Here is a 57,671-nt window from a genome sequence, read left to right on the forward strand (position 1 = left end):
AACCGTAGGCCAGGAAGAACGAGAATGGCATGAAGCCGGCCATGGTCAGGCTCAGCTTGAAATCCTGGATGGCGATGGGCATCAGCGGCCCGATCAGGTTGGTGATGAAGGAGATTGCGAACCAGATCAGGAGGATGTAACTGATGATCAGCGGGCGGTGCTTCATGGTCGCTTCTCCGGGCTCAGAGTTACGGCTGCAGACAATGGGAGAGTTCGCCTGCGGCGATGCTCTTGCGCGGGAAGCGGGGCAGGATCGCGGCGGCGGTTCGGCAACCGGCAGCAAGTGCGTCGTGCAGGTTCGCCTGGTTCAAACGCGCCGCCAGATAGCCGGTGTTGAAGCTGTCGCCGGCGCCTACGGTGTCGAAGATCTCAGCGGTTACTTCGGTGGCGAAGTGAACGCTCTTGCCATCAACGTGGCCCAGCGCACCGGCGGCGCCCAGCTTCACGATCAGGTTGGCGCCGGGTTTGAGCAGGCTGGCGACACGCTGCACGGCAAGCTCCAGATCCTGGTTGCCGGCGATGCTCATCACCTCCAGCTCGTTGACCAGCAGGTGGTCGCAATGGCGCAGCCAGCTTTCGACTTCCTGATGCACCTGCGGGGTCCAGCCTTCCGGCGGCCAGCCGGTATCCAGCGCTACTTGATAGCCGCGAGCCGAGGCTTCGGCCAGCAGCTGACTGAACTGGCTGCGCAGGTCGGGCAGCAGGAATGGGGCGGTGAACAACGCAATGCTGCCGGCGGCTGCCTGGGGCAGGTGCGCCAGCACGAAGGCGGGGGTCAGGTGCTGCAGATGCCCGCAGCTGGTGAAGAAGGTGCGCTCGCCATCGGCGTGCATCAGGCCGACCGACATGGTGGTGTCGCTGGCGCAGGTCTGCAGCTCGACGCGGATGCCGGCCAGCTGCAGCAGCAGCCACTGGGCCAGGTCATCGTCGCCGATGGCGCCGATCAGGCGCGGGCTCAACCCGAGATGGCGGGCGGCGAGGGCGGAGTTGGCCGCCGAACCACCGGCACGCAGCTCGCTGCGAGGCAGCAACTGTTCGGTGCCGACCTTGGGCCAACCGTCCAGCGTGCCCAAAACCAGGTCCACGCTGACGTCGCCGATGATGCTGAACTGGGGCTGATCGTGCTTCATGGGGCGACTATAGTCACCCCGATTCGGCACTGTCAATAAAAATATCCAATGGAAGTTTAATTAAATGCGACGCCCTCCAAAGGACGTGCGATGGCCGAGCAGTTCGGCGGCTAGGGCCTCGTCGCTGTCGTCCTTGCGCACGCCTTCCAGGCGCGGGGACAGCAGCTCGTGGATGGGCAGCACGGCGGCGCCGAGCAGGGAGCAATCCTCCTCACGCAGCGAGATCATGATGCGTGGCAGCTCCGGATCGGGACGACCGCGTACCGAGCGGTGCAGAGGCTGGGCCAGATCGACCAGGCGCTGGACCAGCTTCTGCGGCGCCGATCCGCCAATGACGATGGTCTGCGGATCGAGCATGTTCTCGATCATGCAGAGGGCATCGCGCAGGCGCTGCGCAGCCTGCTGGCACCACTGCTGCAGCGGTTGGTCGTTGGGGTCGTCTAGCCGGTCGAGCAGGTCCGGCGTGCGGATCTGTCCATCATCCAGTCCCAGCGCCTCGGCCAGTGAATGCAGCGACAGGTAGCGCTCAAGGCAGCCCTGATTGCCGCAATAACAGGGCGTGCCGCCGGGCACGACCGGCACATGGCCGATCTCGGTGGCGTTGCCATCGGCGCCGCGATAAGTGTTGCGACCCACGATCAGCGAGCCGCCCAGGCCCACGCTCAGGTGCAGATAGAAGAAGTTGTCCAGGTGCCGGGCGACGCCGTACAAGGTCTCGCCGAGTGCGCCGGCGACGCTGTCGACGCTATGGAACAGGGGCAGGCCGGTGGCTTCCTGCAGCTGGTCGAGGATGGACAGGTCCTTCCAGCCTTCCAGTGCGGTGGGGCCGACAAAACTCAGCTCGGTATCGCCCAGCGGGCCCGGCAGGGCCACGCCGATGCCCCAGAGCCGCGCGTTGGCTTGCCGGCGCAGCTTAGCGACCAGCTCCAGCAGGCCGGCCAGTAACTGCGAGCGATCACAGCCCTGCAGCTGCACTTCGCAGCGCGCTTCGATCTGGCCGAGCAGGTTGACCAACGCGCCAGTGGCGCGGCCCGGTTCCAGGCTGATGCCAATGGATTGGCCAGCGTCGGGATTGATCTCGAAGGCAATGGGCGGCTGGCCGCGCGTTTTGAGGTCTTTCTGCCGGCGCGAGACGATCAGGCCGATCGACTCCAACTCATTGGTGATGTTGGCCACCGTCTGCGGGCTGAGCGAAACCTTTTCCTGGATGTCCTTGCGCGAGGCCGCGCCGTGCTGGCGGATGAAATCCAGCACGAGGCGGCGGTTGTAGGGGGCGCTGGATTGCTGGGTGGCGCCGCGGCCAATGTTCATAGGCGTTGAAACCGATTGAGCGTAGGGGAGGGGGTATCTGTATTATTCATACATCCACGTGAAGTATTTATTGACGGCGCGTGACGGTATGGCTAAGTTTCGATCCCTAGTCTATCCGGAACCGTGCCGATGACCTCTTTGCCGCATTCCCGCAAGACCGGAGTTCAAGTAGTCGCCGCGCTGACGCTGGCGTTGTCGACCCTGCTGCACGCACCGCCTGCCATTTCGGCGGCGTCCCCGACGCCAACGACCACCGTGTCGGTGAGCCTGCCCACCGAGCCACTGCTGGTGCAGATCAACCAGGTAGCGCTGGAACGGCACGGCCCGAAGCGGGCGATTGTCGAATATGCGGGCGAAGCCGGAGAGGGCAGCTACACCGTGCTGCGTGATGGCAAGCCGGTACAAAGCGGCGATCTGCAACCGCTGCAGCCGTTCGCCGAGTGGAGTCCGGGCAAGCGCTATTTCAGCGTCGACTTTTCGGATGTCGAGCAGAGCGGCCAGTACCAGGTAGATGTGCGCATCGGCAAACAGCATGCAGTGTCGGCACCGGTGCCGGTCCGCGACAACGCAGCTTTCGCCACGACCGGCGCGCAGCTGCTGGGCTACTTCCACCGCAGCCGCCACACCGATGCCGCCGACCGCGACCTGCGCATCTTCGAGACCTCGCGCAAGGTGAATGTCTGGGGCGGTTGGCAGGATGCCGGCGGCGACAAGGGCAAGTACCTGTCGCACCTGGGCTACGCAAATTATTTCAATCCGCAGCAGGCCTCGATGGCGGCCTGGGTGCTGGCCTATGGCGCGCATGCACGCAAGCCGTTGTTTGCCGCGCAGGGACTGCAGACGCAGGTGGAAGACGAAGCATTATGGGGCGCGGATTATCTGCATCGCACGCTGGATGCGGAGGGCTACTTCTACACCACGGTGTTCGACCAGTGGGGCACGCCGGGCGTGGAGCGCATGGTCACCGGTTATGAAGGCTCGGCCGGAACCTTCACCACCTTGTATCGCTCGGCATTCCGCGCAGGGGGCGGCATGGCGATTGCCGCATTGGCGCGCGCCTCAATGCTGGCCAAACAAACCGGACGTCATGGTGAATTCGACGGGGCGAGTTATCTCGCCGATGCGCAGCGCGCCTATGACCACCTGCGCAAGTTCAACCCGCAGTACTGCGCCGATGGCAAGGAAAACATCATTGATGACTACACCGCGCTGATGGCACTGGTGGAGTTGCACAACGCCACCGGCGAACAGCGCTATCTCGACGACGCACGCACGCGAGCAACGAGTCTGATGACACGTCAGCAGGCCGATGGTGGCTTCATCAGCGATGGCGGAAGTCGTCCTTACTACCATGCCGCCGAAGCGGGCCTGCCGGTCATCAGCCTGTCGGCCTATGTCGATATCGAAACCGATCAGGCGCGGCGTGAGCGCGCATTGGGCGCCATCGGTTCGGCACTCAAACACGAATTGGCCATCACCCAGTCCGTCGCCAACCCTTACGGCTACGCTCGCCAGCGCTTCCAGCTGACGCAGGACGGAAAGGCTGCAGGCGAGGTGCTGGAAGGATTCTTCATCCCGCATCGCAATGAAACCGGCTACTGGTGGCAGGGCGAAAGCGCGCGACTGGCGTCGCTCAGTGCGGCCATGGTCATCGGCGGGCGCAAGCTGGCCGCGAACGGCAAGGCGGGATATGGCTTGACTGCCGACCAGGCCGGCTATGCGCAGAGCCAGATCGACTGGACCCTGGGCCGCAACCCTTACGGTATCTCCATGCTTTACGGCTTTGGTCAGAAGAATCCGCCCACCGTGCTGGAAAGTGCGGGTGAGATGTTCAACGGCGGCATCTCCAACGGCATCACCGGTGCTCCGGGTAGCGATACCGGTGCCGGCATCAGCTTTGCGCCCGGCCCGGATTCAGAACAATGGCGCTGGGTGGAGCAGTGGATTCCACATACCACCTGGATGCTGTTTGCGGTCGTGGCGATGAGTGAGGATTGAGACAAAACTGGGCGGGCATACGGCGCTCGACTGGAGGTTCGGCCTTGCAACTCTGCGGGCAGTGCCCGCACCGCGGCTGAAAATTTTTCAAATTGCTTTGCTTTCTCAGTCGCCGGCCGGGCCCTACGCGCATAGGGTGGCTACTTAGGTGTTAACTACCAATCTAAGCGCATCGTTTCCCGACGTCATCGGTCCTGTAGCGTGAGTGCGGAACACGGAGACTGTTTCGACCAAATGGTTCGCTTGATCCTCCATCGAACGCGCAGCGGCGGTAGCTTCTTCCACGAGAGCGGCATTCTGCTGAGTGGTTTCGTCCATCTGCATTACCGTCTGATTAACTTGTTCGATCCCAGAGCTCTGTTCCTGGGACGCGGAGCTGATCTCGGCCATGATGTCGGTAACTTGCTGCACTGAGCTGACAATTTCCCCCATGGTTGCGCCGGCCTTTTGCACTAGAGCCGCACCTTCTGACACCTTTTCAACGGAATTTTCAATCAAGCCCTTGATCTCCTTTGCAGCGCCAGCCGAACGTTGAGCTAGTGTGCGTACTTCTGAAGCAACCACGGCAAAGCCGCGGCCTTGTTCGCCAGCCCGCGCCGCTTCCACTGCAGCATTGAGTGCAAGGATGTTGGTCTGGAAGGCAATGCCGTCGATGACACTAATGATGTCTGCGATTTTTCTTGAAGAAGTTTCGATGTCACCCATGGTGATCACGACTTGCCCAACGACCTGTCCACCCTGCGAGGCAACACCGGCAGCGCCTTGGGCAAGTTGGTTCGCTCGACGGGCGTGTTCCGCATTCTGACGCACAGTGGAAGTCAGCTCTTCCATCGAGGCTGCCGTTTCTTCCAGATTCGCTGCCTGTTGTTCGGTGCGGCGGGACAAGTCATTGTTGCCGGTAGCAATCTCGTTGGCGGCAAGGTTGATCGCTGAGGCGGAGTGCTGGATGCGTCCAACGATGCTGGTCAGCTGGCTTACCGTTGCGTCGGCATCATCCTGCATGCGTGCGAACACGCCGTGGAATTCACCGTGCATGCGCACGGTGAGATCGCCGCGTGCAATGGCTTGCAGCAGGTTGGAGACCTCCGAGAGATTGCCATCGGTGGTGTCCATTAGGTGATTCAGGCTCACGACCATCTCGCGGAAGTCGTGTTGATAGCTATCTACCTCGCCACGCTGAGTGAAGTCTCCCTGCGCAGCAGCGGTAGCAAGGCGCTTGATCTCACCGTTGATGGCACACAAACTGACTTTGACCGCATCTACTGCATCGGTCAGCACCTTTTTTTCGCCGGGCAACCGTTCAATATCGACACTGAGGTCGCCCAGCGAGTAGCGCTTGATAACATCCAGAGCGGAGACGATCAGGCGCAGGTGCGAGGCTACCAGTGCGTTGTTTTCCTTAACCATCACGCCGTAGTCGCCAGGAAAGATGGTTTCGTCCATGCGATAGCTGATAGTGCCGGCTTCATGCTGCTGTGCCATCTCGCGTTGCGCTGCGATCACGGCCTGTAGCTGCGTTTGCATGCGTTGCATTGAGGACAACAACGCGCCCATTTCGTCGTCGCGCTGGATACGGATCCTATTGTCCAGCTTGCCGGCGGCGATATCGTCCGAGACACGTACAGCCTCGCCAAGCGGGGTGAAAACAAAGCGGCGCAACAGGATGTACAAGGCTCCACAAAGCAGTAACGCAGCTATCAGGCCGACTGCGGCGATGGTCCACAACAGTGCTCGCGCCTGTTCCATCAATAGTGCACGTGGGACGACAATGCCGAAAGCGAATGTCGGGCCGGTATCGCCGATCTTCAGAGGGACATAGGTCTCCACCACCTCCTGATCGAGTGCTGCATCGTGGCGCTGCTCGAAAGCGATGTTGCCTTTACTGATTTGCGCGAGGATGGCGCGGGTTTCGGCATCGTCGGCCTTGCTCCCAACCCGGGCTGGATCTCGGTCAGCGATAATGGTGCCGGCCGGCGAAAGCAGGCGAACGTAACCCTGCTGCATCGGATGCATTTGCGAGAGCCGCTCTTGCAGGGACTGCAGAGCAAAATCTACCGTGGTCACCCCAAGGAATCGATCATTCTCGATGATCGGCATAGCCAAGGTGGTCATCAATACCTTTTTACCGCCGATCTCGTAGCTATAAGGCTCCAATACGGCAGGTTTAAGTGTCGAACGAGGCTGCAGATACCAATCACCGTTGCCCGGGACTTCGTAATCGCGCAGGGCTTCCTGTACCGGTTGACCATTCTGCCAGGCCCAGTAGCTCATGAAACGGCCGGTCTCATCATGACCCTCAGCATTGGTGAATTCTGCATCCTTCCCATCGAATGCGTCTGCTTCCCAAAGAGTTCCCACGCCTATCCATTGCGAATTGGCCTGCAGCTGCTGCTGGATCATGCGCGAAGCGCTTTGACGGGTAAGTGCACCGTCCTGGCGCAGACTCAGGAAGTTGCCGGCCAGGATCTGATCTGACTCGAAGCCGCGACCGAGTTCGGCCGAAATGCGTTGTGCCTCAAGGTTAGCCATATTCTCCAGCGTTGCACGCGAAGAAGACATCAGAGCATCGCTGCTGCGCAGGTAGATGAATAGCGCGGTCAGGCCGAAGGCGAATGTTGCAACCAAAGCAGTCCCCAGCATGAGGCGCATGGCGATGCTGCGGGTGAGGGAACGTCGAAGAGAAGACATTGCTGCTACCGGCTGGGATGGAGGAATGGGTTGATCCATCAGTACATCGGCAGAAGCTGGTGAGGCTTGAGCGGAAAGCCGCAGCGATACCTCCTACGGGGACGGTATGGAGGCTTTCAGGGTGCCGGGGGGCCGTTGCTCTGGAGAGAGAAGGATGCTAAGGAAGACCGAAGAAACGAGTCCCCGGCAAGCAGGCGTTCGCCTTGGTCAAGGGGTCATAGGCTATCGTTGCCAATGTTGTCAAAGGGGCGCGCTATTCGGCTCGAAACTGCCTGACTGGAACCGTCGAGCGCATCAGCCAGGGCCCAGTGAACGATGAGATCGTGCTGGATGTCGGCAATGGCTGTTCTGTAGTGGCAATCATCACCCGCCAAAGCACACAGGCACTGGAGTTGAAGCCGGACGGAAAAGCGACCGCGCTGTTCAAGGCGTCCAGCGTGATCGTCGGCGTGCCGGGTTGAGCTGATCCGTCGGTTGTTGCGGTGAAAATGCAAAGGCTTGATGCTGCAGGTATGGGCCGTTCTCAACATAGAAGGTATTCCGCGAAAGAGGCGCGGACACATATGCAGGCAGCCAGCATCCCCAAAACCCACGCATCATTTCTGCACCGTGCGCTTCCTCTACTTCAGGCCGATACGCGCATCGTCGGCGTTGCCGCCGCCGGTTCATACGCAAATGGCAAGATGGACGAATTCAGCGATCTGGATATGGTCATTGCCGTGGACCCTTCCTGTATAGCAGCGGTGATGGACGAGCGGCACCGCATCGCGGCCGAGTTGGGGCCATTGGTAGCAGCGTTCACCGGTGAGCATGTCGGCGAGCCACGGGTCCTCATCTGCCTGTATGACGGGGAGGACGGCAACGCACCGCTTCATGTGGATCTCAAGTTTGTTTCACTTTCCGACGTCGCCACCCGCGTGGATGACCTGCTCGTACTTTGGGAGCGTGATGGTCAACTGAGCCGGGCACTGCAGGCCGAAGTGCCTCACTTTCCGGCCCCGGACCTGCAGTGGATCGAAGATCGCTTCTGGGTGTGGATCCACTACGCGGCGCTGAAAATCGGGCGCGGCGAGCTGTTCGAGGCGGTCGATTTTCTTGCGTTTCTGCGTGCTCGGGTACTCGGGCCACTCATACTCGTTGAAGCTGGAGCACAACCAGCAGGCGTGCGCCGCGTTGAAACGGCGGCGCCATTGCGTGCGGCACAGCTTCAGTGCACCGTGGCTGCCTATAATGCTGTTTCATGTATCGGTTGCCTCCATGCAGCCGTCGAACTGTATCGCGCGCTTCGGGGCTCGGCAGGCAAGGGGGATGTGGTTGCCAATGAAGCAGCGGAGAGTACGGCAATGGCCTATTTGGCAGGCGTGGTTGCGCGCTGATAGTTTGTTCAAGCCACAGCGGCTTCGTGGATCGGCACCGAATGCCCGGCCGTAATGTGATCAGCCCTGAATTGCCTTTGGAGAGGTTTCGCATGTCGTCTTCCCCGCACTTGCCTGTCGCTGCTTTTGCTCGAGTTGTTCGCCGGTGTCTGCCACGCGCAGCATCGAATGGCGTCAAGGTTTTGGGGCTTGGGTCCGTGCTGTCGATACTGGCCTTTTCAGTGTGCGCTGAGCCGCTGGTAAGCACCCGCGATGTCGAGCGGTTCTACGCAATCTACGATGCCGCCGATGGAAAGCCGACGGCCGAACAGCTGCAGCGCGACTATCTGGATCAGGGCACTGATGGCCTGAAACACTTTGCCAGCATCCGCAAGATCACCGGTGAACGCATCGCCAAGGCCATCAACGACCGGCCTGAAATCTACGTGCGTGCACGCGAATGCGTTGCGGCATTGCCCGCTGCCAAGGTGCGCGTGGGTAGCGCATTGAATCGTTTTTCCGAGCTGTATTCAGAGGCACAATTTCCGCCCGTTACGATCTCGGTGGGGCGCGGCCGACCGGTGGCGGTTGCCGGCCCGAATGACGGCATCAACATCGGGTTGGAGGCGTTGTGTGCAACCACCTTCATCAATCCAAATGTCGAGGACCGTCTGGTCCGCGTCATGGTTCACGAGTTCATCCATGTTCAACAGAACCCGGAACTGACCGACAAGGAGAATCCCACGGTTCTTGATTTGTCGGTTGTCGAAGGCTCGGCCGAATTTGTGACGGAGTTGCTCACCGGTGATGTCGCCTACGCTTACATGGCTGACCTGGTGAAGGGAAAGGAGCGGGATATCGAGACGAGATTCCAGGCGGAGATGGCTTCCACCGATCTGTCGAACTGGCTGTACAACTCCACCGCCACCAATCCGCAGGACCTGGGCTACTGGGTCGGCTACCGGATCTCCAAGGCCTACTATTCCAACGCCAAGGACAAGCGCAAGGCGCTGCAGGAACTCATCACGATGCGTGATGCGCGAACGATACTGGACAGTAGTGGATGGAAGCCGGGAGTTGAAATCGAGTGAGGCTCGCGGCGTTTGCTGGTGTCAACCAACGCTGATCCTTGTCGATAAGCCGATTGAACGGACGAACTGGAATCAGACCAAGTGCCATGGAATGCCATGGCACTTGCCGTGAGCTGTTTACGCGAGCGGGCGCGTAACTGCGCCTCACTTCATCAGCTGCCTGTGCTGCCCGTGTACGCACCATGGACAACGCTGCCTTCCAGCGTCTGCTCATCCTTGATCAGGTTGTACAGCGGGCAGGTTTCTTCGACGGCATCGCGCAGCGCGAGGATTTCCTGCTCAGAGGCGGGCGACTCGATTCGTGCCTTGTAGTGGATGTTGCGGAAGTGCGCGGGGCTGCTGACGTTCTTGCCGAAACGCGGGGTCAGCTCGGCATCGGCGGTGACTTCCAGCGAATCGAGCAGTACGTTGCGGGCGCCTGCCTGCACTTCGAAGATGTGGGTGGGGCAGGTGGTGGTGACGCCGATCAGGTGTTCTTCCACGGTCGGCGCCAGTCCATAGCCGAGCAGGCCCGGTGCACTGTCGTGCAGTTGCAGGTGGTAGCCATCCTTGCCGATGAACACCTGACGCAGGCCGGTATGCGGTTCGACGTGTGCACGCGCGACCAATGTTTCGGGCGTAGCGGCCTTGCCGGAAGCGGCTTCCCGCTGTTTGGCCAGCACCGCCGGGCGCTTCTCCTGGGTGATGAAGTCGCGCAGACCCGGCGGAAGGCTTGGATCACGCGTTGCCGGGGTGTGGATGTACTCAACTTCGATGCGGCTGATCTGCTGCGGCTGTGTCACCAGATTGATCGCCGAGGATCGCTCGTGGACGGTGTGCTTGAGCGTCTGCAGCTGTGAGTCGGTGGCCGGCGAATCGATGTAAGCCACATAGGAAAGATTGTTCGGGTAGCTGAGGTTCTCGCTCTTTCGCTTGGGAATGCTGGTGAACACCACATCCAAGCCGTCGATGGGAATGTTTGCCAATGCTGCCTGCACCAGGTACTCGTCGGCGATGGCGCTGGAAAGGACGCCTACCAATGAATCCCAGGAACCGGCGCCGAGGTTGTAGCCGGCGTAGTCACGACCACTGTCGCTGAGGTACTGGAACGCGCCGGTTGGCCCGATGCGCAGGCGTCGCACACCGGAACGGCTTTCAGCGGTGACCTTGGTGTGGATCGGCGTCGGTACACCTTCCTGCGTTGACTGTGTCTGGATCGCGCTCTTCTTCGCCGTCAGATAGTCACGAAGGGGAGTGGCTGAGGTTGCTGCCGACGCGGAAGGCAACAGCAGGGCCGTGGAGAGGACGGTGGTGGTGAGAGCAAGAAGCAGGGGACGAGCGATGGACATGAGAAGCAGGACTCCGCTACAGGCCGGGTGGCCGGGAAGACTGCCGACTCTCGGCGTTGTATCGGGAGTGTACAAATAGCCGATGGTGATGCCGTGATTACCGCGCCCAGAGATGACGTTCGCGACCTGGCTGATGCCTGCTGCCCCTTATGTCCTCATTCGATGCAGTCATTATTCACTGTGAAAGTGAACTCCTAGCATCCGTCGCTCACCCACAGTCGAGGAAGTGCGCCGAATGCAGTACAGCCCAATGCGTCATCGTGTTTCCAACAATCCCCTTGTCGTGGGGAAGATCACTCGCATGCCGGCGCGCTCTTTCCTTGCATGCACGATCATCGCCACGCTCGCTGGCGCATTGATTCCCGGGCAAGTGCATGCGCAGTCCAACGAACAACTTCAGCGCGAAAATTCGCAGCTGAAAGCGGAGATCGCACGTTTGCGTCAGGCCGCTGGATTGCCCTTCGAAACGGCTGCCACGCCGCAGGATGTGGCGCCTCCGCAGGAAGAGCCATCCCGCGCTGTCGCCGCGTCCGGAGTGGGTGATGCGGCACTGCTGGACGCGGTGATCGTGAAGAGCGAACAGATCAAGGAAAAGCCCGCGTCAATTTCTGCCGTCACCGGCGAGGAGTTGGAGAAATTCCACGTCAACAACTTCCGGGACATCGTCAACCGGCTCGGAAACGTGCGTACTTCATGGCAGAACCCCAATACGGCGTCGATCTTCGTGCGCGGCGTGGGCTGGGCTGCCGGTGCGGGTGTGCTCGAACCCAGTGTCGGTGTCAGTGTCGACGGTGTCGGTCACGGCATCAACGCGATTTCGGCCTTGAGCAACTACCTGGACATCGAGTCGGTGCAGGTCGTGCGCGGCCCCAACGGTACCGAAGGGGGCCGCGCTGCCAATGTGGGCCGCGTCGAGATCACCACACGCAAACCCAGCTTCAGCCCGGAGGCGCGCGCCGCCATCACGCTGGGGGAACGCAACACCACCATCGCAACCGCCGTGGTGGGTGGGGCGATCGTCGATGAAACGCTGGCCTACCGTTTGAGCGTCAATCGCGAAACCGCCGATGGCCCCTACGACAACGCCAACGACACGCATTACAGCTGGCGCAACACTGACCGCACCAACGTGCGCGCGCAGTTGTTGTTCACACCAACGGATCGGGTGGAAGCCAACCTCTCGATTGATGTCACGCCCAAGGGCCGGGAGATTTGCGAGAACTGCTTCTGGTTCAATACCAAGACGCCGCCCAACTATGACTGGACAAACGCAGCTACCGGAAAGCCGGGCTTGGTAAACTACGCCGAGGACGTGTTCGGCAAGTTGCAGCGTCGCTGGTTCGCGCAGAACAGCAGCTACACCATCGACGACTACTACCGGCCGCGCGTCAACACCATTGGCGAGTACCCGAACACCTACAAGACGGCTGGTGTCACCGCCAACGTGACCTACAAGCTCAGTGACACCACCACGCTCACCTCGATCACCGGCTGGCGTGACTACGATTTCTCACAGGGCGCGGGCTCGCATACCGGTTTTGAATGGCTGCGTGCGCCGCGAGGTACCCAGACCAGCTTCGAGCAGCTGAGCCAGGAATTACGGCTGGACACGAAGTTGAACGATGCGTTGAGCCTGCGCGTCGGCGGCTTCTACTTCCACGGCAAGTTCCCCAACTACAGTCAGACCGAACGCTATGGCACCGATGCCGGCGCCTACTACGCCAACGCCGCGCAGTATGCGCTGTTGGATCCGATCAATCCTTCCTTGCCGAATGCGGTGAATGCTGCTGGCCGGCAGCTACTGTTCAACTCGTTGTACGGCATGGTCACACAACGCAAGGAGCGTTACGACAACAAGTCGCTGGCGGCGTACTCCAACCTCACGTGGGAGGCCACCGACAATCTCAGCGTCAACGCCGGCCTGCGCGTCAGCCGCGAGACACGCAACACCAGCGCAAGCAATGGCGTCCTTGCCGATGGCTACGCCGCCGAGCTCAACCCAGCCAAGGTCAACAACGTGGTGTACAACGGCTTCGCTAACGATTCGCTTGGCAACCTGGCTGCCGGCAACTCGGCTGCGCAGCTGGCACTGGCCGATCTGGTGGCGCAGAAGTACTTCGGCGTCGCCAGTTATGGTGTCTTGAGCGGAACGCAGCGGCAGCAGGTGGCGGCAGCCAAGGCGATTCGTGCCGGCCGTATTGGCAGTTCCTACCTCAGCATCGCTGCGCCGGAGTACCAGGAAACGCTGGTCAGCGGCGTGCTTGGCCTCAACTATCGGATCAACGACGCATTGACTGTGTACGGTTCTTACCGCTACGGCGAGAAGCCTGGCATCACGCAGATCGTGGGTGCCACCGCGCTGGGCGGAAAGGCATTGGCGGCCAAGGCCGAATCCACCCAGGCCTGGGAACTGGGTTTCAAATCGCTGTTGTTCAACAACACGCTTTCGTTGGCCGGCACGCTGTTCCTGCAGAACATCGATGACTACATCCAGAACACCTTTGTCTACGACGAAGTACAGACGGCACTGAACAACGATGGCAAGCCGGCCTACAGTGCCGCGCTTGGCAACGTACCCAAGGTGCGGACGCAGGGCCTGGAACTGGACGTTGCCTACTTCGGCATCCCGTACACCACGCTGCGCTTCTCCGGTGCGTACACGGATGCGACGTATCGAAAGTTCCCGTTTGCACCGAACCCGGCCGAACTGGGAGGCAGCAATCCGGCCGGTCCGTATTACGACGCAAGTGGCAAGAGCCTGCCGGGTGCACCGAAGGTCAGCGGCAACCTGTTCGCCGACTTCTCCTATCCGCTGGGGCAGGTGTGGGCGCTGCAGTCCAACGTGAACTACAACTACCAAAGCAGCTACTACACCGACACGTTGCTGTCGCGTTATGCAAAGACCGACCCGCTGGGCACTACCGATTTCTCGATTGGCCTTGGCCGTCAGGATGGACGATTCGCGATCAGCCTGGTCGCCAAGAATCTGTTCGACCAGGACACCGGCGTGCCGCTGACCTGGAACTCGTACAAGCCCGGCATTCCGCGCTGGTTGGGCGTAACGGTGCAGGCGTCGCTGTACTGAAATGGCATTGACGAAGGCGCTGCTGGAGTTTTCCAGCACGGGGGAGGGAAGCCCGCATGTGTGCGGGCTTCCTTCTATGCCGGCCAATGAGCTGTCTGCAGTCGTTTAAAGGCGGATGGTCACCCCGATCTGGAAAGCACGCCCCGGCAATGGCGCGATGTATTTCAGCGGGGAGTTGTGCGGACGGGCATCGGCGTCAAGCAGGTTGGAGCCATTGAGGAACACCTCGATTCCAGTGACGTACGAACTCCATGGACGGAACTGGCGGCTTATCTGGAAGTCCACCATGTTGAAAGCATCCAGCGGAACTTCCTCGCTCACATTCTTTCCGAGGTACTTCTGCTTGTCGTAGTAGGTGCTGGATACGCCAGCCCTCCAGTCTGCCTTCTGCCAGACAATGTTCGCACCATAGCGGTTGGTTGGCATGCCGGGGAGATACTGTCCGTCGTTGTGTGCGCGCAGTGAGTCAGGACGGTCCGCCCTGTTCTTTACCAGGTCGGAAAACGCGGAAAGATTGAGTGCCCCGTAGCGGCCAAGATCCAATGCCTGGGACACCCCGACCTCGAATCCCTTGACGGTCGTGTCAGTCTGCTTCCAGTACTTCAAGGGCAAACGATTGGCAGTCTGCAGGCCCGAGCTGCCCTGATAGAGGTAGTTTTCGTACCTCATGACATAGCCCGTTGCGGACATGTCGAAACCACGGTTGTTGAACAGCAGGGTAAATTCGGCATTCCGCGCGCGTTCGGCCTTCAGGTCCTGATTTCCCTCCTCTTGAGCCATGACCGAATAGTGGGCGTTGCTTGCGTACAACTCATTCACGTCCGGTGCCCGTTGCGATGAGGAGTAGCGGGCCTTCACGCCGAACAGCCTGCCGAGTTCAACGAAACCGCCGACGTTGTAGCTGTTGAGGACGAAGGATCTGTCCTCAAGTTTCGAATTGGCACCATTGCGTGCGATCTTGAAGGCACTTTTCCGGATGTCGTGTTCCACACGTTCATGCCGGAAGCCGGCATCGAATGACGCTCCGTCGAAGTCGAGCGTCTCCTTCAGGAAGACCGCATTGGTTACGGTCCCCACATCGGGCAGATAGCGCAGTGAGCCACTGCCAGTGACATCCCGCGACCGATGGCTCACACCCACCAGACCGCTGACAGGCCCCATGCGCCGGTGATCAAGTACGACCTCTGCCTGATAGGTATCAAAGCTGTATTCATTGGCCTTCGTTGCGCCCAGCAGTTCTCCTGAGGTGTTGCTCACGTGCGACACGCGCAACTCGGCGCTTTCAAAGAAAGGAATCGGATCGAGGAGATTGGCTTCAACGGTGTACTTGTTCTGCTTGAGCACCACACCCACGGGGCGGCCTTTCTCGTAGTTCGAGCCGAAGGAGAGGTTCTCCATCGAAAACCCCGGAACCCCGTACTCGCTGTCCTTGGAGTCCACGCTGATGCCGACGTAACCGCGGTCGAAGAAGTAGGTCGAGCCTGCCGCGAGGTGTGAATTCCTGAAGTAGCTATTCCCGAGCGTGCCGCGGTAGTTCGGCGTGACGTCCCGGTTGATCTTGTTCTGGATATACGACGGCGTGCCTGCCACGTAGGCGGGGTTTGCGGGATTCACATACGTCTTTCCGCGCCAGACCGACGATGGGTTGTTCGTATAGAACGAAAAAGCACCATCCGCCCAGTCCGGGTTTTCGGTCATGAATTGATCAATGTAGGGCTGCGACGCTTTGTTATAGATCTGTTGAATCCTTGCTTCCTTCTGGCAAGCGTCGGCCAAGCCACTGTTGATCCCGCCTGCAGGCGGGAACAACTGGCTGTCGCACACACTGGCCTTGCTGTTGCCGGGGATGTCGTAGTGCGAGATCCGTTGATGCGAGATCTGCAGATTCGTCGAGATGTTCCGCTGGTTGTTGAAATTCATGCGGAAGCCTTGGGCATCGGCAGCGTTGATGCCTTGCCGGAGCACCAGCTCCATCTCCTGGTCCGTGTCTTCCATCTTCCTGGAGAGGATTCCGGAGTCGACATCGACACTGCCACCGATCGCGTTTCCGCCATGGCGGACGGTATCCGAAGACTTGTTCACGCTGACGCTTCGCACAAAGAGCGGATCGAAGGGGATGGCGATGTCACCGCTGAGCGCGTTCAAGCCTTGGATGGACTGACCGTCTTCCAGGACCTGCACGCGGTTGCCGGTCAGGCTGCGGATGACGGGCGCGCCGGCGTTGGGCCCGAAGGCACTGCTCTGCACCCCCGGGACACGCTCCAGCATGCCGCCCAACGTCCTGTGCTGTGCATGTGCGTTCCCGACGATAACGATGCTGTCGATCTTTGATGCCTTGTCTGCCCTGACTTTGACCGTCGGCAGGGTCGTGTCGTCCGCCGCATGGACGTTCTGGACGCTGAGAAGCACTGCAGCAGCGAGTAGGTGTTGACGCATTGGTTGCCCCCTTGAGAGTAAATGGAATGTTATAACGTAACTATTAGGTGTCGCAATGGGCGGATCGCCCGCCGCAGGGGAGGCCAAGCCTCGTAGGCGCGGCCGCCTTTTTGGGGGCGACAGGGCGATCGACCTGCTGCGAGAATCCCTGTCCGTAGACGCACTGGGCTAAGTGGGTTTCGCGCCCGTAGCTTTAGCCCCATGCACTGGCACGCGCTCGGTCGCCCTGTCTGATCAGGCGTGCAATCGCCATCACGCCCCTGCCGTTTTCAGGCGGGGCACTCTTCTTGAGTCAAGCCACATGAATCAGATTGCCCAGCACCTGGATAGGAAATCGAAGGCAGCACTCGCACTACTGTCCGGGTGCCGGCTCCAGACGCTGATGAGCGCCAGCTCGGATATCCAGGTGGGTAGTGCCGTGATTGAGGTGTTGTCCGTATCCATACAACTCGACAAGCGCCGCTTCATCGTCATTGAAAGCGACTGGGATGAGACTCCGGAAGAGTGGATGAATTTCCACACGCTTTCCGTGCGGATTTCCGAGACTCCGAAGAACATCCGATATGCCTCCTCGCCTCCCAGCAACGAAGGCAACTATCACTTCGACCATTTCAGCCTGCACCTAGGAGCAGAATCGCCGGTGGCCACAATCGAGGTGCTGGAAGCCTCCGTGGTGGGAGAGAGGGAGTCGGTTACCTACGACGCGGGCCTGTTGATTACCCGGCAGGATGGCCTGAAGGTGGCTATCGTTCGCGTCGACTCGATACTGGGCTCTCTCCTGATCGCGCATACCGCTGCGGACATCGCTGCCATCACGGAGGGCTTGGTGGTCACATCGCGGTATGGGGTATGAGAGTTGAATCGCGCGCCGCCGACTAGTGAAGTTGTTCGGGAAGGGTTGCTTCCGAACGTCCCGAGGCAGACGCTATCGCCATGAGCGTGGCTCTTGGGGCCGGCATCAGGACTGGTCACAGCGACTGATGCGTGGAACCCCGTCGCGCAGAAATGTTGCCGGTGATCAGATTCAAGGAGAGCGCGGAAGCTGCTGCCATTGGCGCAATTCCGGGAGTCCACTAGAAACGGAATGATTGGCAGTGCGGACACAGTGAGTCGCACATGTTGCAGTAAAGGGAAGGTATGCAGCGGGATACGAACGGATGGTCGGTGATGGTGCTGGAGGATGAGGAGGAACTGCGAGAGACGTTCCTCATTCCAGGACTTAGAAGCGAGGGTTTTGAGGTCGACGGTGTGGGCAGTGCGTTGGCCTTGTACAGGGCCTTGAGCCTGCGCTCCTACGACGTGTTCGTTGTGGATGTCGGCCTTCCGGACGAGAGTGGCTTCGCGGTGGCGCAGCACCTGCGCAAGCTGGGCAAGGCGGGGATCGTCATGCTCACGGGACGACGCGGTGCAGACGACCATGTCCGCGGGTTGGACCAGGGCGCGGATGCCTATCTTTCCAAGCCCGTCGGAGTAGAGGTGCTCGCTGCGACGATACGCAGCGTCATGCGCCGAACAACTGCAGCGGCCATGCAGCCACCACGGCAGCCGAAGACGACGGAATGGTGCCTGATTGCCAACGAGTGGCGCATTGCCACGCGTTCCGGCGCTGATGTAGGGCTTTCGAAGGCGGAACGGCTGTTCCTGACGTTGCTGGCTGATGCCGAAGGTGCTGTGGTAACGCGCGAAGCCGTCATCGGGCATCTGAGCCACGATGAAGATGATTTCGACCTGCACAGGCTTGAGATGCTGATCTACCGCCTGCGACGCAAGGTTCTCGCCAGCACCGGATGCGAGTTGCCGCTCACCACGGTACGAGGCATCGGCTATTTGTTGCTGCTGTAACCGGGAGCAATGGATGGGCGGATTCAACCGATCGTCGCAACACCTTCAATCATGGAGGTGTTATGGGAAGGCATACAGGGCGGATGCAGAAGTCAACGGGGCGCGCAGTCATGCGCTCACCGAGTGCGCTTTCGCTTCGACGTGAGGCGGAGCGGCAGTTCTGGAAGCAGATTGCCATCGGAATCACGAGTGAGAAGGCATGCAACTGCCGGTGCAGCAGGTCCAGCGACCAATCGGCGAAGCGCAGCCGCCCGGATTCTACGCCGCGCGTGCTCGCAACTTGGCCACCGGTACGGCGCAGCACGCTGCGGATGCGGGCCATTAGCTCATCTACGCTGAAAGGCTTGGTGACGTAGTCATCGGCGCCCTGGTCTAGTCCTGTGATGCGATCAGCGTGCTCAGCCTTGGCAGTCAGCAGGATCACCGGGGTGCCGAACGCTTGTCCTATATGTCGGCATAGCGATAACCCATCTTCGCCTGGCAGCATGCGGTCCAGCACGACCAGGTCGAAGCGCTGCTCGAGCAGGCGCGCACGTGTCTCCACGCCATCGCTGGCGGTGGTCACTTCGAAGCCCTGGCGGCGCAGGTAGGCCGCTAGCGGGTCGCGGATGGAGCGGTGGTCATCGACAACCAGCAGGTGGGTCACGTGGGGGAGGCTGCGGCGGGGGAGATAATGACGGAGTAGCGGAGCCATTCAAGCCTTGAGCACATCCCTGGTGGCTCGTCCTTTTCCAGCAGAGATGCAGCGAACTCCCAGAGATGGCTGTTGTCGTCGAGGGGGTTTGCAACCATCTGCTCGTGCCAGAGAAGGATGGCATGCGAGATCAATTCGGCGGCTGGAACTTCACGCTCTCTGTCGTACTCGTAGAAGAAATGAGTGCTTGGGAAATCTGGATCGTGCATGCTTCTCGCGTCTTCTATAGTGAAATTCTTCTTGGTTTTTTTCATTGTTCGAACTTTAAGGATGGATTGCTGAATTGAAAACTGCGGGGCGTTACGTTTGGAGTTACCGGCATTCTGTGAACAAGGTCTAGCATCCATGCGATCAGCAGGAGGCAAGAGTCATGTCTTCAAAGAAGCTTCCAAGCCGGACGCGACGGGCTTATCAATTCATTGAGTCGCATCGGAATGAGTTCAGTGTTCAGATGATGTGTCGGCTGCTCGGCGTTGCTCGTGCAGGCTACTACGCTTGGCTCAATCATCCAGTGTCCGACCGAGCCCACGAAGACGCGCGTCTGCAGCGTCTCATACGCGCATCGTTCATTGCCAGTCACGGGATCTACGGTGCCCCGAGGGTGCTGCAGGATCTGCGCGAACGTGGTGAGACCTGTAGCAAGCATAGGGTCGCGCGCCTCATGCGAGAGAACGCACTCCAGGCACTACATGGTTATCGCATACGTCATATCCCGGCTGCAAAACCGCATGCATTGATCCCAAACCTGCTGCGACGTCAGTTTACGGTATCGAAGCCCAACGAGGCGTGGGTGGCGGACATCACCTATATCCGCACTTGGCAAGGCTGGCTCTACTTGGCCGTCGTCGTGGACCTCTTCTCGCGCCAAGTCGTAGGCTGGGCCGTCAAGCCCACAATTCATCGAGAGCTGGTCCTGGAAGCTGTCTTGAAGGCTGTTCGTTCTCGGCGACCCCGAAACACTCTGATCCATTCGGATCAAGGAACGCAGTATGGGAGCGATGCTTGGCGGCGCTTGTGCAAAGGCAACCATCTTGAGCCAAGCATGAGCAGACGCGCCAACTGCTGGGACAACGCGGTCGCTAAGTCCTTCTTCAGCAGTTTGAAAAAGGAGCGGATCAAGAAACGCATCTACCCCCGTCGGGACGCGGCGACCTCGGACATAGCCGACTACATCGACGGGTTCTACAATCCCATACGTCGCCACACTCACCTCGGCGGTGTCAGCCCTGACGAGTTCGAGGCAACGCATCGCCACCACCGATCAGGTGTCCACTAAAAGCTGGGAATTCCAAGACAAGAGGCAAGCACTGATTGGGATATCAGCGATCTTCTGAAAAATGTGTCCGATAGTCCTTGGGTGGACGATAGGCTGCCGGTGTGAGTAATAGCTCTTTAGTAAATTATTGATATCTTTAGATATCGATTAGATGGGCTGCGTTTGTGGTTGATGATGGCAAAGTCCGAGCCTGTCTCAGGACATGCAGAAACCCCAGAGAAATCTGGGGTTTCTGCTTTTCTACTGCCCGGCTCGGTCCGGGACATTTGTCGCAAGCCATGCCTTCTGGGGCAGTGTGTTGGGCGACACCTGGCACGTCAGCATCGGATGTCAGCGAGCAGAGCTCCTATGCCATAAGCCAACTGCTCCGACCACCAACGGCAGGATGGCCAGCAGGAAAAAACAGACATCCCATCCCCCTTCGGCCACCAGCATGCCGATGAGGCCGATGATGCTCAGGATCGCCATTGATGTGATCACGATGATCGCGCGCTTGCCGGTCACGAAATCACCTCGCCAACGTTGCTGCGCACTTTGCGCTTGCGTCGGCGGTCCCACCACAGCCATGTACCGTTGATTGTGATGAACAACGTCAGCCAAGTACATGCGGTCCACAATATTTTCAAGGGCATACCGCCGTAATCACCGAAGTGCAGCGGTTCGGACAAGGTGATTGCCTTCAGGTACCACGGCAGTTCGGTAGTCCCCGCTACCTCGCCATTGGCAGCATCCACCAGCACCACGCGCACTAAGCGCTCGTCGAGCCCGCTGCCGGCCACCAGCACGGTGTAATGGCGGGGCGTGGAATAGTCAGTGCCCGGCCACAGTATCGAGCTGACCTGCCAGCCTGTTGGTGCGGCCGACAGCGCCGATGCAAGCGCATGGTCGGCGTCTATGGGAGGACGGCGCGGATCGACGGGCGCCCCGGTGTGCATGCTCTGCACGCGTGCAAGCTGCTGTTGCGACCACAGCCCGGTCGCCAGCGTGCCGAAGCCCAGCAGGAAGCCGGTCAGGCTAACGGCGAATGTCCAACCCAACACGATCGCGCCAATGGTGTTGTGCAGGTCCAGCTGACGCAATCTCGGGCCTCTGCCACGCCGCAGCAGGCCGAACGCTACTTTCTTGGCATGCGGCCAGTACACCACCAAGCCGGATACCAGCGACACAAGTACCAGCAGCGCGAAGAAGGCGCCAAGCAGTTCACCGAATGGCCCGAGGAACCATTGTGCATGCAGCTCCAGTAGGAAGCCGGTCAAGGTGGTGCCATCTCCAGCGCTGGCATCAATGTGCTCTGCAGTTGCCAGATCAGTGAACTGCAGCTTCGCCCTGTCGAAGCCGCTGTCACCGTGTGGCACGGTGTTGAGCAGCAGCAAACCGGGATGGTGATTCGCATCAAGGCCGAGGTAGATGATTTTTTCATCGGGGTTGGCAGCCAGTACTGCATCCACTGATTCGGCCAGTGGTTGCAGTGAGGCGGAGAGCCCCGGTGCGGCGGGCATCACGCCCATTGCCGCGTCGATTTCCTCGTGGAATATCAGCACGGTGCCGGTCAGGCACAGCACGAGAAATGGCAGCGTTGCCAACAGGCTGCACCAACGGTGCAACCACAGATTCAGACGATAGATGCGGGAAGTGCCGGTCACGTAGAGGAGCTCGATGATCTAGGTGTTCGCTGTACGCGCCCCCACCCGGCAGGCTCTGCCGGATGGGGGCGTGCAGTCAGAACGTATAGCGGACGTTGAAGGTGGCGTCGCGCGGTGCCTGCCAGAACAGCTGCATGCCGTCATCGGTCGGGGCGAAGTACGCTTTGTCCAACGCATTGCCGATGTTGAGCTGCGCCGACCATTGTGGGTTGAACTGATAGCGCGCCATCAGGTCCACGACCGCATACGACGGCTGCTCCAATGCTGGAATGCCCAGTGCCTGCGCTGCCGGTTGCCAGGCAAACGTACTGCTCTGCCAACGCACGCCGCCGCCCACGGTCAGCCCCTGCAATGCGCCCTTCAGTTGATAGCTGGTGAACAGGTTGAACTGCTTGCGCGGGATCACCGTGTTCACATCACTGCCATTGGCCTGCTCGGCCTTGAAGCGGCTGTAGCCGGCGCTGAGCTGCCAGCCATCGAGGATCTCGCCTACGACTTCGGCTTCAAAGCCTTTGCTGACGGTTCCATCGGTGCCGATGTAGCTTGAACGCATCGGGCCACCCGGATTGGACGGGTCTTCCGGCACCTGACCGGCGTACGTGGCGACGTTTTCCTGCTGCATTCGGAATACCGCCAGGTTGGCACTCAGGCGCCCATCCAGGAATGCACTCTTCAAGCCGACTTCGTAGGTATTGCCTTCGATCGGTGACAGTAGTCGGTTGCCGGCATCGCGGTAATTCTGCGGTTGGAAGACGCTGGTGTAACTAGCATAGGCCGAGAACTGGCGATTGATGTCATACATTAACCCTGCGTAGGGTACGACTTCGTTGTCCTGGGAATAGCTGTTGGCCGGAGTCTTCAGGTCGACCACTTCGTAGTCGACCATGCGCGCGCCTAGGATCAGCTTCAGCGGCTCGGCCAACGAGAAACGACCTACCGCGTACAGCGCGTTCTGGGTGACCTCGCGCTTGTTGTAATTCTGGCGGGCGATGAAGCTCGGTAACGGTGTGCTGCCGTTGTAGTCATACGCGTTGGGCGTGGTGGCGATGGTGACCGAACCCGGCGCACCGTCGGCCACTACCCGCTCTTTCCAATGGTCGTAGCCGACCAGTACTTCGTGGTGCCGACCGAACAGGTCGAAGCCGCCATCGACGCGTGCACTGGCAGCATCCTTGTCGCTGTCCACCCAGTACACACCTGCATAGCCAGGTACCGGGAACTTGTAGACGAAGCCCGGCATCAGCTCCATCGCCATCACCGATTTGCCGTTGCTCGGGTCGATCGGGTACGGATAGAACAGCGCCAACGTGGATTCGGATTCACGCTGGCCCCGGCTGACGCGCACGCTGGCCTTCCAGTCAGCGTTGAAGCGGTGCTCGGCATCGATGAACCAGTTGCGGTAGCTGCTGTCCCAGTACGACCAATCCGGCGAAGTGTTGAGGCCGCGATGCAGGCCACGGATGCGCTCGACCTTGTCGTCGGCGCCCAACGCCCAGGCAGGAGTGCCGCCCCAACTCGGGCTGTCGGTATGGTTGTCCTGCTGGCTGATCCCGGCTGCGATCAAGGTGTTGTCGCCGATGTCCTGTTCCAGCGTGGCGTATACGACATGGTTGCGGTTGCTCAGGCGGTCGATGTGGCTATCGCCTTTGTCGTAGTCGGCGGCCACGCGCATGCGGGTGGAGCCGCTGGGCGACAACGGTCCACCAAGGTCAACGGTCACGCCACGCTTGTCCCAACGGCCGTACTCCACGGCAACGCTGCCGGCGAATTCGCGGCTGTCGGCCTTCTTGCGGATCAGGTTGATCACCGCCGATGGGCTGCCGGTGCCGACCATCAGCCCATCCGAGCCGCGCAGCACCTCGGCACGGTCGTAGATGGCGGTGTTGCTGAGGATCTCGCCGGCGCTCCACTGCTCGTCGATGGTGGTGGGCACGCCGTCGATGAGGTAGCTCTCGATCTTGGAGCCGCGCGAGAACATGCTGCCGCGGTTGCTTTCGTAGCGGCTGATCGACAGGCCGGTGGTGTGCTCGACGATATCGGACAGGTTCTCGATCCTGCGGTCTTCCATCATCGCCGAGGTGATCACGCTGACCGACTGCGGGGTTTCACGCAATTCCAGGGCAAGACCGGTGGCGGTGCTGTTGCGGGCCAGGTAGGTACCGTTGACCTGAAGTGCTGCCAGCGTGGACGTCTGCGGCGAGGTGGATGCCGCCGATGTGGCTGCGTTGCCTGCCGGCGCAGCTGCGCGACGCTGCAGCGTGACGCGGTCACCTTCGATACGCCAATCCAGTTCGCTGCCCGCCAGCAGCGCATCCAACGCTTGCGGCACGCTGTAGCTGCCGTTCAATCCCGGACTGCGCTTGCCAGCGGTCAGTTCGCCGGCGGCAGCCAGGAAAATACCCGCCTCGCCTGCAAAACGGTTGAGTGTGGTGGTCAGCGGCCCGGCTGAGATCGAGTACGACTTGGCCTGTTGCAGGTTGGCGGGAGGCTGTTGTGCGCTTGCCGACTGTGGGGCAACCGCGACAACGGCGAGGCCCAGACAGACCGCCAGCGTTAGCTGTCGGCGAATTGGCGCCAGGGAGTGATGAAGGCGATGCATGGATTTCTCTCGAACGTGGGGACAGGAAACAACGGTGCTTTTCCTGTTGATCGGACGAGGGAGGAAAAAGGGGAACCACTTTCTGCGAAAGCGCCACATCGGCTCCGGTCCACGCTGGTATCAGCCCGCTGCCACGGCCGGTGTCAGTGCAGCGGTTCCAGCGTCGTCCACCAAGGCAAGGTCCGCCGCACGCGCACCGGTAGGCTGCGTTCGAGCATGGCCAGAGCAGCGTCGGGGTCGCGTAGCGGGAATACCCCGGCCACCGGCAAGCCGGCGATCTCCGGGGCGACGCCGAGATGGCCGGGTCGGTAACGCGACAACTCGGCGATCAGTTCACCGAGCGGCATCTGGTCGGCCATCAAAATGCCGCGTATCCATGCATCCGTGCCCGGATCGGCAAGCTCGGGCGTGCTGATGCCGGCGGCATCAACGCGCAGCCGCTGCCCGGCCTCGAGCACGCTGACCGAACCCCCCGCTCTTACCTCCACCGCGCCCTCAAGCACCGCCAACTGCAATGCTTGTGCCTGCAAGCGCACGTTGAAGCGGGTGCCCAGTGCACGCAGCCGTGCAATGGTGGTATCGATTACGAAATCCCGTCGAGTGTCGGCGGCTGTCTGCACATGGATCTCGCCCTCATGCAGCCTCAGGCAACGCAGCGCGGCGCTGTAGTCCACGTCCAGAGCACTGCCCGGGGCAAGCCAGATGCGGCTGCCGTCTGCCAGGCCGGTGGCGCGGATTTCCCCGGTGGCAGTGCGGTACTCCGCGGTGCGCGCCAACCATTCGTGACGCACGCGCGGGTACTGCCAGCCGACGACCCCGAGCGTGGCCAGCGATGCCAAGCCCGACAACACACGACGACGGCTGCCGCTCACCCAACGTGCCGCCTTCAAGCCGGCATCGGCGGCAGTGCGCTGGTGTTCGCCACGCAAAGGCTCGAACTGGCGGCTGATGGCCTCCACCTGCGCCCATGCGCGGGCGTGGCTGGGATCCTGCAACCATTGTCGCCAGCGCGTGTGCTGGTCGGCATCGTCACCGGCATCAAGCAGTGTGGCGTACCACCAAGCGGCCTGTGCCAACGCGGCGTGATCGGCAGTTGCAGAGGTCGATGGCATGGGTCAGGACCCGTTGCCGGCTTCGAGCAGCACACAATGCAGCATCGCTCGTGCCATGTACTTCTTCACCATCCGCTCGGACACTTCCAGGCGCTCGGCGATCTCGCGGTAGCGCAGGCCGTGCAACTGGGACAGGACGAAAGCGGTGGCAACCTTTTCCGGCAACTGCTCTAACATCGCACTGACCCTGCACAGGGTTTCGATGACGATGGCGCGGTCCTCGGCGGACGGTTCCACTGCCTCTGGATGCGCGGCCAGTGCCTCCAGCCATGCCTGCTCCACCTCGCGCCGCCGCCACAGGTCGATGCACATGCCATTGGCCATTGTCCGCAGGTACTGCCGGGCCTGTGGCGCGCTGACCAGCGGCACCGGCCGTGTCAACAGGCGCACGAACGCATCCTGCGCGAGATCGGCGGCATCCGCAGTGTTGCCCAGCCGGCGCCGAAGCCAGCTTTTCAGCCAACCGTGATGGTCGGCATACAGGGTTTCAATCTGTCGATGTGCGGTGAACTCGAGTGCGGCCACGGATCCCTGCCCGGCATCCGCGGAGCACCCGGAATAGGGTGGGCGCTGCGGAAATGAGAATGGTTCGCATTATGGTGAGGTGGCGGCCCTGGTGCAAATTCCGGGATGGACTCCTCGATGGGCACTGTTAACCCCTGAGGTCAGCAAGCGTGAGTTGCCGAGCACGAGAGCAGCCAAGAATTCGATAACGGAGCACGTTGAAACCGTGGAGCGAAATGCGGACTGCGATTGTGATGTTATGTAATATCATTACGTGTTAGTTTTGGTCCCCCCTCGTCTACGTGACTCCTCTGTGACCTCCAGCGCTTCAATCGTCGAAATTCACGATCTCTCCGTTACCTATCCTGGCAAAAAAGTGCTGTCGCAGTTGTCGCTACAGGTCCAGCCTGGAAGCATCTACGCGCTGCTGGGCGGCAATGGGGCGGGCAAATCGACCACCTTGTCGGTATTGCTGGGCTTTACTCGACCGAGCGCCGGCAGCGTGCGCGTGGCCGGCATCACGCCATGGTCCGCACCGGAGCGCGCACGTGCCCAGCTGGCGTATCTGCCGGAAAACGTTGCCCTTTACGAACACCTGACCGCGGTCGAGAACACCGACTATCTGCTGTCCCTGAGTGGGCGGCGCCACGGCACCGCGGCCATCGTGGATGCATTGCGTGCGGCGGGCCTACAGCAATCCGCATGGCACCAGCGTCTGGTGGGGTTCTCCAAGGGAATGCGGCAGAAGGTCGCCATTGCCATCGCTTTGATGCGTGAGGTGCCGTTGCTGCTGCTGGACGAACCCACTTCCGGCCTGGACCCGGGCGCGAGTGCCGAATTCCATGCCTTGCTCGACCCGGTCCGCGCGCGTGGCACCGCCGTGCTCATGGTCACCCACGATCTGCTGGGTGCGGTGGATATCGCCGACCGTATCGGCGTGCTCGACCAAGGCCGCATCGTGCATGAAGCCGAACGCTCAGATTTCGACCTCAACGCGCTGCATGCGCATTTCGCCGGCCGGGAACGTCGCGCATGAGTGGCGGGGTTTCCGTGTTCCGCAACGAGCTGCGCGCACTGGTCCGGCAACGCACGGCATTGGCGGGCATCATTTTGATGGCGCTGTTGACGATCACTGCCACCGTGGTGTCGCTCCACCACATGCAGGCGGCGGCCGAGCACCGCGCGCGGCAGCAGGCCGCAGCGCAAGCCGACTTCGAGGCCCAGCCTGATCGTCATCCGCACCGCGTGGTGCACTACGGTCATTTCGTCTATCGCCTGCCAGCGGCATTGGCCGCATTCGATCCCGGCGTCGATCCGTTCACCGGCAGCAGCATGTTTCTGGAAGGGCACCGCCAGAACACCGCCAACTTCGGAGATGTCATGCAAAGCTCGATCCTTACCCGCTTCGGCCAGCTGACACCGGCTTTCGTGCTGCAGGTGCTTGCCCCTCTGGTACTGGTGTTTCTGGGCTATGGGCTGGTGGCGCAGGAGCGTGAGCGCGGCACGCTCCGGCAACTGATGCTGCAGGGAGCAAGCAGGCGCAGCATCATCGGCGGCAAGCTGGCAGCGCTGCTGGCGGTGGCGGCGGTGTTCCTGCTGCCTGCATTCGTCGGGCTTGCAGGGTTGGCCTTTGGCACCGCCGGAGCGATGCCGGTGGCGCTGTCCGTGATGGGAGGCTACGCGCTGTACTTGTCAGTGTGGTGCCTGCTAGTCGTCGGCATCTCGGCCTTGCTGCAGCGCCGACGCGATGCGCTGCTTGCTCTGATCGGCGCCTGGGCATTGATGGCGCTGCTGGTGCCGCGCGTTGCGCCGGACCTTGCCTATGCACTCTTCCCATTGCCGGACCGCCTACAGAATGAAGTCGGCATCGCGCGTGACCTGCGTGCGCTTGGCGACAGCCACGACCCGTCCGATCCTTACTTCGCCGGCTTCCGGCAACGGGTGCTGGATCAGTACGGCGTCAGCCGTATCGAAGAGCTGCCGGTGAACTACAAAGGCTTGCTGGCGGTCGAGGGCGAGCGCCTGACCTCCACGCTGTTCAATCGCTATGCGCAGGACAGCGCCACCCTGCAGCACCAGCAGAATCAGCTGGTGGCAGGGTTTTCGGTGCTCAGCCCAGTGCTGGCGATCAGACAGTTGTCGATGGCGGCAGCCGCGACCGATGTGCGGGCACATCTCAGCTTTCTGGACCAGGCCGAGCGGCACCGCTATCGGATCGTGCAGCAGCTCAATCAAATGCAGGCCGACGATGTGTCCTATGCCGATGACACGGCCAGTGATGCCGGCGCGGATCAGCGCAAGCGTGTGGACAGCGCGCATTGGCATCGGATTCCCCAGTTTGCTTTCCAACCGCTTGAAACCGATGCCGTGCTGCACGCGCTGCTGACTCCGCTGCTGACGCTGTTGGGCTGGTTGCTCGTTGCCGCACTGTTGCTCGGTTTGGCATCACGCCGACTGGGGGTGGCACGATGAATCTGTGGCTTCATGAAATCCGTTTGCTGCTGCGTTCCAAGGTAGCAATAGCATCACTGCTGTTGCTGGTGCTGCTCGGCAGCGCGAGTGTGATGTCCGGTGTGCAGCGCATCGACAGCCAACGCGAGGCCATCGCGCGCATTGCCGCGTTGCATGGTGAAGATGCGGCCGCAGTCGCGTCGGCACACGGCGATTCCACCGATGCGGGACGCGCGGCATACTACAGCTTCCATCCCACTTGGAATTCACCGACGCCCCTGGCGTTTGCTGCCGTTGGCATGCGGGATGTCGCGCCGATCATGCTGCGTGCGCGCGCACTGGGCCTGGAAGCCCAGATCCATGACGGTGATGCATTCAACCCGGAACTTGCCCTGGCCGGCCGCTTTGATTTCGCATTTCTGCTGACGTTTCTTGCCCCGTTGTTCATCATCGCGCTGATGCATGATCTGCGCTCATCTGAAACGGAGGCGGGGCGTGAGCGCGTGTTGCGCAGCCTGCCCATGCGCATGGGCAGGCTGTATCTGCGCCGGACCGTGGTGCGGTTGGCGACGCTGTGGCTATGCATCGCCGTGCCATTCACGGTGGCTGCTATCACGCAGGGCGTGCCGTTGCTGCAGATCATCGCGGTGCTTGGATTGGCCGCGGCCTATCTGCTGTTCTGGACTGCGCTCTGCCTGCTGGTGGCTTGGCGCGGCTGGAACTCGGGTGTCAACGCGGCCACGCTTGCAACGGCATGGGTGGTGATCGCCTTGATCGCGCCCACCGTGGCCAATGTCGCCATTGAGCGTGCCATTCCGGTGGAGCAGGGCGCTGCGATTGCACGCGCGCAGCGCGAGGCAGTGAACCACGCGTGGGATATTCCCCGCGAACAGACAATGCGCACCTTCTATGCCCGCCATCCGGAATGGAGTGAATCGGCTCCGCTGGGTGTGGACTTCCACTACAAGTGGTATCTGGCGTTCCATCAGAACGGCGACGATCATGTCGCGCCACTCGTCGCGCAATACCGTCAAGGCATCGAACGCCGTTCGTCCGCCGCATCCGCATTGGGTTGGGCACTGCCGCCCGTCGGCCTGCAGGTGGCGCTGACCCGCATGGCAGAGACGGACATGCACGCGCACCTGGCATACCAGGACCGCATACGCGCTTACCACGCGCAGCTACGCCGCTACTTCTACGGGTTTCTGTTCACGGACAAGGAATTCCGCGTGCGTGACTACGAACAGGCGCCCCGGTTTGAACCCGAGCGCTGAGCTCGCAGCACATCGTCCCTGTCACTTTCATGAAAAAGCCACTTCACCAATGAAGATCCGTATCCTCATCGCGACGATCGTCGCGTCGTTAAGTGCCCCCGTCGCCTACGCGCAGTCGTCCGATTCCGCGCTGACCCTCGGTAAGGTCGATGTGCACAAGCACAGCGAAGGCCAGCTCTCCGCACACCAAGTACTCACGTCGGTGGATGTGTTGGGCGCCGACCAGATCCAGGACAAGCAGGTTCAGCACAGCTGGGAGTTGCTCGGGCAGATGCCAGGCATCCAGCTCACTGAAACACGGCAGGGCGCCGAGTCCGGCAAGGTGAGCTTCCGCGCCTTCAACGGCGAGGGCTATCTAAATGCGATCAAGACATTGATCGATGGAGTTCCCAGCAACGTCAACAGTGGCAACCAGCGCTTCATTGACATGTTGTTTCCGCTCGAAATCAGCTACATAGAGGTTGTTCGAGGAACCAATGATCCGCGTTACGGGTTGCACAACATCGGCGGTAACGTCAATTTCGGCACCCGCCAGGGCGACAACTACACCGACGCGCGCGTGTCTTATGGCAGCTACAACACCCGTGATGCGCAGCTGGCGGTAGGCCGTGAAAGCGATGGCTTTGCGCAGAACTATTTTTTCGGCACGCAGGCGTCGGACGGTTACCGCGACCATGACCGCTCGAAGAAATACGCGGTGGGCGGCAAGTGGTTCTATGGCAGCGCCGATGACGGCATGCGCATTGGCTTAACCGCGCGCGCCTATCACCATGAGGCCGAAGAGCCCGGGTTCATGACGGAGGCCGAGCTCAAGGCTGACCGTCGTGGCTCGCAGCGTCGCAATGCGAATGACTTCGACGACCGCGACATGCATCAGTTTGGGCTGCATGCCGATCTTACGTTGGCGCCGACAGTATTCCTGAGTAGCAAGCTTTACTACAACCGCTACGAGGACAGCCGCCAGGTAACCTTCAGCGATCTGCCCACCGGCAATGCGCCACGGCAACGACGTGTGTGGGACGAGACGCAGGCCGGGATGCTGACCGCGCTGACCTGGCAGGCCAGGGACGAACTGACACTGGAAGCAGGCGTGAACTACGAGCATCAGGACAACGGCTACATCCGGCAACGGTTTAGCTACAGCGAGCCTACCGATTTCGACGCACCGCCGGCACGCGTGCAGAACGATGACCGCCACACGTTCGACAATTGGGGCGCCTATGTGCAGGCCATCTATCAGCCAACTGAAGGCTTGAAGATCGTGCCGGCCTATCGGGTTGATCGCTTTAGTGGAGACACGCGCTTGCCGGGTGGCGTGACGGGCACGCTGCAGCGTTACGGCACTATCGGCCAGCCCAAGCTGAGCGTGGTGCAGTCGCTCGGGGCGCGGGCCAATGTGTACGCGAACTGGGGCCGCACCTTCCAGGTGCTGACCGGTTCCACCGCGCCGGCCTATCTCACAGCCGGTCAGGCAGTCATGCGGCCATCCACCAACACCGGCATGGAGGTCGGCCTGAAGTTCAGCCCGTTCGCCGGCAGCCAGGCACGCTTGGCGGTGTGGCAACAGGACGCGGAGAACGAAACGTCCAACATGCCGGCGACCGGCACCACCGTCACTCTTGGCAAGACCCGCCGTCGCGGCGGTGATGCACAGGCAAGCGCACAGCTTGGCGACAAGTGGACGGTGTGGGCATCACATGCCTATCAAGAGGCGAAAATCGTGCGAGATGGTCGCGACGGCGCGTTGTCGCTGAAGGGACGCGAAGTTGCAGCGGTCCCCCGTCGTATCAGCAACATTGGCCTGGAGTACCAGGCCACACCCGCGCTCCAGCTGGGCCTGCAGGGAAGGGCCCAGGGTGATTATTACCTGGAAGAGCGCAATGGGACGGGCAAGTACGGTGATTTCGCCGTGCTGGATCTGAGTGCGAAGTACCAGATCAGCCCAACGTTGAACGTGGACATGCAGATCAGGAACGTCACGGACCGTGAGTACGCTTATGTATGGTACGACAGCTTCTTCTGGACGCAGGTCCAACCTATGTTCTCACCTGCGGCGGGGCGTTCAATTTACGTCGGGTTGAGCATGAGGCTTTGATTGACGACTCGCCTAGGTGTGATCTCTGAGTAGGTTGTTCATCCGGGGTATCTCTGGAAGATGTGGAGTACGAAGCCAAGCGCGTCTCAGGAGCCGCCGGTTGAACCTGCCAAAAAATGCCAATTTAAGCCCTCGCCGTCGAGCCCTCCTTTGCGGGCCGCATCCACGTGCAGGGTCTGCACGTGATAAGGGCTGGCATCCGGTCGCAGAGCTCGTTGTTTTGCGCCCTCGATAACTGCCTGCACGACCTCAGTGCGGCCGCGAACATGTTTTCCACCGAGGTTTGGGTGGCGTTACCGAACGGGCCCGAGCAGATGTCCAAGTAGCCGTTGTCCATGGTCAGCTAACCCCCCAACAGGCCGGTGTTGGGATGGTGGCCGGGCCGCAACATCGGCCAGCGACGCTCTTGGCGCGATCAACGGCAAAGTACTTACTAGACTGATCGCTTGGGCTAGGTTACTCACTACTACGCCACCGAAGAGCTACCCAACGGCAAAATAGGTCGCTTGTCCGTGCTGCGTATTGGGAACACGCATAGGTCACCTCAGAGTCTTTCGGGACGTCCGGATCTGTAATGATTGGTTAAGTACCCACGAGGATCGATGCGTAGAAACTCGTGGGCGAAGATAAGACTAGCCTAGCGTTTCACCAAGCCACTGTTGCACGCTCCTCGGAGCGATACCGAACAACGCCTGCGCACTGGTGTCGTGAGAGATCGTATTGGTCGGGCTGCTCTGCAGTGCGCCGTAGAAGGCGGCAATGGCAGCGGACGCAGGACCGATCAGCGGTTCAATCATCGCGCCGAATGCTTCGGGTGTAATGCTTTCAAAGGCTACATCGCGCCCCAAGTGACGCTGGAAACCTGTGGCGAGATCTTCTCCGAGCAACCCGGGCAACTGGCCCACGCCAACAACGCCACTCACCGACGTTTGCTCGAAGAGCCGCTCGGCAACCTCGGCTACGTCGAAGTGAGAGCTCCAGGACACCGGCGCGATCTCCCCGTACCAGGCATCCAGCTGCACCTCGATGGATTGGGCTGGCATGCCCTGCCAGCGAACCGCACCGGTACGTTGCACCTGCACCGGGTAGTAACGCTGCCGGCCGGGCACCAGGAACTGCAGGGCCAGGCGCTCGCCCTGCATCAGCCGCTGCCAGTGGCTGCGTACGGCAGCGTCGAAACCCGCATCGATCACTGCATCGGCCGGAAGTGGCAGCCGCTGCGTGCGCGTTCTTGCTTGCGTGTCCTCCTTCCAGCTCAGTTGCACGCCGCTGTCGGTTATCTCGATGCTTGCCGCCTGGCCGCTGCGGCGGTCTTCCAGCCGATAACCGGGTGCCTGAACCGGGCCGCTGACCCTCAACTGCTTGCGCGCGAAGGGCTCGCCGCCGGGGCACAGGTACTGCACCCAGCGCTCGCCTGCTTCACCGGCGCCGCGCTGCCAGTGCACTTCCCGGTAGGCGACGGTGCCGGCCGTGGTGGTGGCAACGCCTTCGCTGCGCAACAGCGGCGCGGCCGATGCCGCCAAGGGCAGGCACAACAACAGGCAGACCATGCGCATGGTGGCATCCGGTGTCGAATGCACTGCCTACGCGCGGGGCCGTCGATTGGATGCAGGCAGCGAGTGCATCCAATTGCCGCTGCCGTGCGTAGCAAGGACACCACATTCACTCCAACGCCGCCCACGCAGATGTACCCTGACCCCGGCAAAGCCCCTTCCCCTTTCGACACCGCGCGGATCGTGTCCAGTTCACAGCAGCTGAGCAAAGAGCCAATGAACTGGACCGGCGACATGGACGGTGTGGCGCGGCTGCGTGACCGCGACTGTTTCATGCGCATATACGACCATTTCATGCCGCGCCTGTGCGTCTACCTGCGTGGCTTGGGCGACCCCGCGGCAGTGGCCGAGGAGCTGGCGCAGGAATGCCTGTTGCGGCTGTGGCTGCGCGCGGCTGACTACGACCCGGCGCAGGGCGCGCTGAGCACCTGGCTGTACCGCATCGCGCGCAACCTGCATATCGACCGCGTGCGCCATGAGCGCAGCTGGACGCTGGTGCAGGCAGCCGTGGAAAACGCCGCTGCCAGCGACGTGCTTGAGCGCAGCAGTGCCGAGCAGTTCGCCGACCACGCACGGCTGCGGCAACGCATCAACGTACTCTCCGCCGTGCAGGCGCGGCTGGTGCGGATGTCCTATTTCGAGGCGAAGAGCCACGGCGAGATCGCACAGGCGTTGGGGATGCCCTTGGGAACGGTGAAGTCACATCTGCGGCGGGCGTTCCTGCTGCTGCAGTCCAAGGTCGGGGGTGCGGCATGAATCCGCATCACCACCTGCACGAATCGACCTTGATGAGCTATGCCGCCGGTGCCCTGCAGGCGCCGTTGAGCATCGTTGCCGGCGCCCATCTTGAGCAGTGCCCACACTGCCGCAAGCGCCTGCGTGAAGCCGAAGCGGTCGGCTCGGCATTGCTTGAACAAACCCAGCCCGTGCTTGAGGAAGCGCGGCGCGAAACGCTGCGTGCTGCCATGCTGGCGCAGCTGATGGAGCCCAGCACGACCGCGATGCCGGAGCAGGCGCCAGAGCGCCCCTTGCCGCCAGAGCGCCCGCAGGCCGACCCGGAGTATCTGCCGGCATCGCTGCACCCTTACTTCGGTGATTCGCTGGGTAGCCTGCGTTGGCGTTGGATGGCGCCGGGTGTGCATTGCATCCGTGCGAAGCAGATGCCGTCCCTGATCATGCTGAAGATCGCGCCGGGCAAGTGCCTGCCGATGCACAGTCATGGCCGCAGTGAACTCACACAGATCCTGCGCGGCTCGTACAACGATGCCTTGGGCTTGTTCGCGCCCGGCGACGTGGCAGACCTGGATGGCGACGTCGAGCACCAGCCGGTAACGGCACCCGGTGTGCCATGCATCTGCGTGTCGGCGCTGGATGCACCGTTGGTGTTCAGTGGCTGGTTGGCGCGCAAAGTGCAGCGCTTCGTCAAACTCTAGTTCGCACGGGACGCAAGCGATGAACGATGCCGGACGCCTGAAGATCGTGTTGACCGGGGCCAGTGGGCTGGTCGGTCAGGGCGTGGCATTGGCCTGCGCCGGTTCCGCGCACGTCAAGCGCACGGTCGCGCTGGTGCGGCGTGCGGGCGGGCTGGTGACGGCGACCGAGGAGTTGGTGCTGGAGGACTTCCAGCAGGCACACCGCCGGCGCGCCGATCTGGTCGGCTTCGATGCCTGCTTCTATTGCGCAGGTGCGGCACCGGTTGGCACTGCGGAAGAGGAGTACCGGCGAGTCACGCTGGACACCACGCTGGCGGTTGCGCAGACCTGGTTTGCAGCCAATCCACAGGGCATGTTCCTGTATGTATCAGGTGCCCACGCCAACCCTGAAAGCCACATCATGCCGCTGCGCATCAAGGGCGAGACCGAACAGGCATTGGTGCAGCTGCCAGGACGGACGGTGATGCTGCGGCCGGGTGGCGTGCGCCCGGTTACCGGCACGGGCACCCGCCATAGGCTGTTGAAGCCACTGTATGTGCTCGGCGGGCCGCTGATGCAGCTGGCAGGCGCTGCGCTGCCGTCGATGGTGACCAGCAACCTGAGCGTTGGCCGCGCGATGATCGCGCTGGCGCGCATGCGTGATCCACCGGATGTGGTGGAATGCGCGCAGATAAACCAGCTTGGAGATGCCGACGCGGCGTGATCCTGCAAGTGCAATGCAGTGCATAGGCTGCAGAATTCGCCTGCTTACAACAGCCCTGGATTCGCCTGCCAGACCGCATGGTTGAGCACGCTGGCAAAGCTCACCCACGCGAGGTAGGGCAGCAGCAGGCAGGCCGCCAGCTTATGAATGCGCCAGAACGCAATCAGCGTGGCAACGATCAACACCAGTAGGAGCAGGATGTCGGCAAAGGCTAGCGCACCTTGTTTCCAGCCGAAGAACAGCCAGCTCCACAAGGTGTTGAGGCTCAGCTGCAGCAGGTACAGCATCAAGGCCGGTGCTGCCGCGCGCCAACCGCGTTCGCGCCAGACAAGGAATGCCGCCAGCGCCATCAGTGCATACAGTGCGGACCACACCGGCCCGAACAGGCTAGCCGGTGGTGCCCATGCAGGCAGCGCAAGATTGGCGTAGAAACTGGCGGCAGAGATGGAGGCGCGTGCGCCCAGCGCAGCGGCAAGGAAGGTGATCAAGGCCCAGCCCGAAAGTCCAAGTAGTTGTCCGCGCATCTGCATGTCTAGTGCTTGTCTCTTGCTTCGTGATCGTGTCCAAGTCATACGAGGCAGCGAAGGGTTTGGATGCACTCATTAGGACTAGTGACGGCAACGCTCTTTCAAAATACTTGCTCAGTGGCCTTTGAGGGCCGGTAAACTTTGCAGAGGAAGGGCCCCGTGATCCAGTTCCTAATGAGAAGCGCTGTCTTATGCGCACAACGGGCCTCGCCGATGCCAGGATTCGAAGATGGTTTGGTTTTTTTGGCGTGAGGGACGATGTGAGTAATACATCCTTGGGTAGGTTTATTAACTCTAAATTTCAAGTAGATATGTTTTATTTGTGATTGATGGTGGGGAGCAGGGGCTGACCAATTCGGCAGCCAGCAAGTGGGTGCAACGGGGAGAGCAGGCAGAGTGGAAAACAACGTCTTGGTGTCGCCTGTAAGTGCGTGGGCCTGTGGCCTGCAGCGATGGCGAAGCATGCTGCACTGGGTGCGGGATGTGCCAGTAGTCGATCCGGTGGATCGACGTAATGCGCCGATGCTTCAGTTGGTTTCCTTCCTGCTGGCGGTGCTCCCGACGGCCGCTTGGTGCTATCGGGCGTTGCTGGTGGATATCCCGTGGCGGCCGGGTGAAGTCACCGGCATGGTGTTCGGCCTGTCCGTCAGTGCCATCGCCGCATTGAGCTTGGTGCTCGTGCGCAAAGGGAAATTCAGGCCAGCCTCCCATGCGTTGCTGGCAGTGTTCGCAGCGACAGTGATTCCCGCCTACCTGGTCGCAGGTTTTGGTGGGCAGCGGTTCGAGCAGCCGGTCCTGGCCATCTGGATGGCGATTGCTGCGCTGGCGGTGGGGCGTGTGGCTTTGTGGCTGATGTTCCTCTGCATCGCCGCGGCCTTCGGGCTGGGGATAGGAGTGGATATCGGAAAGCAGGGCAAGGCGGTCGAACTCTTGGGCGATGCGGCTTTCAGCACGGCCATCTTCTTGATGATTGCCGTTGTGCTGGACCGAAGCTCTGTCGCCCTTCGCGAAAGCCTTCGGGAAGCGCAGGCACGCGGGGACGCATTGGATGTCGCCAACCGGCGCTTGAAGGAAGAGATGGCGGAGCGTGAGCGCACTTTCGCGCAGTTGGTCCAAGCGCAGAAGATGGAAGCCGTCGGTAGGCTCGCAAGTGGGGTCGCCCACGACTTCGGCAATGTCCTGTCAGTGGCAGGCGGGTACGTACGCATGGGGTTGCACGCCGGCGGCGAGGCGCAGATGCGTGAATCGCTGGTCGGCATCGATTCGGCGGTGAGCAGGGCCAACCTGTTGACTCGCCGGCTACTGTCGCTTGTTCGACAGGAGGAGGGCGTGGAGGAGTGGTTCGATCCGGGCGAGGCGTTGACTGCGCTCATTCCGATGATTCGGCAATTGATGGGGCCGGATGTGAGAGTCGAAGTCACGCTCAATGAGGGTCTGCCTTCGATATTCTTCGACCGGATGCAGTTCGACCTGATGATTTTGAACGTCGCCGCGAACGCGGATCACGCCATGCCCGATGGCGGCAGTTTCTCCCTGCGGGCACGTAGGGACGGCAACCGGTTGGTGCTGGATCTGGCCGACACCGGGGCAGGCATGGAAGACGATGTGCTGGCGCATGCCTTCGAGCCATTCTTCACTACCAAGCCGCGCGGGCAGGGCAGCGGGCTTGGGCTTTCGGTCGTTCGTGACTTGCTCCAGCGGACAGGAGGCACGGTGAGTGCCGAGAGCAGTGCACTCATCGGAACAACGATTTCCATGCGCTTTTCCGACGATCTGGCGGAAGTGTCCGAGGCAAGAGCTGAAAGCTGTTGGTGATGGCTGTCCAGCATCTGCGGTCGGCCTGGCTGCGATGGATCAGATGACGATGGGCTTGCCGGCCTAGGAGATGTAGGCGACAAGCCGCTTGCCCACGACGGCCACCATGCTGGAGAGCAGGTCCACGTCCACGGGGTGCTCCAGGTCCAGCGCCTGCTTGAGTGAAGGGGCGGGAATGCTCAGCGACTTGGCCAGCGCCTCGTGCGTCATCCGGCTCTTTACGATCTCGTTGTGCACCAGGACCTTGAGGGACTCGCCGGTCGATAGATGGATGTTGACGCCGTTACTCGGTTTAGTACGCGGCAAGGGGACGGGAGCGCCTGCTTGGAACTTTCTTTGTATCTCCGACCTCAGCGCGGAGCCGAGGCTTTTTTCCAGATGATTTGCATTCGATGTGGAAATCTCCGGCCAATCTGTCAGATGCATCACAGGATGGCTCGAGCTTCCTTCGAATCTCACGGAATATACGAACATAGGAGTATTCGGGCGACGCAATTGAATCGGCTGGGCAAACCACGCAACACAGGATGATTGTGATCTGGTGCCTGAAAATATAGTGATCGGAGTTGTGCTTTGCACGCACGCACTTTCACCCATTGCGTGAGTAATGGTGAGTGACGCGGGGAATTCTGGATGCCATGGCGGTGGATACATGAGGTGCTTCCACTAGATGTTGCGCCCCGTGGCCAAGTCGAACAGCAACGACGACGTGGCTGATGGCAACCGCGCAGGCGAAGGCTGCTCCCTTTTATTTCTGAACTAGAAGAATAAGAACGGGCCTGAGAAAGAAGCGGCCTGGATGCCGTCCTGACAGGCATTTGCAGTTCATGCGATGGCAAATTTTTCTGGAACTCCACTGTCCCCACGTGGCTTGCAGCCGCGGCGCTCGTTGGAGCGCTGTTTGCAGGTGACTGGATGCGGCTATCTCGCGAATCGGACCAACGAAACGCGGGAATGAAGCACACTCACCTCTTCCAACGGTACCGTCATCGGCCGGTATCGGAGACCACTCTTTCAACGTACCGGCAACGCCATCGGACGCAACGGTGCCGCATCCCAGCCGCGGATATTCAGCGGCCCGCCGAGGAAGGTGAATTCATAGATCTTGTCGCGGCGTAGCTCTTCCCGCTCGTAATTGGCGGGGCGCACTCGCAACAGAGGCCACCACGGGATGGCATGCGAGCGGTACTACATCGCCGGGCAGGCAGGGTCCTTTCCCGTGATGCTGGAACAGATGCGGCGTCGGCAGTCGATGCCGCGCAATGTGTTTGCGCCCGGGCAGCGTCGCAGTTGCGCTTGAATGCTGGATTCGGTCGATGCGGGTTTCTTGCTAGCCACCTGTTCAAACGCCATGCGCTCATCTGCGGAGCGTTGTTGCTGATCGGCGTCAATCTGCGCGATCAGATCATCCATGGTGTTCGGCTGCTGGGTTTTGGCTTTAGGTTTGTCCTCTTCCTTGATGATGCCCAGAAGCGTTCCTAGAAGGTTTTCGTCGTCCTTCGCTTTGGAGGTGCTCCCGCTACGTGTCGCGGGAGTACCCCTGCGTGCAGCGGCTGTTTGGCGGCTCGCAGGTGCATTGACGACAGCACTGTCTTCCGCAGCGGGAGTTGAAGTGGGAGTCGGGAGGGTGTCCAGTGGCGACGGGATTGCCGAGTTGCCGTCGTTTCCATCAACAATCATGGCCGCCCCAGCGTTCGCCGAAACAACAGGAGCGACAGGGTTTTCGCCCGATGCGCTTTGGGGCACCAATGAGTATTCGTCTGGCTCGCCAGAGGTGGTTTTGCCGACAAATAGCCAGATAAGCAGGACAGAGAGGGCGACAATAAAACCGGTAAAAAGTAGCCACCACATACGGCGACTATTCGTGGCCCGGATGGTCGGTGTATGCGACGGCGCAGTCGTCCGCCGGCCTTCCATATCAGCCAGAATACGACCAGAGCTGGGGGCCTGGCCCTTAGCCTGCTCTCCACCTGAGAGAAGACTTGGTCGATTGATTCCGCCATTATTCAAGTGCATCCAGCCCTTGGTCTGAGTCGGCTAGCGCCGAAGCAATGCGTGCATTCTTAGGGCAAGCTTTTAGGCGCGTCAACCAGTCGGCCTTCAGGGAGGATCAGTGACAGTAATTGTTGGTGTAGCCATTGCGGCGTTTTTGCTGGTGGGGCTGGTGTGTTGGGTACTGCTGTTTCCAGAAATGGCGAGCAGGCGGTTTGCCCGTCTCCGTGAGCTGTTCAGGCCACGAAGTACCGCAATTAGCGGTCGGAAGCTGGGTGTAAAAAACTCCCGCGGCATAGCTGTTTCGGACCATGAAATACATGGATTTTTGCGCTCAGCATTCGCTCGACATTGGCTGGTTCTAGTAATTGCACTCATCCTGCTGGCAACGCCCCCGCTCGTCATTCTGATGGTGCGGCAGACAGTGGTGCTCGCGGACTTCCGTGGCGAGGATCATTCCGAGTCTGGTTCGATGGTTGCACAGTTGCTGCGCGGTGAACGCCTGATACCTCCGCCGCCGCCACCACCGGAGGTCTTCACGACACAAGAAGTGCGCCGCTTGCGGCCGGAGATAGTCACCGCCGATCGTCGATGGGAGCAGATCGACCCCGAGCTGCAGCAACGAGTGCTCGCGATTTACGAAGTGATGCGGCGCCAATACAGCTACGAAATGGTGCTGGTCGAGGGGTACCGCAGTCCACAACGTCAGGCCGAGCTGATGGCCGGCGGAAAGGCCACCCGTGCCGGCGCTTGGCAAAGTTGCCATCAATATGGACTGGGCGTGGATAGCGCGCCAATTCGAGATGGCAAATTGCAATGGAATATGGACGATGCTTGGACACGGCGTGGGTACTATCTGTACGGCGAATTAGCTGAACAGGCGGGTCTCGAGTGGGGCGGTAACTGGCGGAGTATCAAGGACTACGTGCACGTGGAGATGTCTGACAAGTGCAGAGCTGCCAGAAATACGAAGCGCGCGGAGTTATCGCAGCAAGGGTGATAAGCCCCCCGACTGCTGGTATGGTTCCGCGCTGATGGGCTGGGTTGCTGCAGATGTAGCAATGGACGGATCAGCTCACAACAGGATCACGGAGCGTGATGTATGGCACGACCATTCATTGTTGTTGGTGACAAGCTTTCCCACGGCGGAAGCGTGGTTTCCGGATCAGAGCAGACTGATATTGCAGGCAAGCCAATGTCTCGGATTGGAGATCGTGCCATCTGTTCGGTGCATGGTGCGACCACCATCGTCAGTGGTGATGCGACCGTCATCATTGACGGTCAAGCAGCAGCGCGTGAAGGTGACCGTACTGCGTGTGGGGCAACATTACATACTTCACAGACCACGACCGGGCTAGGCTAAGCCGGTCGATCACGCAGGAGCGCGCATGGAGCATAGCGACTGATGGGGGCATGGACGGGAAAGGCCGCTTCGGTGGTTCTGGTATTTCTTGCCACTTGGGGCGGCGCCATCATGTATTGGCGCAGCAGCGGGAGCGTGCCTGGTGGTATGGACATGCTGCTGTATCTCGGTGTGCTGCCAGTCGGCATTAGCAGTGCGGGCTTCATGGTGAAGGGGCTGGCCCGTCAGGGGTTGGACAAGGCGCTGGAGAAGCGCGATGTCAGGGCAGCTGAAAGTAGCTCCACAGTAATCAGTGAAGATCACGTGATGGCGGCTGTTCCCGGCGTGTTGTTGGCGGGACACATAAATCTGGGCATTGGGCTGGATGCGCGGGAATTGCTGGCGGCTTCGGCTGCACCACCGCGCCCGGCTTTGAGCACGCGGTTCCGGGACGCTCAGAGTCTTCCTATCCGTGTGAGCGCTGCCGAGCAACTCGATGAGCTGGAAGTAATCGGTGAACGCGAGCAGGGGATCGACACCGGCGTGCTCGAGCGACGTGCGCTGGCCTTGTTGTCGCCGGTTCTGGATGAATTGCTGGCCGCTGTTGCCGTTGTATTGCCTCCGCTCAAGAGTCGCGACGAAATCGTGGTGGCCGGTTTGCGTCGCAGCGATGAAGGGCACATAGACAACGTTCTGACGATCGAATTGCTGGTCGCGAGTAATTGGTCCGATGCCCTGTTGCATTGGCTCCGCGATTGGCTCGCGCAACGTGCCATCGAGACAGGTATTGACGCGCGTCGCTTTGACGTATCAATCAAGGTCATGGGCGATGCTGCGGAAGTTTGGCAGCACGTCAGCCAACTGAATGAAGTGCTTGCGACGAATGCGGTGCGATGGCATCTGCTTCTGGCCTGTGACTCATCCATCGATCCGAATGTGATCAATGCGTGGCAGGCCAACGGTTTGTTGGCAACTTCGCGCAATCCAGATGGGAAGGTCCCGGGAGAGGGGGCGGCGGGTGTTCTGTTGGCCAGCCCTGGCCTTGCGCGGGAGAAGTGTGGCCTGCTGTGGGGGCCGCATTCTTTGACGGACGAGGCGCTGCGGTCGGCGCGTCCGGCGGAAAGACGGCGGCAGCTGGCAGCGGCCGCGACGCAATGGACACACGCATTGGCATTCGATGGTCAGAGCATTCAGTTCGTTTTGCACGATGCTGGGCAAGGTAGCGAAGAGATTGTGGATGCCGCATTGGTGGCGACGGCGATGAACCCAGATTTCGAGTTCGGGACAGGAAGTCTTTCGTTGGCGGCATGTGCCGGTGAACTGGGGCCGGTGTTTCCGGTGGCACAGCTCGCACTCGCGCTGGAACAAATACAGCGCAAATCCGAATCGGTGCTGGTGTTGGCAGGTGCCAAAGCACAGCAGCAGGTACTGACATTGGTCAGTGCAGGTTCTTCAAATCAGGCGGCAAGTTTGTCGTCGATCACTTAAATCTTGGATTTCCCCGCATGAGCGTGAGCAACTTCAGCTATTACCTGCGTGACTACCGGTTGTGGATGGTACTTGGGTTGGTTGGTGCCAGCGGACTGGCTTGGTATGGCGAGGCGGAAGCACGAGAGATCGGCATCTGGGCTGCCATCGCAATTTCCGTGTTGCTGGCTTTGGCGCTGTTTGTGTGGATCGTCAAGCGGATGCTGGCGCGTCGTGCCGCCAAGAAGGTGGAGGCGCTGGTCCAGGGCGAGGCAGACCGGGCGGTTGCCAGCGCGCAGCCAGCGCAACGTGCCGATACAGAGGCGCTGCGCCATCGAATGATGGAGGCCGTCAAGCAGATCAAGTCGTCGCGTATGGGGATGCTCAAGGGAAATGCCGCGTTGTATGAGCTTCCGTGGTACGTGATCATCGGCAATCCCGCTGCCGGCAAGAGTTCGGCGATTCTCAATTCGGGCCTGCAGTTCCCGTTTGAGGAGAACCACAACAATGTCGTGCATGGAATTGGCGGCACCCGTAACTGTGATTGGTACTTCACCACCAACGGAATTGTGTTGGATACGGCTGGTCGTTACTCGGTCAGCTCTGAAGATCGCATGGAGTGGTTGACGTTCCTCGGGCTGCTGAAGAAAAACCGACCCCGCGCTCCAATCAATGGTGTGATCATCGCGGCGAGCATTGCGGAGTTGTCCGGTGGCAAGCCTGAATTTGCGATGGAGCTGGCTAAAAATCTTCGCCAGCGCGTGCAAGAGATCACCGAGCAGCTGGAAGTATTTGCTCCGGTGTATGTGCTATTCACCAAGGCGGATCTGATTGCGGGATTTGGCGAGTTTTTCCGCAATCTGGACCCTGGCGAGCGTGAGCATGTGTGGGGCGCAACGCTGCCATTTGATGCGCATCAGCAGACCGACGCACTGGCTGCTTTCGATGCACATTTCGATGAACTTGCTGACGGCATAAAGGAAATGGGCTTGACCCATATGGCCATGCAACGTGGTCGAGAAGTGTCACCGGGGCTGCTGTCGTTGCCGCTGGAATTCATGGGGATAAAGCCCGCGTTGCGGACATTCATTGCAACGTTGTTCGAAGATAACCCGTATCAGTTCAAACCCGTATTCCGCGGCTTTTACTTCAGCAGCGCATTGCAGGAAGGGCGATCGGTGCACCATGCATCCGAACGTGTGGGTCGTCAGTTTGGGTTGCAGCGCGGGTCCAATGAGGACGTGGCGCCATCAGGGCAGACCGCATTCTTCCTGAAGGATCTGTTCCGCAAGGTGATCTTTGCCGACCGCGAACTGGTCCGGCAATACTCAAGCCCACATCAGAATCGCTTGCGGTACGGCGTGTTTCTCGGTGCGGTGGGCGCTTTGGCGTTGGCGCTGGGCCTATGGACGTGGTCCTACACGACCAATGCACAATTGGTGGCAAACGCTACCAAAGATCTGCAGCAAGCAGTACAGGTTCAGGAGGGTCGACTGGATCTGAAATCACGCATCGATGCTCTGCTGTTGCTGCAGGATCGGATGGAGCAGCTTGATCGTTACAGCAAGGGGGGCGGCATCACTACCAGTCTTGGCTTGTATCAGGGCAACGAAATTCGCGCGAAGTTGTTGCGTGAGTACAACCATGGAATGCAGCAGGTGATGTTGTCGCCGACGGTATCCAGTCTGGAGGATTACCTGGGTCAGGTTGTTTCCGAGCGCGACAAGCTGGGGAAGGCAAATACGGCCGCTTCGGACAGTGAAAAGCTGTACCAAAATGCATCGCCGACAAGCACCAATGACGCGTACAACGCGCTTAAGACGTATCTGATGCTGGGGAATTCCAAATACGTCGAGGGGGCGCATCTGTCGCAACAGTTGACGCTGTTTTGGCGCAACTGGCTGGATGCCAATCGTGGACAGATGAGTCGCGAGGAGATGGTTCGCTCGGCGGAGAAGCTGATGAATTTCTATGTGGCGCAGTCCGGCAAGCCAGGTTGGCCGCAGATACAGAACAAGGTCACGTTGGTCGGCGATACCCGGCAGGCGTTGGGCCGTGTAATGAACGGGCAGCCAGCGATGGAGCGCGTTTTCGCCCAGATCAAGGCCAGGGCCGGAGCCCGTTTTGGGACGGTCACAGTCGACAGTCTGATCGGTGAGGAACGCAATGGACGGCTGATAAACGGCAACTACGCCATTTCCGGCGCGTTCACCCGCAAGGCATGGGAAGACTACGTGCAGGATGCGATCAAGGAGGCCGCCAATACGCAGTTGAGTACCACCGACTGGGTGTTGGGTACCACTGAGCAGAGCGACCTGTCACTGGCTGGAAGTCCGGAACACGTATCCCGTGAGCTGGCGGCCATGTACAAACAGGAGTACGCCCGTGAGTGGGGCAAATTCGTAAAAGGGCTGAGCATCGCTGAGTTCAGTACCTTCGATCAGGCTGCTGCAAGCATCAATCGTCTGGGTGACGCAGGAACGTCTCCCTTGCGCGTCCTCTTGGCGCAAATCAACGAAGAAACCGTATGGGACAACCCGCCTGCGCTGGCGCAATCTAGCAAGGCGCGCAAGGGATTTGTGGCATGGTTTCAGCGCACTATCCTGCGCAAGGATCCCGTTGCCGCCGCAGCGGCTCAGCCTGTCGGTCCAGTGGGTAAGGCATTTGAGGGCATCGCACGCCTGACCAGCGAACGAGGCGACCAACCGGCTGTCATCACCGCTTACTTCGGAGCATTGGGCAAGCTGCGTGCGCGCTTGAATGCGATCAAGAGCCAAGGGGACATCGGGGTTGGTGCACGGAAGTTGATGCAGGACACACTCAGCAACGATGGCTCCGACTTGAGTGTGGCATTGGCATTGGTCGACGAGCAGGTGCTGACCGGGCTGGACGACAGTCAGCGTGAAGCGCTTCGCCCGCTGCTGTTGCGCCCGTTGACGCAGACATTCACGGCATTGGTCCCGCCAACCGAGCAAGAGATTAACAAGACATGGAAGGCGCAGGTCCACGAACCGTTCAAGTCGCGGATTGGCCAACAGTACCCATTCAATCTGAACTCCGACGTGGACGCCGCTGCCAGTGATATAGCCGCCATCTTCGGCGCAAATGGCAGTATCGCCAGCTTCAACAAGGAGGCGCTCGGTACCCTGGTGATCCAGAGGGGGCCTTTGCTCGAAGCGCGACGCTGGGCCGGGGTGGGCATCAATCTGTCCGCAGAGTTGGTGGCCAACTACGGTAACTGGGTAGGAGGCGGAGCAATCGGTGCGTCTCCGGATACCACGATCTTCGAAATCCTGCCCTCACCCGCGACCGGCGCAGTCGAGTACACGATCGAGATCGATGGCCAGGCATTGCGCTATCGAAACACGCCGCCCCAATGGACAACGATGCAGTACCCGAACGTCGGCCAGATCCCGGGGGTGAAGATCACGGCGTTGACTGGCGACGGACGTACGATCGAGGTGTTCAATGCCCCGGGCACCAATGGCTTCAAGCGACTGATGTCCGAGGGCAAGTACGAGCGCCTGGACGACTCCAGTCGCATCACCTGGGAAAATGAAGGTGTCGCGGTGACGGTTGAAATGCGTATCGTCCGGCGCGCCGGCGTCGGTTCGGATGGTGGTGATTGGCAACGCGGCTTGCAGTTGCCCGAAACGGTGGCAGGCGGCACGCCGGTACCCGCCACGACAGCGGTACCTCAAGCTTCGGCTCCGCAGACGGGAGGGGTGCAATGAGCCGGGTAATCAACGCCGGGGTTTCCTACTTCGGCAAAGTGCCTTCGCGCGGTGATTTCGTTCGCACGACGGACAACCATCAGTTGCTGGGATGGTTGGACCGTTGGGCGGGGGAGAGCCTGGAGCTGCTGAGCCAGAATCCTGATTGGAAGCAACATTACGACGAGGCTCCCGATATCCATTACGCATTCCTCGGCTCACGCAGCAAGACCGTGTTGTGTGGCCATCTGCTAGCGAGTCGCGATGCATCGGAACGGCGCTTTCCGTTGCTGTCCGTACTTCGTTTGGACGCAGCCGATCCGTTGCCTTTCATCGGCCGTAGCCCGTTGGCGATGTCCAATGCCTGGTCTGGTCTGGCCAGGCTGGCGCGTCAGGCGTACCAGGATGACGATGCCTCCGAAGCACTGGCCAAGCTGGGCGAAGCAAGTTTCAGCATCAGCACCAAGGCGGACGATTACAACGGAAGCTTCCAGGACTTCATGGAAAGCTGCACGATCGGCGAACTGGAACAGCGCTTGCGCGAAGCAGGGCACGGCGATGTGTCGTTGAAACGTATGCTGCCAGCGCTGGGCCTGCTGCTGCAGCCGGTGTTCAGCGGTGGTGACGTGCATATCGACAAGGGTCTGGTTTTGCCGCTTGTACGTGATGCGGGATATCGCCCGCTGATTGCCGCATTCTGGCTGGATATGATCGCAAGCTTCGTGGCCAGGGGGGATTTCGAGCTGTCAGTGCTGGTGCGTAACGACGCCAAGTCTTCCATGGTGGTGGGTTTCAATGGCGCTGACCGGCAGGTACTTCGTTCGGTGCTCGACCCGGACGACGACAGCGGCTTCCTCATACATCTCAAGGACGCAGATTGGGTGGAGGAATACCTCGGTAGCGACTACAACCTTAATCGTCTTGGCAGCTTCCTCGATCGTGATGACCTGACATTGGCCACCGCGCGCAAGCTGTTTGGCGAGACTTTTCTGGGAACGTGATGATGCCTTCTTTGCAAATATTCCATGTGGCGCTGGCCTTGCTGTTGGCTACCTCACCGTTGGCTGCCCAGAACACGGCTAATGCCCGCGCAGGTACTGAGCGCCCCGTGGTTATCGAGGGTGTGGTGCCGGACCAGGCGACCAAAGCGAAGCTCCTGAACAATTTGCGTTCCGTTTATGGTGCCGAACGCGTGGTTGATCGTATCCAGGTGGAGAGCATTGCTACCCCACCGAACTGGGGCGACTACGTCGCAGGCATGATCAATCCTGGGTTGAAGCGCGTCTCTCCGGGCAAGCTGGAAGTCAATGGTCAGTCGGTGCGTATTACCGGTGAGGTTGGCAACGAAGCGCTGCGGCAGCAGGTGGCCAGTGATCTGAGCCTTGCCAGCAACACGTCTTACACCGTCACCAATAGTTTGAAGGTGGGTTCGCAGCAGAACATTCTCGATCAGACGCTGGCCAATCGCATTGTCGAGTTCCAGAGCGGAAGCGCCAGACTCACGCCGTTTGGAATGAGCATCTTGGATGAGATGGTGGTGAAAATGGCGCAGATGCCTGATCGCCGGTTCCTGGTTATCGGGCATACGGACAACGTGGGGAATCGCGAATCCAATCTGGCTCTGAGCCACGCACGCGCACTGGCGGTGAAGAACTACATGATGTCCAAGGGCATCCCCACCGGCCACATGGATGTGCTCGGCAAAGGGCCTGATGAGCCGGTGGCCGACAATACTTCCAACGACGGTCGCGCCCGCAACCGTCGTATCGAATTCAAGATCCAGTAAACCCAAGGTTGCTTGACCGGAGGGCTTAGTAGCCCTCCGTATCCGGGTTCACGTCGAGCATCTCTTCCATCTGCTCCAAGGTACCGTGGTCTTTGATGACCCGTTTGAGCCAGACGTGCAGCGGCATCTCTCCCCAGCGTGCGGCCTTTTCCGCAAGATAGGCCACCGGGCTGTGGGGTTCGGTGCGACGGAAAAATTCGGCAACCTGCCGGAGCTGCTGCAGGGCTTCCTTGCGAGTAGCAGGTGCACCGTCTGTACCTCGCGAACTGTTGGACGCGTCCACAGGGGAGGATGTGCTTTTGAATGGCGTCTCGGTCTGCATGTTGGTGGGTACATCCACGTCGCCATCAACCAGCATTCCAGCGTCGCGCGCGAAACGACGCACTGTGCGCTGGATGTGATCAAGCTGCTCACGAACGGCGCTGAAGCTGGGGCCATCCATCCCCAATCTATTGTCGACAGCCGCTTGCAGTTCGGCCAGGGCCAACTCGCAATCCGGAAGTGTGTGAATAAGTTGGCGGTAAAAATCGTGGCTGGTATCGCGACGCGCGGCTTCCAGTAAATCCAGGCCCGGCTTGCCGTCGTCAGCCTCGCCATTGTTCGCGCGCGCATGCGCGTGTTCGAAATCAGTAATGCTGAAACGTCCTTGCGGCGAGACAACGACGGGTACTGTGCGCAGCCAGTGCAGGGAGTTGCTCAGCAACCAGCTCAGATTTCCGATGCGCTCTTCCTGGTCGTCATCGTTCGCAAGCGGATGCACAGCTTCCCAGTAGCGATCACATAGCCCTGCAATGACGCGGAAGCCGGACGCCAGGCCCGTGAAGCCGTTGAGTTGGGTGCTGGCTTCGCTCAGCCAGCCGGCGAGCCTTAGGTCCTTGGTGCGGGTCAGCAGTAGGTCGTTGCAATCGCGGAGCACGCCTTGCCAATCGGCGTACTTGATATCGGTCTGCCACGCACCCTGATCCAGAGTCGGGTCATCGGCACGACGTTTTTCAATGATCCGATCAAACTCAATGGAGAATGAAAGGTCTTCACCTGTCGGGGCATTATCGGAAATCGGGGCCAGCAGGGCATCCTGATCCAGCATGGCAAATCTCATGGGAAGTTGACCATGATTCTAGCGTGGCTTTCCGCATCGGACAGCGCATTGCCGCCGAGTTTTCGTTGCATGTGAAATGACGAATCAAGATCACACTCATCCTGTTCATCAAGTTGAAGGTTTCGTTTTTTTGGGTGTTGCTGTTTCTGGTAAATTCGAACGCAGGAAATCCGATAAATGTCTGCACATCGCGCAGACTGTCAAAGCATCTGGAAATGGCATGGATCAGCTGAATGACCTAATGGCGCAAGTTGCCGCGTTGAGCGGTGCGCAGCGTTTGTATCGCTTGCAATCTACGAGCCTCGGAAGCTGCCTGGTGGTGGAGCGCTGGTGGGGGCGTGATGCGTTGGGAACGCATGTGATTACCGAAGTGGACGTTTTGTCCACGGATCAAGATCAGCCACTGGATGATCTGCTGGGGACATCAGCCGTATTGCTCGTACGTATGCCTGATGGCACGGAGTGGCAGCGTGGCGGCCTGATTTCTGCGGCGCAAAGACTAGGGAGTGATGGGGGGCTAGTGCGGTATCGCCTGTCCCTGGCCTCGTGGACATGGTGGTTGCAGCACGCGCGGAACAGTCGTGTCTTCCAGGAAAAAAACGTCAGGCAGATCGTTGATGAAGTATTCGGTGAGTACGGAGACTTGGCCAACTGGCAATGGGCGCAGGGTTGCGATGAGTTCCTCAGCGGGCACGTTCGCAGCTATTGCGTCCAGTACCGCGAAAGTGATCTATCGTTTGTGCAGCGGATTCTCGCCGAAGAAGGCTTGGGCTGGCGCCTTCATGGGAACGCGCAGGCCAAGTGCGGGAATGGCATGGAGATCTTCGCCGATAGTATTGCTCTGCCCGAAGACGAAAGCAGTGCACAGGTGGGTGTCCGGTTTCATCGCAGCGATGCAACCGAGGCAACGGATAGCATCCAGAGTCTCGGCCGTCGTCGCGTCCTGACCAGTACAGGTATCAGTCTTCACAGCGATGACTATCGGCGGGCCGGGAGCATTGCGCTGCAGCTACCGGTTGATGGTGGTGGCGACCAGTCGCGGCGTGAAAATTATGATGCCGTAGGTGCGTACGCTTTCCGCAACGGAGATGCCGCAGATCATTACGCAAGGCTTCAAGCACAGGTGCATGAGGTACACGCCAGGACGTGGAATGGCCAAGGCAGCGTGCGTGGTTTCCAATCGGGCACGTGGCTGCGTGTGCAGCAAGCGCCCTTTGCTGACGTGCCGGAGTTGTTGCTGGTGGACGTTGAGCATGCGGGCGTCAATAATTTGCCAACCGATCTTCGTCAGGCATTGAACGAGGTGATGGGTGAAGTGCCCACGGCCGGTAGCCCGGCTTGCTGGCGGCAAGCCGAGAAAGTGGGTTACGGCAATGCATTCAAGGCTGCTGAGCGTTCCGTGCCATGGCGCCCGCTACTCGAGGACGAGACCGGTGCACGCCTGAATCCCCGCCCGACCGCGCCGGGTTACCAGACTGCTCTGGTGGTCGCGGGGCAGGACGGAAGTGGACATGACGTTCATGCCGATTCATTGGGGCGAATACGTGTCCGCTTCCACTTCCAGGACGAGCAGGGGGACACCACTTGGTTGCGCGTAGCCCAACGTTACGCGGGGCCAGGCGTCGGAAGCCAGTTTCTGCCGCGCATCGGGCAGGAGGTAGTGGTCGGTTTCCTGGAAGGCGATATTGATCGACCGATCGTACTGGGCGCGTTGTACAACGGCCGGGGCGAAGCCGGTGTAGCGCCCACACCGGCGGGGGCCGAGGGGAGCGCGAGCCGTTCAGCGTATTCGCAGGCCGCAGATCAGCGTGCCAGTGCACAAGCTAATCTCAGCGGCGGACATGCGCCTGTTTGGCATGCCGCAGGAGGCGGCGACGATGCTCACCGGCATGCTGGTGCGCTATGGGGGATCCGTTCGAGCGAATGGGGAGGCGGGAAGGGTAGTAATCACCTTCTGTTTGATGATTCCGACCAACAGCTACGCGTGCAACTGGCCTGCAGTCAGCAGGCTTCTCATTTGACTATGGGTCACTTGCGGCATCAGGCGGAAAACTTTTTAGGCAGTCTGCGCGGTACCGGCTTCGAACTGCGCAGTGATGGTTGGGGCGCGGTACGTGCCACTGCCGGCGGTTGGTTCAGTGCCTATGGGCGGGATCCTTCAAGTCCCACCGGTGAAGTGGTGCAATCATCGGCCTTGCTCAAGCAGCTGCAGACAATGAGTGAGCGGTTCAACACTGTCGCGCGGACCCACCTGACCAGCACGCTGGCAATGCAGGAAGGTGCACGCGGCATTGACCAGTCAACCTTGGTGCCTGACCAGCCGCCGCTGACCGCGATGTCGGCAAGTGCCAGAACCATCGTATCCGGGAGCGAGTTTGGTGCAGCCCGCAGCGAGGCAGCGGAACGGCGCGCGCAGGGAAGCCAGGGCGGCGTACCCCACAGCGGTGACCCCTTGTTGGGTATTGCTGCACCTGCCGGAATCGCACAGGTAGCCGGGCAGGCACTGCACTGGACGGTTGGTGAGGGGTTGTTGCTCGCAAGCGGTGGCGACAGCGATACAACCGTGCTCGGCAATGCGCGTCTGCATGCGAAGCAGGCGGTTGGCATGCTTGCCAAAGCGCTGGAGGGCAAAGGCGATGGCAACGCACTGAGTATTGTCAGCGGTACAGGTGAGTTGAATGTGCTCGCTCAGAACGACTTGGTACGCATCCAGTCGCGGCAAGGGCTACGTGCTGCCAGTGCGCAAGCGGCGGTGGAATTGGCTGCAGGAAAGGTATTGCACGTGGCAACCGCAGGCGGTGCAAGCGTGACCTTGGAAGGTGGAAACATTGTCTTCAGTTGCCCGGGGACCATCACGGTGCATGCCAGCAAGAAATCGTTTGTGGGCCCGGTGCAGGGAGACTACCCGTTACCTTTGTTCCCAAAATCCGTGTGCGTGGAATGCATGTTGAAAGCGGCGGTCTCAGGCTCGCCCTTTGCAGCGTTGCAGTAGATGGGTGCTCCCTTGTCTTCAGCATTTGCGAACAATGCACTGTCTCCTGCGGCAGCGTCATCGCTGGCAGGTGTTATCAGCGGCGACTCTGTGCCGCCCACCTGGGCAGTGGTGGACGCGGCATTGGTGGATGCAGCACCTTTTTACGCGTTGATTGAACGAAATGGCGGAAGCATCGTTCATGGCTACGCGGGTTCTGACCTGGCCGCATTTGGTGATGCGGGTGTTCTGCTCGTACCGCTTGTGCGTGACCGTGTCCGGATGACCGCCCAGATCGAGAAGCTTCTGCAGCTGGGCAACCCTACCACTGCGTTGAGTTGGCTCAGCACGTCTGCGGAGGTACCTGCATTGCAGGCACTGTGTCTGTACCTGGGTATGGCCAGTATCAATGACCGGAAGCAACCCATTCACTGCCGCTTCGCGGATACACGTGTGCTGCCGGAGCTGTTGAAGCAATTGGATGCGGAGCAGGTAACACGGGTCCGCACAGTGGTAGAGCAATGGGCCTGGGTGGACCGACAGGGGCAGTACGCCCGTTGGGTGCCGGCTACACCATTGATTGCGCCAGCGGATAGTCACACTCATCTGCATCTGGGGATGCCTCAATTCCGTGCCCTGCGTGGCAATGCTGAAGCGGACGGAATCTTCACCCTGCTTTGGGAGCAAACGCCAAGCCTGGTGCCCGCAGCGCAGATGCGTGGTGACTTCTATTTCGACCTGGTGCGCATCCTGAAGACGGCTACTCAATTCAATGTGAAAGACGTGAAAAGCCGCCTGCAGTTCGCAGTACTGAGCCTCACTTCGGGTGTGGATTTTCACACCATTCCGACGCTTCGAACGACGTGGGAAGGGGTTGGCTCGGGCGAGTATCTTCTGGTCGACAAGATGCCACTGTGGGGCAATGCCATTTGGGAGCAGCTGGAATACCGCCGACCAGAAGCAGAGCGTGGGGTGCTTCCATGACAGACAACGACTCCAGGGAATCTAACGGTGCACCGCGCCGGTGGATCAGATTGCGGCTACCGACGAATGCGGTCATCGACAGCTGGATAAAAAATGCCAATGAGGACATTTTTCGTGGGCTCGTGCGCGACGGAGACTCTGTGCAGTATCTGGACGGCGGTGATGGGGCTGTCATGCAGCTTTGTCGTGTGCCATTTCCAGTGAAACGGGATGGTTCTGGGTTTGAGGTGCGTTGCGTGGATCGTTGGTCAGAGAAACCTGAAACCTTCGGTGCGGTGAGCGAATCCGTGCAGCAACAGGGAAATGAAATGGGAGCAGACGCGTGTTGAATACAGGTAGAGACGTGGGCTGCGACTTCATCAACACGTGTGTCACCGGAGAAGGGACGCCTCGACGAAAGATCACGGCGCTCACCATGCGTGCAGCCGTACTTTCTCGCGCAGGGCTGCTGCTCTGTCTATTGCTCTTCGTTGCTGGGTGTAAAGCCGGATCTGATGACGAGACAACCTCAACGGCAAGCATCAATGGGTACAACTCTACGGACCAGGCGATCCGGCCATTCTATGTAGACGAGGCTGGCGGCACCCGCATCGGTGCTTATGCTGGAGGGGGCTCGGTCTGCTGCGTGCGGTATCCGAGAAAATGGTATCCGGGGCTGACCGCAAGAGTTAAATGGGCGACCAGTAGTGGAAAAAATGCCGGAGACCCAACCAAAACCTGGCACGAAGCAGAGGTTCCCATTGAGCGCTATGAGCAGCCGGGGTCGCTGAATATCCATTTCCTGCCGGAGGGTAAGGTGAGGATTCTGATCTGGAACGGTACTCCCAGGAGCGAGGGCTACCCCGGACCCAGCTATCCGGCCGCTCCCCCGGGGTGGTCGCCAAAGGGCGGTGATGATGAGCGGCCAGATCCGGCAATGGAATCTGCCGCCGTGCCTGGAGAAGTCCGATGAGCGAATTCCGGGTTGGTTGGTGGGCCGTAGCGCGCCGCGATGATGGATCGACCGAGGCTTGGTATTTCGCTGACCAAAAACACGTCACTGGAACCGCGTTGCTGCTGCCCAATGGTGATCAGCTGCTGTATTTCCGGCCGAGCGAAAAACAGCCTTTTCTACTGCGCGACTGGTTATCCAGTTATGAGCCCTTGGGTAGCGCGCCGGCAGGGGACAGTTGGGACAACGACAAGTATGGGGCGAAAGCCAATGCCAGCATGCAACTGCCTAAGGACTTCCCCCGTGCCACACGCAAGCCCAGTGCGCGGGAGCTTTCAGTACGCGCGGGCAAGGCAGATGCCTGTAAGGCAGAAGGCCTAAGCTGCGTCCGCGAGATCCATGTCGGCATTTTCTTCGATGGCACCAACAACAACAAGAATCGCGACCGTGACAGTGCCGGTCATTCCAACGTGGTCAGCTTGTTTGATGTGCACAAGCTGGACGAGATTGAGTACTTCAAGTACTACATTCCCGGCGTAGGGACACCATTCGAGGAGATCGGTGAAAAGGGCGAAGACAGCAAGGGCAAAAGCATGGCTCGAGGTGGAGAGGCGCGCATCCATTACGCGCTGATCCAGCTGTACAACGCAGTTTCGGTATCGGTGACTCAAACCAATCTAATCCTTGACGATGAAGCCGAGGATCTTGTTGACAGTATTTGGACCGGTCTGAGGACGTTTTACCGCGGGGGCAACCAGAAGATGGTGAGCATCTTCAAGGACATCGACCAGCGTTTAATGACCAAAGTGCAGGACAAACGCCCCAACATCATCCGCTTGCACCTGTCCGTATTTGGTTTTTCACGTGGTGCCGCCGAGGCACGGACCTTCGTCAATTGGGCCAAGTTGGCCACCGCTGGCAAGGTCGGGCCGGCAGAACTGAATATCCGTTTCGTTGGCTTGTATGACACCGTCGCATCTGTACTTCTGGCGGATTCCTCGCCCGTGGGCGGTGGGTTCCTTGATTGGGCCAGCGGGTCCATGGGAATTCCGGCGGGTGTTGAACAGACGGTGCACTACTGCGCGGGGCATGAGATTCGTCGCTCGTTCCCGCTGTCCACCCTGCGAATGGGCGGGAATTGGCCGGCGCAGGCCAAGGAGTTTGTCTACCCTGGGGTGCACTCGGATATCGGCGGCGGTTACGCGCCCGGCGATCAGGGTAAGGGGCGCGGGGGGCGGAGTGACATGTTGGCGCAGATCCCCTTGAACGATATGTATTTTGAGGGTGTCAACGGTGGGGTGAAACTTGATCCGCTGGACAGCGTCGAAAAGGACTTGGTCAACGACTACCGGATTGAACCTGCATTGCAGAGCGCTTTTTCTGCCTATCTACAATGGACTCCGACCAACGAGAAGGGGGAGAACGTCAGGGGAAGCAAGCGGGGGCACATGGAAGGGCGCATGCAGACCCAGATGCAGCATTACTGGCGTTGGCGTGGGAAGTACACCAGTGATGCAGCGCTCAAAACACTGAAGAGCTGGAGCAATGCCAGTGCACAGGACAGGGCGGACATGGAGGAGGGCAACAAGGATTGGCAGGTTGACCTCGAGCGCGCACGAGCGGCGCACACACCACAGACGGTGACTCTTCCGATTGGCTTGGCGTCCATGAAATTGAACGTGCCGGCATCGCCCTCACAGACACAGCAGGACGTGGTCAAAGCGGTGGACGACACCGGTGCGATTCCCGCAGATGTCGACCGGTTCTTCGACGACTACGTGCATGATTCACATGCCGGCTTCTGGATGCTTGGGCCGATCACCCGTATCGACAAAGCAATCTTCGTCAACGAGATACGCAAGCGCAATGCAATGCATGAGCGTCACCTTGCGCGGGCCAAGCAATACAGTGATCTGCGCCAGCACGATGCCGCGGCACGTGAGTACTTGACAGCCCAATCCTACGAGCTGAATCGCTTTGAACAACAGGTACTACAGGCGAACCCTAAAGATATCGACGTCAATAGCGATACCAGCCATGCCAATGTACCTCTCATGCACGATTCGGATGCCATTGATCTGCGCGACAACATGGGTTTTGAGGGCTGGATTGTGAAGAACGTTGTTGGCTCAGGCACACGCCGCGAGCCGAATGGCGTAGGGCAATACCGCCATGTGATGGATCGTGATCACGAACGGTTCCTGCAGCCCGGAAAGGAACTTGATTATCAGCTGGATCGAGCGACTGACGCGGTGAGTGAGAAAACGCAGGATGTTATTGATGGTGTTCGGCAAAAGGCTTCCGATATCAAGGAAGGTGCACAGCGTGCAGTTGGCGATGCCATCGATGGCGCGATGGATGCCGGTAAGGAAGCCGTCAAAGATGCGATCCGAGGCGGGATAGAGCGTGTGATCCCTTCCGGAGTACCGCGTTTTTGAGGCGAGTGGAGCTCATCGGCAAGTGTGTGCGCTGCCAAAGGATTTGGCGACTCGTTTGGCGGTGACGTTCGCACGGTAAATGCGTGCCGTCGCCGTCTTCCGAGACAACGAGCCAGCCGCATCCGCCCCGGAATCAGCTTGCGCAGCCATGCAGCAAACTTCTGCGACCGGAGCATGCGTGGCTTTGCCGATCATTCGCGGCGACCTTGCCGGGCCGGCTGCAATCGCAATGCAGGAGTGATCACAAGTAGGGCAGTGCTGCTTTTCCGAGCCGCGTCAATCCTCGCGGTGTGCCGGCATGGTCATCAGGAGTAGCGAGGGCTTCCTCAAACGTCGCTGCAAACCGATTGTGGATCCAGTTTCGGTGTCTCCAGGTAGCGGTACGTCGTCGGATCAAAGATGAGCTTGATCACCTGTGGCGAAGCATCTTCCTTGCCGAGAGCCGCACACAATCGCGTGGCGGTTAGATCAGGCCATGGCTGAGTGATGGTGCCCGGGACGGATATCTCCTTGAATTGCCCCTCCAGTACCTTGATGGCGGTGCCATCTCCACATTGCACGAAGCCGAGGTGATGGACTACGTCGACGTCACCGTAATTTGTGCCGAAGTGTTTGATCATTTGGTCGGGTAACCCATCGGCATTGAAGTCGGGCGTGCCGGCGCTGTAGGTCTTGCCGGCGGTCAAACTGTAGAGGCAGTCTTCTTCCGCATCCGGAGGACAGGCGCTGAGCCGCCCTTGCTCAAATATTTTGATCTCCACGCGTTCGTCGATTGGTGTAGCAGCGCAACGCTGTTGCAGCGTTTGACTGGGTGTTGTCGCCGAGCAACCCGCGGTGCCGAAAAACAGAAGGGAAAGCGCCAGGCGAGCTGTTGCACGTGTCATGGATCAGATTCCCGTGGTGTCAAGATGAAAACTATTACGGCTGTCGCGCAGTGCGCCAAGTTCGTTGTTGATTGTGTAGTTCCGGTTTGCGCGGCCAGGGTAGGTTGGCCACGCCACCAGA

General features: G+C 60.2%; 47 protein-coding genes and 2 pseudogenes (2 of these 49 running past the window's edge). 27 read left to right on the forward strand and 22 right to left on the reverse strand.

The genetic code is table 11. The features are described from left to right. The 3 genes in view from PAN08_RS08795 to PAN08_RS08805 are tightly spaced (at most 60 nt apart) and all read right to left on the reverse strand, a layout consistent with a single transcriptional unit that may run on beyond the window. A protein-coding gene (locus PAN08_RS08795; RefSeq protein ID WP_269791058.1) for an MFS transporter crosses the window boundary here: on the reverse strand, positions 1-166 show its start. 1,052 nt of this gene lie to the left of the window's left edge; only the first 166 of its 1,218 coding nucleotides appear in the window; the start codon lies at positions 164-166; its stop codon lies beyond the left edge, outside the window. Between the two features lie 22 nt (positions 167-188). Further along, entirely contained in the window at positions 189-1,130 is a 942-nt protein-coding gene (locus tag PAN08_RS08800; protein ID WP_269791059.1) for a carbohydrate kinase family protein, read from the reverse strand. 60 nt (positions 1,131-1,190) lie between these two features. Next, positions 1,191-2,441, reverse strand: a complete 1,251-nt coding sequence (locus PAN08_RS08805) for an ROK family transcriptional regulator (protein WP_269791060.1) — start codon at positions 2,439-2,441, stop codon at positions 1,191-1,193. Positions 2,442-2,570: 129 nt separating this feature from the next. On the opposite strand from PAN08_RS08805, the gene PAN08_RS08810 reads away from it, so the two are divergent. Next, entirely contained in the window at positions 2,571-4,439 is a 1,869-nt protein-coding gene (locus PAN08_RS08810; protein ID WP_269791061.1) for a glycoside hydrolase family 9 protein, read from the forward strand. Positions 4,440-4,583: 144 nt separating this feature from the next. Here PAN08_RS08810 and PAN08_RS08815 read toward each other — a convergent pair whose 3' ends face one another. Next, positions 4,584-7,127 (reverse strand): methyl-accepting chemotaxis protein, encoded by a 2,544-nt coding sequence (locus PAN08_RS08815; RefSeq protein ID WP_269791062.1) that lies wholly within the window; start codon positions 7,125-7,127, stop codon positions 4,584-4,586. 224 nt (positions 7,128-7,351) lie between these two features. On the opposite strand from PAN08_RS08815, the gene PAN08_RS08820 reads away from it, so the two are divergent. From PAN08_RS08820 to PAN08_RS08830, 3 genes are all read left to right on the forward strand, one after another. Next, the gene (locus PAN08_RS08820; RefSeq protein ID WP_269791215.1) at positions 7,352-7,588 is read left to right on the forward strand and encodes a TOBE domain-containing protein; all 237 of its coding nucleotides are present in this window, start codon (positions 7,352-7,354) and stop codon (positions 7,586-7,588) included. A gap of 102 nt (positions 7,589-7,690) precedes the next feature. Continuing rightward, positions 7,691-8,503 carry a nucleotidyltransferase domain-containing protein gene (locus PAN08_RS08825; protein WP_269791063.1) on the forward strand — a complete coding sequence of 271 codons (813 nt, stop codon included), beginning with the start codon at positions 7,691-7,693 and terminating at the stop codon, positions 8,501-8,503. Between the two features lie 92 nt (positions 8,504-8,595). Further along, on the forward strand, positions 8,596-9,573 hold the full coding sequence (locus tag PAN08_RS08830) for a DUF2268 domain-containing putative Zn-dependent protease (protein WP_269791064.1): 978 nt from the start codon (positions 8,596-8,598) through the stop codon (positions 9,571-9,573). A 152-nt stretch (positions 9,574-9,725) separates the two neighbouring features. Here PAN08_RS08830 and PAN08_RS08835 read toward each other — a convergent pair whose 3' ends face one another. Further along, positions 9,726-10,901 carry an OsmC family protein gene (locus PAN08_RS08835; RefSeq protein WP_269791065.1) on the reverse strand — a complete coding sequence of 392 codons (1,176 nt, stop codon included), beginning with the start codon at positions 10,899-10,901 and terminating at the stop codon, positions 9,726-9,728. Positions 10,902-11,202: 301 nt separating this feature from the next. Here PAN08_RS08835 and PAN08_RS08840 point away from each other — a divergent pair, with 301 nt between their 5' ends. Beyond that, positions 11,203-13,986, forward strand: coding sequence for a TonB-dependent receptor (locus PAN08_RS08840; RefSeq protein ID WP_269791066.1), 2,784 nt, complete (start codon positions 11,203-11,205; stop codon positions 13,984-13,986). Between the two features lie 105 nt (positions 13,987-14,091). On the opposite strand, the gene PAN08_RS08845 is transcribed toward PAN08_RS08840, so the two are convergent. Then, positions 14,092-16,422 carry a TonB-dependent receptor gene (locus PAN08_RS08845; protein ID WP_269791067.1) on the reverse strand — a complete coding sequence of 777 codons (2,331 nt, stop codon included), beginning with the start codon at positions 16,420-16,422 and terminating at the stop codon, positions 14,092-14,094. A gap of 301 nt (positions 16,423-16,723) precedes the next feature. Here PAN08_RS08845 and PAN08_RS08850 point away from each other — a divergent pair, with 301 nt between their 5' ends. Both PAN08_RS08850 and PAN08_RS08855 read left to right on the forward strand, forming a co-directional pair. Continuing rightward, entirely contained in the window at positions 16,724-17,275 is a 552-nt protein-coding gene (locus tag PAN08_RS08850) for a hypothetical protein (RefSeq protein WP_269791068.1), read from the forward strand. A gap of 284 nt (positions 17,276-17,559) precedes the next feature. After that, positions 17,560-18,264: a response regulator transcription factor gene (locus PAN08_RS08855; protein ID WP_269791069.1), complete on the forward strand. Its 705-nt coding sequence runs from the start codon at positions 17,560-17,562 to the stop codon at positions 18,262-18,264. 319 nt (positions 18,265-18,583) lie between these two features. Here PAN08_RS08855 and PAN08_RS08860 read toward each other — a convergent pair. Further along, positions 18,584-18,958: pseudogene (locus PAN08_RS08860) on the reverse strand (response regulator); the annotation flags it as partial. After that, positions 18,907-19,212: a hypothetical protein gene (locus PAN08_RS08865; protein ID WP_269791070.1), complete on the reverse strand. Its 306-nt coding sequence runs from the start codon at positions 19,210-19,212 to the stop codon at positions 18,907-18,909. The gene PAN08_RS08865 and the pseudogene PAN08_RS08860, both read right to left, overlap by 52 nt. Before the next feature lie 116 nt (positions 19,213-19,328). On the opposite strand from PAN08_RS08865, the gene PAN08_RS08870 reads away from it, so the two are divergent. Beyond that, positions 19,329-20,234, forward strand: a complete 906-nt coding sequence (locus PAN08_RS08870) for an IS3 family transposase (RefSeq protein WP_269791071.1) — start codon at positions 19,329-19,331, stop codon at positions 20,232-20,234. Between the two features lie 330 nt (positions 20,235-20,564). Here PAN08_RS08870 and PAN08_RS08875 read toward each other — a convergent pair whose 3' ends face one another. The 5 genes from PAN08_RS08875 to PAN08_RS08895 all read right to left on the reverse strand — a co-directional run bounded on the left by PAN08_RS08875 (position 20,565) and on the right by PAN08_RS08895 (position 26,113). Further along, positions 20,565-20,738, reverse strand: coding sequence for a hypothetical protein (locus PAN08_RS08875; RefSeq protein WP_269791072.1), 174 nt, complete (start codon positions 20,736-20,738; stop codon positions 20,565-20,567). After that, positions 20,735-21,877 (reverse strand): PepSY-associated TM helix domain-containing protein, encoded by a 1,143-nt coding sequence (locus PAN08_RS08880; RefSeq protein ID WP_269791073.1) that lies wholly within the window; start codon positions 21,875-21,877, stop codon positions 20,735-20,737. The genes PAN08_RS08875 and PAN08_RS08880 overlap by 4 nt, the downstream gene beginning before the upstream one ends. Positions 21,878-21,953: 76 nt before the next feature. After that, entirely contained in the window at positions 21,954-24,476 is a 2,523-nt protein-coding gene (locus tag PAN08_RS08885) for a TonB-dependent receptor (protein WP_269791074.1), read from the reverse strand. Positions 24,477-24,619: 143 nt separating this feature from the next. Beyond that, a complete protein-coding gene (locus PAN08_RS08890; protein ID WP_269791075.1) occupies positions 24,620-25,588 on the reverse strand; it encodes a FecR domain-containing protein in 969 nt (322 codons plus the stop codon). A gap of 3 nt (positions 25,589-25,591) precedes the next feature. Then, positions 25,592-26,113 (reverse strand): sigma-70 family RNA polymerase sigma factor, encoded by a 522-nt coding sequence (locus PAN08_RS08895; protein ID WP_269791076.1) that lies wholly within the window; start codon positions 26,111-26,113, stop codon positions 25,592-25,594. A 292-nt stretch (positions 26,114-26,405) separates the two neighbouring features. Here PAN08_RS08895 and PAN08_RS08900 point away from each other — a divergent pair, with 292 nt between their 5' ends. The 4 genes from PAN08_RS08900 to PAN08_RS08915 are packed head-to-tail and all read left to right on the forward strand — an operon-like array spanning position 26,406 to position 31,912. Beyond that, entirely contained in the window at positions 26,406-27,128 is a 723-nt protein-coding gene (locus PAN08_RS08900; RefSeq protein WP_269791077.1) for an ATP-binding cassette domain-containing protein, read from the forward strand. After that, positions 27,125-28,564: a DUF3526 domain-containing protein gene (locus PAN08_RS08905; protein ID WP_269791078.1), complete on the forward strand. Its 1,440-nt coding sequence runs from the start codon at positions 27,125-27,127 to the stop codon at positions 28,562-28,564. The genes PAN08_RS08900 and PAN08_RS08905 overlap by 4 nt, the downstream gene beginning before the upstream one ends. Then, on the forward strand, positions 28,561-29,817 hold the full coding sequence (locus PAN08_RS08910; RefSeq protein ID WP_269791079.1) for a DUF3526 domain-containing protein: 1,257 nt from the start codon (positions 28,561-28,563) through the stop codon (positions 29,815-29,817). Before PAN08_RS08905 ends, PAN08_RS08910 begins: the two co-directional genes overlap by 4 nt. 49 nt (positions 29,818-29,866) lie before the next feature. Next, positions 29,867-31,912, forward strand: a complete 2,046-nt coding sequence (locus PAN08_RS08915; RefSeq protein WP_269791080.1) for a TonB-dependent receptor — start codon at positions 29,867-29,869, stop codon at positions 31,910-31,912. Positions 31,913-32,168: 256 nt separating this feature from the next. On the opposite strand, the pseudogene PAN08_RS18050 reads toward PAN08_RS08915, so the two are convergent. Together PAN08_RS18050 and PAN08_RS08920 are read right to left on the reverse strand one after the other, a co-directional pair. After that, positions 32,169-32,291: pseudogene (locus PAN08_RS18050) on the reverse strand (thioredoxin-disulfide reductase); the annotation flags it as partial. A gap of 253 nt (positions 32,292-32,544) precedes the next feature. After that, positions 32,545-33,468 carry a hypothetical protein gene (locus PAN08_RS08920; RefSeq protein WP_269791081.1) on the reverse strand — a complete coding sequence of 308 codons (924 nt, stop codon included), beginning with the start codon at positions 33,466-33,468 and terminating at the stop codon, positions 32,545-32,547. Between the two features lie 129 nt (positions 33,469-33,597). Between PAN08_RS08920 and PAN08_RS08925 the strand changes: the two genes are divergently transcribed. Genes PAN08_RS08925 through PAN08_RS08935 form a run of 3 tightly spaced genes read left to right on the forward strand, consistent with a single transcriptional unit; the run spans position 33,598 to position 35,601 of the window. Next, positions 33,598-34,221: a sigma-70 family RNA polymerase sigma factor gene (locus PAN08_RS08925; protein WP_269791216.1), complete on the forward strand. Its 624-nt coding sequence runs from the start codon at positions 33,598-33,600 to the stop codon at positions 34,219-34,221. Next, entirely contained in the window at positions 34,218-34,898 is a 681-nt protein-coding gene (locus PAN08_RS08930; protein WP_269791082.1) for a ChrR family anti-sigma-E factor, read from the forward strand. The genes PAN08_RS08925 and PAN08_RS08930 overlap by 4 nt, the downstream gene beginning before the upstream one ends. 19 nt (positions 34,899-34,917) lie before the next feature. After that, complete coding sequence (locus PAN08_RS08935) at positions 34,918-35,601, forward strand: oxidoreductase (RefSeq protein WP_269791083.1); 684 nt, start codon at positions 34,918-34,920, stop codon at positions 35,599-35,601. A 44-nt stretch (positions 35,602-35,645) separates the two neighbouring features. On the opposite strand, the gene PAN08_RS08940 is transcribed toward PAN08_RS08935, so the two are convergent. Then, positions 35,646-36,131: a TspO/MBR family protein gene (locus PAN08_RS08940; RefSeq protein ID WP_269791084.1), complete on the reverse strand. Its 486-nt coding sequence runs from the start codon at positions 36,129-36,131 to the stop codon at positions 35,646-35,648. A gap of 459 nt (positions 36,132-36,590) precedes the next feature. On the opposite strand from PAN08_RS08940, the gene PAN08_RS08945 reads away from it, so the two are divergent. Then, complete coding sequence (locus PAN08_RS08945; RefSeq protein ID WP_269791085.1) at positions 36,591-37,943, forward strand: ATP-binding protein; 1,353 nt, start codon at positions 36,591-36,593, stop codon at positions 37,941-37,943. A 63-nt stretch (positions 37,944-38,006) separates the two neighbouring features. Here PAN08_RS08945 and PAN08_RS08950 read toward each other — a convergent pair whose 3' ends face one another. The 3 genes from PAN08_RS08950 to PAN08_RS08960 form a co-directional block, all read right to left on the reverse strand. Further along, positions 38,007-38,249 (reverse strand): hypothetical protein, encoded by a 243-nt coding sequence (locus tag PAN08_RS08950; RefSeq protein ID WP_269791086.1) that lies wholly within the window; start codon positions 38,247-38,249, stop codon positions 38,007-38,009. Between the two features lie 708 nt (positions 38,250-38,957). Next, positions 38,958-39,098, reverse strand: coding sequence for a hypothetical protein (locus PAN08_RS08955; RefSeq protein ID WP_269791087.1), 141 nt, complete (start codon positions 39,096-39,098; stop codon positions 38,958-38,960). Positions 39,099-39,131: 33 nt separating this feature from the next. Further along, entirely contained in the window at positions 39,132-39,794 is a 663-nt protein-coding gene (locus tag PAN08_RS08960) for a hypothetical protein (protein WP_269791088.1), read from the reverse strand. Positions 39,795-40,056: 262 nt separating this feature from the next. Between PAN08_RS08960 and PAN08_RS08965 the strand changes: the two genes are divergently transcribed. From PAN08_RS08965 to PAN08_RS08990, 6 genes are all read left to right on the forward strand, one after another. Beyond that, on the forward strand, positions 40,057-40,935 hold the full coding sequence (locus PAN08_RS08965; RefSeq protein WP_269791089.1) for a M15 family metallopeptidase: 879 nt from the start codon (positions 40,057-40,059) through the stop codon (positions 40,933-40,935). Between the two features lie 102 nt (positions 40,936-41,037). Further along, a complete protein-coding gene (locus PAN08_RS08970; protein WP_269791090.1) occupies positions 41,038-41,298 on the forward strand; it encodes a PAAR domain-containing protein in 261 nt (86 codons plus the stop codon). 147 nt (positions 41,299-41,445) lie between these two features. Further along, complete coding sequence (locus tag PAN08_RS08975) at positions 41,446-42,765, forward strand: hypothetical protein (protein ID WP_269791091.1); 1,320 nt, start codon at positions 41,446-41,448, stop codon at positions 42,763-42,765. 17 nt (positions 42,766-42,782) lie between these two features. After that, on the forward strand, positions 42,783-46,478 hold the full coding sequence (gene tssM / locus PAN08_RS08980; RefSeq protein WP_269791092.1) for a type VI secretion system membrane subunit TssM: 3,696 nt from the start codon (positions 42,783-42,785) through the stop codon (positions 46,476-46,478). After that, positions 46,475-47,458 (forward strand): type VI secretion system-associated protein TagF, encoded by a 984-nt coding sequence (gene tagF / locus PAN08_RS08985; RefSeq protein WP_269791093.1) that lies wholly within the window; start codon positions 46,475-46,477, stop codon positions 47,456-47,458. The genes tssM and tagF overlap by 4 nt, the downstream gene beginning before the upstream one ends. A gap of 2 nt (positions 47,459-47,460) precedes the next feature. Then, on the forward strand, positions 47,461-48,243 hold the full coding sequence (locus PAN08_RS08990; RefSeq protein ID WP_269791094.1) for an OmpA family protein: 783 nt from the start codon (positions 47,461-47,463) through the stop codon (positions 48,241-48,243). A gap of 25 nt (positions 48,244-48,268) precedes the next feature. Here the strand turns inward: PAN08_RS08990 and tssA are convergent, their stop codons facing one another. Next, positions 48,269-49,330 (reverse strand): type VI secretion system protein TssA, encoded by a 1,062-nt coding sequence (gene tssA, locus PAN08_RS08995; protein WP_269791095.1) that lies wholly within the window; start codon positions 49,328-49,330, stop codon positions 48,269-48,271. Between the two features lie 88 nt (positions 49,331-49,418). Here tssA and PAN08_RS09000 point away from each other — a divergent pair, with 88 nt between their 5' ends. The 5 genes from PAN08_RS09000 to PAN08_RS09020 all read left to right on the forward strand — a co-directional run bounded on the left by PAN08_RS09000 (position 49,419) and on the right by PAN08_RS09020 (position 56,666). Continuing rightward, a complete protein-coding gene (locus PAN08_RS09000) occupies positions 49,419-52,334 on the forward strand; it encodes a type VI secretion system Vgr family protein (RefSeq protein ID WP_269791096.1) in 2,916 nt (971 codons plus the stop codon). Next, positions 52,335-53,297 carry a DUF4123 domain-containing protein gene (locus PAN08_RS09005; RefSeq protein WP_269791097.1) on the forward strand — a complete coding sequence of 321 codons (963 nt, stop codon included), beginning with the start codon at positions 52,335-52,337 and terminating at the stop codon, positions 53,295-53,297. It abuts the gene before it with no gap. Then, positions 53,294-53,626 (forward strand): hypothetical protein, encoded by a 333-nt coding sequence (locus PAN08_RS09010; protein WP_269791098.1) that lies wholly within the window; start codon positions 53,294-53,296, stop codon positions 53,624-53,626. The genes PAN08_RS09005 and PAN08_RS09010 overlap by 4 nt, the downstream gene beginning before the upstream one ends. A gap of 86 nt (positions 53,627-53,712) precedes the next feature. Continuing rightward, positions 53,713-54,249 (forward strand): DUF3304 domain-containing protein, encoded by a 537-nt coding sequence (locus PAN08_RS09015; RefSeq protein WP_269791099.1) that lies wholly within the window; start codon positions 53,713-53,715, stop codon positions 54,247-54,249. Next, positions 54,246-56,666: a DUF2235 domain-containing protein gene (locus PAN08_RS09020; RefSeq protein WP_269791100.1), complete on the forward strand. Its 2,421-nt coding sequence runs from the start codon at positions 54,246-54,248 to the stop codon at positions 56,664-56,666. Before PAN08_RS09015 ends, PAN08_RS09020 begins: the two co-directional genes overlap by 4 nt. A 326-nt stretch (positions 56,667-56,992) precedes the next feature. Here the strand turns inward: PAN08_RS09020 and PAN08_RS09025 are convergent, their stop codons facing one another. Both PAN08_RS09025 and PAN08_RS09030 read right to left on the reverse strand, forming a co-directional pair. Beyond that, positions 56,993-57,550, reverse strand: coding sequence for a hypothetical protein (locus tag PAN08_RS09025; protein ID WP_269791101.1), 558 nt, complete (start codon positions 57,548-57,550; stop codon positions 56,993-56,995). Positions 57,551-57,553: 3 nt separating this feature from the next. Continuing rightward, a protein-coding gene (locus PAN08_RS09030) for a peptidoglycan-binding protein (protein WP_269791102.1) crosses the window boundary here: on the reverse strand, positions 57,554-57,671 show its 3' portion. It continues 1,697 nt past the right edge of the window; 118 of the gene's 1,815 nt are visible here — the last part of the coding sequence; its start codon lies off the right edge, out of view; its stop codon occupies positions 57,554-57,556.

The sequence above is a fragment of the Stenotrophomonas sp. Iso1 genome (assembly GCF_027497995.1).
Classification (GTDB): Bacteria; Pseudomonadota; Gammaproteobacteria; order Xanthomonadales; family Xanthomonadaceae; genus Stenotrophomonas.

Coding starts and splice junctions, on each gene's coding strand:
- PAN08_RS08800 (WP_269791059.1), bottom strand. CDS start 1,130: ATGAAGCACGATCAGCCCCAGTTCAGCATCATCGGCGACGTCAGCGTG.
- PAN08_RS08805 (WP_269791060.1), bottom strand. CDS start 2,441: ATGAACATTGGCCGCGGCGCCACCCAGCAATCCAGCGCCCCCTACAAC.
- PAN08_RS08810 (WP_269791061.1), top strand. CDS start 2,571: ATGACCTCTTTGCCGCATTCCCGCAAGACCGGAGTTCAAGTAGTCGCC.
- PAN08_RS08815 (WP_269791062.1), bottom strand. CDS start 7,127: ATGTCTTCTCTTCGACGTTCCCTCACCCGCAGCATCGCCATGCGCCTC.
- PAN08_RS08825 (WP_269791063.1), top strand. CDS start 7,691: ATGCAGGCAGCCAGCATCCCCAAAACCCACGCATCATTTCTGCACCGT.
- PAN08_RS08830 (WP_269791064.1), top strand. CDS start 8,596: ATGTCGTCTTCCCCGCACTTGCCTGTCGCTGCTTTTGCTCGAGTTGTT.
- PAN08_RS08835 (WP_269791065.1), bottom strand. CDS start 10,901: ATGTCCATCGCTCGTCCCCTGCTTCTTGCTCTCACCACCACCGTCCTC.
- PAN08_RS08840 (WP_269791066.1), top strand. CDS start 11,203: ATGCCGGCGCGCTCTTTCCTTGCATGCACGATCATCGCCACGCTCGCT.
- PAN08_RS08845 (WP_269791067.1), bottom strand. CDS start 16,422: ATGCGTCAACACCTACTCGCTGCTGCAGTGCTTCTCAGCGTCCAGAAC.
- PAN08_RS08850 (WP_269791068.1), top strand. CDS start 16,724: ATGAATCAGATTGCCCAGCACCTGGATAGGAAATCGAAGGCAGCACTC.
- PAN08_RS08855 (WP_269791069.1), top strand. CDS start 17,560: ATGCAGCGGGATACGAACGGATGGTCGGTGATGGTGCTGGAGGATGAG.
- PAN08_RS08865 (WP_269791070.1), bottom strand. CDS start 19,212: ATGAAAAAAACCAAGAAGAATTTCACTATAGAAGACGCGAGAAGCATG.
- PAN08_RS08870 (WP_269791071.1), top strand. CDS start 19,329: ATGTCTTCAAAGAAGCTTCCAAGCCGGACGCGACGGGCTTATCAATTC.
- PAN08_RS08885 (WP_269791074.1), bottom strand. CDS start 24,476: ATGCATCGCCTTCATCACTCCCTGGCGCCAATTCGCCGACAGCTAACG.
- PAN08_RS08890 (WP_269791075.1), bottom strand. CDS start 25,588: ATGCCATCGACCTCTGCAACTGCCGATCACGCCGCGTTGGCACAGGCC.
- PAN08_RS08905 (WP_269791078.1), top strand. CDS start 27,125: ATGAGTGGCGGGGTTTCCGTGTTCCGCAACGAGCTGCGCGCACTGGTC.
- PAN08_RS08910 (WP_269791079.1), top strand. CDS start 28,561: ATGAATCTGTGGCTTCATGAAATCCGTTTGCTGCTGCGTTCCAAGGTA.
- PAN08_RS08915 (WP_269791080.1), top strand. CDS start 29,867: ATGAAGATCCGTATCCTCATCGCGACGATCGTCGCGTCGTTAAGTGCC.
- PAN08_RS08920 (WP_269791081.1), bottom strand. CDS start 33,468: ATGCGCATGGTCTGCCTGTTGTTGTGCCTGCCCTTGGCGGCATCGGCC.
- PAN08_RS08925 (WP_269791216.1), top strand. CDS start 33,598: ATGTACCCTGACCCCGGCAAAGCCCCTTCCCCTTTCGACACCGCGCGG.
- PAN08_RS08930 (WP_269791082.1), top strand. CDS start 34,218: ATGAATCCGCATCACCACCTGCACGAATCGACCTTGATGAGCTATGCC.
- PAN08_RS08935 (WP_269791083.1), top strand. CDS start 34,918: ATGAACGATGCCGGACGCCTGAAGATCGTGTTGACCGGGGCCAGTGGG.
- PAN08_RS08940 (WP_269791084.1), bottom strand. CDS start 36,131: ATGCAGATGCGCGGACAACTACTTGGACTTTCGGGCTGGGCCTTGATC.
- PAN08_RS08945 (WP_269791085.1), top strand. CDS start 36,591: ATGCTGCACTGGGTGCGGGATGTGCCAGTAGTCGATCCGGTGGATCGA.
- PAN08_RS08960 (WP_269791088.1), bottom strand. CDS start 39,794: ATGTGGTGGCTACTTTTTACCGGTTTTATTGTCGCCCTCTCTGTCCTG.
- PAN08_RS08970 (WP_269791090.1), top strand. CDS start 41,038: ATGGCACGACCATTCATTGTTGTTGGTGACAAGCTTTCCCACGGCGGA.
- PAN08_RS08975 (WP_269791091.1), top strand. CDS start 41,446: ATGGACATGCTGCTGTATCTCGGTGTGCTGCCAGTCGGCATTAGCAGT.
- tssM (WP_269791092.1), top strand. CDS start 42,783: ATGAGCGTGAGCAACTTCAGCTATTACCTGCGTGACTACCGGTTGTGG.
- tagF (WP_269791093.1), top strand. CDS start 46,475: ATGAGCCGGGTAATCAACGCCGGGGTTTCCTACTTCGGCAAAGTGCCT.
- PAN08_RS08990 (WP_269791094.1), top strand. CDS start 47,461: ATGCCTTCTTTGCAAATATTCCATGTGGCGCTGGCCTTGCTGTTGGCT.
- tssA (WP_269791095.1), bottom strand. CDS start 49,330: ATGCTGGATCAGGATGCCCTGCTGGCCCCGATTTCCGATAATGCCCCG.
- PAN08_RS09000 (WP_269791096.1), top strand. CDS start 49,419: ATGACGAATCAAGATCACACTCATCCTGTTCATCAAGTTGAAGGTTTC.
- PAN08_RS09005 (WP_269791097.1), top strand. CDS start 52,335: ATGGGTGCTCCCTTGTCTTCAGCATTTGCGAACAATGCACTGTCTCCT.
- PAN08_RS09010 (WP_269791098.1), top strand. CDS start 53,294: ATGACAGACAACGACTCCAGGGAATCTAACGGTGCACCGCGCCGGTGG.
- PAN08_RS09015 (WP_269791099.1), top strand. CDS start 53,713: ATGCGTGCAGCCGTACTTTCTCGCGCAGGGCTGCTGCTCTGTCTATTG.
- PAN08_RS09020 (WP_269791100.1), top strand. CDS start 54,246: ATGAGCGAATTCCGGGTTGGTTGGTGGGCCGTAGCGCGCCGCGATGAT.
- PAN08_RS09025 (WP_269791101.1), bottom strand. CDS start 57,550: ATGACACGTGCAACAGCTCGCCTGGCGCTTTCCCTTCTGTTTTTCGGC.